The sequence below is a fragment of the Streptomyces sp. NPDC101219 genome (genome assembly GCF_044767675.1).
In the GTDB taxonomy this organism is placed as follows: domain Bacteria; phylum Actinomycetota; class Actinomycetes; order Streptomycetales; family Streptomycetaceae; genus Streptomyces.
In genome coordinates, this window is record NZ_JBIWOK010000010.1 from 1 (window position 1) to 56,395 (window position 56,395).

44 protein-coding genes and 1 pseudogene are annotated in these 56,395 nt (G+C 72.7%); 31 read left to right on the forward strand and 14 right to left on the reverse strand.

All coding sequences use genetic code 11. The annotated features are described in order from the left end of the window. From ACIRPP_RS20515 to ACIRPP_RS20530, 4 genes and pseudogenes are all read left to right on the forward strand, one after another. Positions 1 to 186: pseudogene (locus tag ACIRPP_RS20515) on the forward strand (hypothetical protein); the annotation flags it as partial. A 207-nt stretch (positions 187 to 393) separates the two neighbouring features. After that, complete coding sequence (thiE, locus tag ACIRPP_RS20520; RefSeq protein WP_403644657.1) at positions 394 to 1,104, forward strand: thiamine phosphate synthase; 711 nt, start codon at positions 394 to 396, stop codon at positions 1,102 to 1,104. A gap of 107 nt (positions 1,105 to 1,211) precedes the next feature. Further along, entirely contained in the window at positions 1,212 to 2,135 is a 924-nt protein-coding gene (gene metF / locus ACIRPP_RS20525) for a methylenetetrahydrofolate reductase [NAD(P)H] (protein WP_403644660.1), read from the forward strand. A 56-nt stretch (positions 2,136 to 2,191) separates the two neighbouring features. After that, on the forward strand, positions 2,192 to 3,133 hold the full coding sequence (locus ACIRPP_RS20530; RefSeq protein WP_403644663.1) for a hypothetical protein: 942 nt from the start codon (positions 2,192 to 2,194) through the stop codon (positions 3,131 to 3,133). A 60-nt stretch (positions 3,134 to 3,193) separates the two neighbouring features. Here the strand turns inward: ACIRPP_RS20530 and ACIRPP_RS20535 are convergent, their stop codons facing one another. The 4 genes from ACIRPP_RS20535 to ACIRPP_RS20550 form a co-directional block, all read right to left on the reverse strand. After that, the gene (locus ACIRPP_RS20535; protein ID WP_403644666.1) at positions 3,194 to 4,711 is read right to left on the reverse strand and encodes a phytoene desaturase family protein; all 1,518 of its coding nucleotides are present in this window, start codon (positions 4,709 to 4,711) and stop codon (positions 3,194 to 3,196) included. A 425-nt stretch (positions 4,712 to 5,136) separates the two neighbouring features. Continuing rightward, positions 5,137 to 5,766, reverse strand: a complete 630-nt coding sequence (locus ACIRPP_RS20540; RefSeq protein ID WP_164351267.1) for a TetR/AcrR family transcriptional regulator — start codon at positions 5,764 to 5,766, stop codon at positions 5,137 to 5,139. Positions 5,767 to 5,801: 35 nt separating this feature from the next. Beyond that, the gene (locus ACIRPP_RS20545; RefSeq protein ID WP_403644670.1) at positions 5,802 to 7,886 is read right to left on the reverse strand and encodes a YhgE/Pip family protein; all 2,085 of its coding nucleotides are present in this window, start codon (positions 7,884 to 7,886) and stop codon (positions 5,802 to 5,804) included. Beyond that, a complete protein-coding gene (locus ACIRPP_RS20550; protein ID WP_403644673.1) occupies positions 7,858 to 8,778 on the reverse strand; it encodes an ATP-binding cassette domain-containing protein in 921 nt (306 codons plus the stop codon). Before ACIRPP_RS20550 ends, ACIRPP_RS20545 begins: the two co-directional genes overlap by 29 nt. Positions 8,779 to 8,930: 152 nt before the next feature. On the opposite strand from ACIRPP_RS20550, the gene ACIRPP_RS20555 reads away from it, so the two are divergent. From ACIRPP_RS20555 to ACIRPP_RS20565, 3 genes are all read left to right on the forward strand, one after another. Then, positions 8,931 to 9,536, forward strand: coding sequence for an SAV_6107 family HEPN domain-containing protein (locus ACIRPP_RS20555; protein ID WP_403644676.1), 606 nt, complete (start codon positions 8,931 to 8,933; stop codon positions 9,534 to 9,536). A 211-nt stretch (positions 9,537 to 9,747) separates the two neighbouring features. Then, entirely contained in the window at positions 9,748 to 10,581 is an 834-nt protein-coding gene (locus tag ACIRPP_RS20560) for a methyltransferase (protein WP_403644679.1), read from the forward strand. 290 nt (positions 10,582 to 10,871) lie between these two features. Beyond that, positions 10,872 to 11,276, forward strand: coding sequence for a DUF3040 domain-containing protein (locus ACIRPP_RS20565; protein ID WP_403644681.1), 405 nt, complete (start codon positions 10,872 to 10,874; stop codon positions 11,274 to 11,276). Positions 11,277 to 11,623: 347 nt separating this feature from the next. Here ACIRPP_RS20565 and ACIRPP_RS20570 read toward each other — a convergent pair whose 3' ends face one another. The 4 genes from ACIRPP_RS20570 to ACIRPP_RS20585 all read right to left on the reverse strand — a co-directional run bounded on the left by ACIRPP_RS20570 (position 11,624) and on the right by ACIRPP_RS20585 (position 17,252). Continuing rightward, positions 11,624 to 14,011 (reverse strand): DUF3488 and DUF4129 domain-containing transglutaminase family protein, encoded by a 2,388-nt coding sequence (locus ACIRPP_RS20570; RefSeq protein WP_403644684.1) that lies wholly within the window; start codon positions 14,009 to 14,011, stop codon positions 11,624 to 11,626. Then, positions 14,011 to 15,372: a DUF58 domain-containing protein gene (locus ACIRPP_RS20575; protein WP_403644687.1), complete on the reverse strand. Its 1,362-nt coding sequence runs from the start codon at positions 15,370 to 15,372 to the stop codon at positions 14,011 to 14,013. The genes ACIRPP_RS20570 and ACIRPP_RS20575 overlap by 1 nt, the downstream gene beginning before the upstream one ends. Then, complete coding sequence (locus ACIRPP_RS20580) at positions 15,372 to 16,445, reverse strand: AAA family ATPase (RefSeq protein ID WP_403644690.1); 1,074 nt, start codon at positions 16,443 to 16,445, stop codon at positions 15,372 to 15,374. The genes ACIRPP_RS20575 and ACIRPP_RS20580 overlap by 1 nt, the downstream gene beginning before the upstream one ends. Before the next feature lie 258 nt (positions 16,446 to 16,703). Continuing rightward, positions 16,704 to 17,252, reverse strand: coding sequence for a beta-class carbonic anhydrase (locus ACIRPP_RS20585; RefSeq protein ID WP_403644692.1), 549 nt, complete (start codon positions 17,250 to 17,252; stop codon positions 16,704 to 16,706). A 427-nt stretch (positions 17,253 to 17,679) separates the two neighbouring features. On the opposite strand from ACIRPP_RS20585, the gene rsmH reads away from it, so the two are divergent. The 16 genes from rsmH to ACIRPP_RS20665 all read left to right on the forward strand — a co-directional run bounded on the left by rsmH (position 17,680) and on the right by ACIRPP_RS20665 (position 35,687). After that, positions 17,680 to 18,684 (forward strand): 16S rRNA (cytosine(1402)-N(4))-methyltransferase RsmH, encoded by a 1,005-nt coding sequence (gene rsmH, locus ACIRPP_RS20590; protein WP_403644694.1) that lies wholly within the window; start codon positions 17,680 to 17,682, stop codon positions 18,682 to 18,684. A 55-nt stretch (positions 18,685 to 18,739) separates the two neighbouring features. Then, a complete protein-coding gene (locus ACIRPP_RS20595) occupies positions 18,740 to 19,231 on the forward strand; it encodes a hypothetical protein (RefSeq protein WP_403644697.1) in 492 nt (163 codons plus the stop codon). A gap of 5 nt (positions 19,232 to 19,236) precedes the next feature. Next, positions 19,237 to 21,222: a penicillin-binding transpeptidase domain-containing protein gene (locus ACIRPP_RS20600; protein ID WP_403644700.1), complete on the forward strand. Its 1,986-nt coding sequence runs from the start codon at positions 19,237 to 19,239 to the stop codon at positions 21,220 to 21,222. A 322-nt stretch (positions 21,223 to 21,544) separates the two neighbouring features. Next, on the forward strand, positions 21,545 to 23,065 hold the full coding sequence (locus ACIRPP_RS20605) for a UDP-N-acetylmuramoyl-L-alanyl-D-glutamate--2,6-diaminopimelate ligase (RefSeq protein WP_403644703.1): 1,521 nt from the start codon (positions 21,545 to 21,547) through the stop codon (positions 23,063 to 23,065). A gap of 4 nt (positions 23,066 to 23,069) precedes the next feature. After that, a complete protein-coding gene (murF, locus tag ACIRPP_RS20610; protein WP_403644706.1) occupies positions 23,070 to 24,491 on the forward strand; it encodes a UDP-N-acetylmuramoyl-tripeptide--D-alanyl-D-alanine ligase in 1,422 nt (473 codons plus the stop codon). Further along, positions 24,491 to 25,582 (forward strand): phospho-N-acetylmuramoyl-pentapeptide-transferase, encoded by a 1,092-nt coding sequence (mraY, locus tag ACIRPP_RS20615; protein ID WP_192230448.1) that lies wholly within the window; start codon positions 24,491 to 24,493, stop codon positions 25,580 to 25,582. Before murF ends, mraY begins: the two co-directional genes overlap by 1 nt. Continuing rightward, positions 25,564 to 26,997 carry a UDP-N-acetylmuramoyl-L-alanine--D-glutamate ligase gene (gene murD / locus ACIRPP_RS20620; RefSeq protein WP_403644709.1) on the forward strand — a complete coding sequence of 478 codons (1,434 nt, stop codon included), beginning with the start codon at positions 25,564 to 25,566 and terminating at the stop codon, positions 26,995 to 26,997. Before mraY ends, murD begins: the two co-directional genes overlap by 19 nt. 185 nt (positions 26,998 to 27,182) lie before the next feature. Further along, complete coding sequence (gene ftsW, locus ACIRPP_RS20625; RefSeq protein WP_403644712.1) at positions 27,183 to 28,535, forward strand: putative lipid II flippase FtsW; 1,353 nt, start codon at positions 27,183 to 27,185, stop codon at positions 28,533 to 28,535. A 6-nt stretch (positions 28,536 to 28,541) separates the two neighbouring features. After that, positions 28,542 to 29,636 carry an undecaprenyldiphospho-muramoylpentapeptide beta-N-acetylglucosaminyltransferase gene (murG, locus tag ACIRPP_RS20630; protein ID WP_403644715.1) on the forward strand — a complete coding sequence of 365 codons (1,095 nt, stop codon included), beginning with the start codon at positions 28,542 to 28,544 and terminating at the stop codon, positions 29,634 to 29,636. Between the two features lie 25 nt (positions 29,637 to 29,661). Next, the gene (locus ACIRPP_RS20635; protein WP_403644718.1) at positions 29,662 to 30,456 is read left to right on the forward strand and encodes a cell division protein FtsQ/DivIB; all 795 of its coding nucleotides are present in this window, start codon (positions 29,662 to 29,664) and stop codon (positions 30,454 to 30,456) included. Positions 30,457 to 30,735: 279 nt separating this feature from the next. Then, complete coding sequence (ftsZ, locus tag ACIRPP_RS20640; RefSeq protein ID WP_164349451.1) at positions 30,736 to 31,932, forward strand: cell division protein FtsZ; 1,197 nt, start codon at positions 30,736 to 30,738, stop codon at positions 31,930 to 31,932. 17 nt (positions 31,933 to 31,949) lie between these two features. Next, the gene (gene pgeF, locus ACIRPP_RS20645) at positions 31,950 to 32,657 is read left to right on the forward strand and encodes a peptidoglycan editing factor PgeF (protein WP_403645305.1); all 708 of its coding nucleotides are present in this window, start codon (positions 31,950 to 31,952) and stop codon (positions 32,655 to 32,657) included. A 6-nt stretch (positions 32,658 to 32,663) separates the two neighbouring features. After that, positions 32,664 to 33,383 carry a YggS family pyridoxal phosphate-dependent enzyme gene (locus tag ACIRPP_RS20650; RefSeq protein WP_403644722.1) on the forward strand — a complete coding sequence of 240 codons (720 nt, stop codon included), beginning with the start codon at positions 32,664 to 32,666 and terminating at the stop codon, positions 33,381 to 33,383. A gap of 130 nt (positions 33,384 to 33,513) precedes the next feature. Then, the gene (locus ACIRPP_RS20655) at positions 33,514 to 34,155 is read left to right on the forward strand and encodes a cell division protein SepF (protein ID WP_403644725.1); all 642 of its coding nucleotides are present in this window, start codon (positions 33,514 to 33,516) and stop codon (positions 34,153 to 34,155) included. 49 nt (positions 34,156 to 34,204) lie between these two features. After that, positions 34,205 to 34,495: a YggT family protein gene (locus tag ACIRPP_RS20660; RefSeq protein WP_362089036.1), complete on the forward strand. Its 291-nt coding sequence runs from the start codon at positions 34,205 to 34,207 to the stop codon at positions 34,493 to 34,495. Positions 34,496 to 34,547: 52 nt separating this feature from the next. After that, complete coding sequence (locus ACIRPP_RS20665) at positions 34,548 to 35,687, forward strand: DivIVA domain-containing protein (RefSeq protein ID WP_403644729.1); 1,140 nt, start codon at positions 34,548 to 34,550, stop codon at positions 35,685 to 35,687. 424 nt (positions 35,688 to 36,111) lie between these two features. Here the strand turns inward: ACIRPP_RS20665 and ileS are convergent, their stop codons facing one another. Continuing rightward, positions 36,112 to 39,288, reverse strand: coding sequence for an isoleucine--tRNA ligase (ileS, locus tag ACIRPP_RS20670; protein WP_403644732.1), 3,177 nt, complete (start codon positions 39,286 to 39,288; stop codon positions 36,112 to 36,114). A 584-nt stretch (positions 39,289 to 39,872) separates the two neighbouring features. Here ileS and ACIRPP_RS20675 point away from each other — a divergent pair. From ACIRPP_RS20675 to ACIRPP_RS20700, 6 genes are all read left to right on the forward strand, one after another. Beyond that, positions 39,873 to 41,147 (forward strand): TraR/DksA family transcriptional regulator, encoded by a 1,275-nt coding sequence (locus tag ACIRPP_RS20675; protein WP_403644734.1) that lies wholly within the window; start codon positions 39,873 to 39,875, stop codon positions 41,145 to 41,147. An 88-nt stretch (positions 41,148 to 41,235) separates the two neighbouring features. Further along, complete coding sequence (gene lspA / locus ACIRPP_RS20680) at positions 41,236 to 41,838, forward strand: signal peptidase II (protein WP_403644737.1); 603 nt, start codon at positions 41,236 to 41,238, stop codon at positions 41,836 to 41,838. 44 nt (positions 41,839 to 41,882) lie between these two features. Further along, positions 41,883 to 42,827: an RluA family pseudouridine synthase gene (locus tag ACIRPP_RS20685; RefSeq protein ID WP_403644739.1), complete on the forward strand. Its 945-nt coding sequence runs from the start codon at positions 41,883 to 41,885 to the stop codon at positions 42,825 to 42,827. Further along, positions 42,824 to 43,294 (forward strand): GNAT family N-acetyltransferase, encoded by a 471-nt coding sequence (locus tag ACIRPP_RS20690; RefSeq protein WP_403644742.1) that lies wholly within the window; start codon positions 42,824 to 42,826, stop codon positions 43,292 to 43,294. Before ACIRPP_RS20685 ends, ACIRPP_RS20690 begins: the two co-directional genes overlap by 4 nt. Positions 43,295 to 43,403: 109 nt before the next feature. Further along, a complete protein-coding gene (locus tag ACIRPP_RS20695) occupies positions 43,404 to 44,990 on the forward strand; it encodes a Na+/H+ antiporter (protein ID WP_403645308.1) in 1,587 nt (528 codons plus the stop codon). Between the two features lie 70 nt (positions 44,991 to 45,060). Beyond that, positions 45,061 to 45,804, forward strand: coding sequence for an SDR family NAD(P)-dependent oxidoreductase (locus ACIRPP_RS20700; RefSeq protein ID WP_403644745.1), 744 nt, complete (start codon positions 45,061 to 45,063; stop codon positions 45,802 to 45,804). 9 nt (positions 45,805 to 45,813) lie between these two features. Here the strand turns inward: ACIRPP_RS20700 and ACIRPP_RS20705 are convergent, their stop codons facing one another. Next, positions 45,814 to 46,929 (reverse strand): mechanosensitive ion channel family protein, encoded by a 1,116-nt coding sequence (locus tag ACIRPP_RS20705; protein WP_403644748.1) that lies wholly within the window; start codon positions 46,927 to 46,929, stop codon positions 45,814 to 45,816. A 105-nt stretch (positions 46,930 to 47,034) separates the two neighbouring features. Here ACIRPP_RS20705 and ACIRPP_RS20710 point away from each other — a divergent pair, with 105 nt between their 5' ends. Then, entirely contained in the window at positions 47,035 to 47,610 is a 576-nt protein-coding gene (locus tag ACIRPP_RS20710; RefSeq protein WP_164337964.1) for a dienelactone hydrolase family protein, read from the forward strand. 29 nt (positions 47,611 to 47,639) lie between these two features. Here ACIRPP_RS20710 and ACIRPP_RS20715 read toward each other — a convergent pair whose 3' ends face one another. From ACIRPP_RS20715 to ACIRPP_RS20730, 4 genes are all read right to left on the reverse strand, one after another. After that, entirely contained in the window at positions 47,640 to 49,325 is a 1,686-nt protein-coding gene (locus tag ACIRPP_RS20715; RefSeq protein WP_403644751.1) for an alkaline phosphatase D family protein, read from the reverse strand. Positions 49,326 to 49,457: 132 nt separating this feature from the next. Further along, a complete protein-coding gene (locus tag ACIRPP_RS20720; RefSeq protein ID WP_403644754.1) occupies positions 49,458 to 50,306 on the reverse strand; it encodes a thioredoxin domain-containing protein in 849 nt (282 codons plus the stop codon). A gap of 84 nt (positions 50,307 to 50,390) precedes the next feature. After that, complete coding sequence (locus ACIRPP_RS20725; protein ID WP_403644757.1) at positions 50,391 to 51,101, reverse strand: hypothetical protein; 711 nt, start codon at positions 51,099 to 51,101, stop codon at positions 50,391 to 50,393. Between the two features lie 66 nt (positions 51,102 to 51,167). Next, positions 51,168 to 52,493 carry a DUF2252 domain-containing protein gene (locus ACIRPP_RS20730; protein WP_403644760.1) on the reverse strand — a complete coding sequence of 442 codons (1,326 nt, stop codon included), beginning with the start codon at positions 52,491 to 52,493 and terminating at the stop codon, positions 51,168 to 51,170. 208 nt (positions 52,494 to 52,701) lie between these two features. Between ACIRPP_RS20730 and dnaE the strand changes: the two genes are divergently transcribed. After that, entirely contained in the window at positions 52,702 to 56,241 is a 3,540-nt protein-coding gene (dnaE, locus tag ACIRPP_RS20735) for a DNA polymerase III subunit alpha (RefSeq protein WP_403644763.1), read from the forward strand. Positions 56,242 to 56,395 lie beyond the last annotated feature (154 nt).

Consider the following 56,395-nt stretch of genomic DNA (forward strand, 5'->3'; position numbering starts at 1 on the left):
GCCCGCACGGACGGCCGGGCCCGCACGGACGGCCGGGCCCGCACGGACGGCCGGGCCCGCACGGACGGCCGGGCCCGCACGGACGGCCGGGCCCGCACGGACGGCCGGGCCCGGGGGCCGCAGGCACCCGTAGCGTTCACCGGCGGCCGTACGGCGCCCTGTGCCCGGCCGCCGCGCCGGGGGTGAACCCCGGCCGGACGCCGGATCCGGCGCGTCCCGGATCCCGGACCCGACGTCCCGGATCCCGGACCAGCGGCTCCAGGGCCCGGCCACGACCCATCCGACACAGCGCACACCAGGCAGCGCACACCAGGCACCGGGCACCAGGCACCGCGCCTGCACACCGCGCACCGCACACCGACGCCCGCCTTCGGGCCCCAGGGGGAGCACCGCATGTCCGACACCGGCACCGACACCGCCGCCACCGCCCGCGCGCGTCTCGCCGACGCCCGCCTGTACCTGTGCACCGACGCCCGGACGCGGCAGGGGGACCTCCCGCAGTTCCTGGACGCCGTACTGGCGGGCGGTGTCGACATCGTGCAGCTGCGCGACAAGGGGATGGAGGCGGCCGAGGAGCTGGACCACCTCGCGGTGTTCGCCGAGGCGTGCGCACGGCACGGCAAGCTGCTCGCGGTCAACGACCGCGCCGACGTGGCCCACGCCGCCGGCACCGACGTCCTCCACCTCGGCCAGGGCGACCTCCCGGTGCCCGCCGCCCGCGCGATCCTGGGGCCGGACGTCCTGATCGGCCGCTCCACCCACGCCGGGCCCGAGGCCGCCGCGGCGGCGGTCCAGGAGGGCGTGGACTACTTCTGCACCGGCCCCTGCTGGCCCACCCCGACCAAGCCCGGCCGCCACGCCCCCGGCCCGGACCTGGTCCGCTACGCGGCCGGCCTCGGCACGGCCCGCCCCTGGTTCGCCATCGGAGGAATCGACCTCGGCAACCTCGACGAGGTCCTGGACGCGGGCGCCCGCCGGGTGGTCGTCGTCCGCGCCCTCACCGAGGCGGACGACCCGGGCGCGGCGGCGGCGGAGTTCGCGAAGCGGCTGCGGCAGGCTGCGGCGGACGGCCCGGACGGGGGAGCCGTGCCCGGCGCGGAATGACCCGCTTTCGTCTCAGCACTGTCCAAAAGGTGGACAGCGAAGCGGCAATTCCGGCAAATCTCCCCCATTTGGTTGGGGGGCCGACGACCCCTGGCTAACCTGCCGGTATGGCCCTCGGAACCGCATCCACCAGGACCGACCGCGCACGCACCGTGCGCGACATGCTCGCCGGTGGCAAGACGACGTACTCCTTCGAGTTCTCGGCGCCGAAGACCCCCAAGGGCCAGCGGAACCTCTGGAGCGCGCTGCGCCGCGTCGAGGCCGTCGCCCCCGACTTCGTGTCCGTGACCTACGGTGCCGGCGGCTCCACCCGCGCGGGCACGGTGCACGAGACCGAGCAGATCGTCGCCGACACCACCCTCACGCCCGTCGCGCACCTGACCGCCGTCAACCACTCCGTCGCCGAACTGCGCAACATCATCGGCCAGTACGCCGACGCCGGGATCCGCAACATGCTCGCGGTGCGCGGCGACCCGCCCGGCGACCCGATGGGCGACTGGGTCGCCCACCCGCAGGGCCTGACCTACGCCGCCGAACTCGTCCGGCTCATCAAGGAGTCGGGCGACTTCTGCGTGGGCGTCGCCGCCTTCCCCGAGATGCACCCGCGGTCGGCCGACTGGGACACCGACGTGGCACACTTCGTCGACAAGTGCCGGGCCGGCGCCGACTACGCCATCACGCAGATGTTCTTCCAGCCGGAGTCCTACCTGCGGCTGCGTGACCGAGTCGACGCTGCGGGCTGCGAAACGCCCGTGATCCCCGAGGTCATGCCCGTGACCAGCGTGAAGATGCTGGAACGATTGCCAAAGCTGAGTAACGCAGTGTTCCCCGACACCTTGAAAGAGCGGATCCTCACAGCCAGGGACGATCCGGCGGCGGTACGCTCCATCGGTATCGAGTTCGCAACGGAGTTCTGCGCGCGGCTGCTGGCAGAGGGAGTGCCCGGACTGCACTTCATCACGCTCAACAACTCCACGGCGACGCTGGAAATCTACGAGAACCTGGGCCTGCACCACCCACCGCGGGCCTAGACCGGTCGCACCGGTGTACGACACACTGCGTAGCGGCCACTGGGAGAGGGGCGTACATGGGCTGGACGGTCCTCTACATCGCGTTCGGCATCGTCGCGCTGTGGTTGCTCGGCGAGGTGCTGCTGCAGTACAAGGCGCGGCTGCGCTGGCGGCTGCTCGCCTTCGTCGGCTTCCTCGGTGTGGTGGTCGGCGTGCTGATCCCGTCCGTGGTCGTCATCGGTCTGGGCGCCGCCGCCTTCGCGGTCGGCCAGACGTACGTCACGCTGTCCTTCCGCCGCGGCTTCGCGGAGGGCTGGGCGGTCAACGCGCCCGGGCTGGCCGCCGTCAAGGGCCGCCGTGACGACCGTGACGAGCCGACCCTGGAGGTCTCCGACCTCGAGGCGTCCGGCGACGGCCACCCGGACGAGTCCGCCGACCGGCGCCACGACGACGCTTACGGCCAGGACGACGACTACGGCCGCGACGACGTGTTCACCCCCCGCCCGGACCGGCCCTCGGCGGCCGAGACCACCGCGGTCTACGAGCCCCAGCCGATGCCGGACGACACCGGCTCCTACGGCACCTACGGCGACACCGGCGGCTACGCCACCCCGTCCCAGGACCCGTACCAGGACCAGTACGCCACCGCGGGCCAGGGCTACTCGTACGACTACTCCGGCTACGGCCAGCAGCAGGGCTACGACACCACCGGGCAGCAGCAGTACGCCGCCTACTCCGACCCGTACATCGGATCCCCGACCTACGGCGGAACCTCCTACGACACCGGGTACACCGACACCCAGGGCTACGGCCAGCAGACCTATGGCCAGGACGCCTACGCGGGCGGCTACGGCGGCGAGACCCCGGCCGGCGGGCTCTGGGTGCCGCAGCAGCGCACCGACGACACCTACGGCGGCGACCTCCCGGCCGAGCAGCCCTACCCGCACCAGGACAACCAGCAGGTCCCCGGCAACAGCCCCACCTACGGCAACGGATACGACGAGCAGTACCGCTACTGACCCGCCCCGCGCCCCGACGGGGGCTGCGGGCGCCGGACGCGCGTCATCCGGGCCCGGCCGTCACTGCGACCCGCGGAAGTCCGGCCCCTCCACGATCAGCCCGGCGACCAGCGCCCCCGACATCCCCGCGTGCGGCAGCCCGCCGCCGGGATGGGACCAGCCGCCGACCGTGAACAGCCCCGGCAGGCGTGTGCTGTTGGCCGCGTGCAGCAGCCGTCCGCCGGCCGCCGCCAGCGCGGGCGGCGGCACCGCCCCGTGCGGCGCCCCGGTCTCCGCCGCGATGTCGGCGGGGGTGCGTACCTCGTGCCACAGCAGCCGGTCGCGCAGGCCGGGCACCGCGCGTTCCGCGACCTCGATCAGCTGCCCGGCGTACGCGGCGAGGGCCTCCGCGTCCGGCCCGTGCCACCCGCCGGGCCGCGCGGGCACCACCGCGGACAGCGTGACCGCCTCGTGGCCCGCGTCGGGGACGAGGGCGGGGTCGTCCGGCCGCAGCACGGTGACCGTCGGACGGGCGGGCAGCGACGGCCGGCCGCCGAACAGCGCCCCCAGCTCCTCCTCGCGGTCCGCCGCGTGCACCACCGTGCGGTGGGCGGTGCCCCCGGGCCGCCCGCCGCGCAGCGCGAGCAGCACGGCCAGCCGGCTCGCCGCCGCCCGCCGGGCCGGGACCTCGCCGTCCCCGCGCACCGGGATGTCCCCGCACAGCCGGTCCAGCTCACCGGGCGCCGCACCCGCCACCACGAACTCCGCGTCCCCGGCACTCCCGTCGGCGAGCTCCACGCCCGCCACCCGGCCGTCCTTCTCCCGCACCCGGACCACCTCGGCGCCGAAGCGGAACTCCACCCCGCGCGCCCGGCACCGGTCGTGGACCGCGCGGGCCAGTTCCCGCAGACCGCCGCGCACGTACCACATGCCGAAGGCGTGCTCCATGTACGGCAGCACCGCCGCGTTGGCCGGGGTGGTCCGCGGATCCATGCCGAGGGCCAGCGCATGGCTCTCCAGCAGGGCGACCAGGCGGGCGTCGCGCAGCTCCCAGGCGCCCACCTCGGCCAGGGTGCCCGCGACGCGGGTGCGCAGCAGCCTGCGGTGCGGGACGGCCGGGTAGGGCTCCCGCTCGGCCAGCACCTGCCAGTTCGGCCACAGCGGCTCCTCCAGCAGCGGCCGGCGCGTCCGGTCCCAGGTCTCGCGGGCCCGCACCAGGAAGTCGCCCCAGCGCCGGCCGGCGGTGGCGCCCAGTGTGCCGTCCAGGGCGGCGACCACACCCGCGCGCGAGGCGTTCGGCAGCGCCACCTGCGTGCCGTCCGCGAACACGTGCCGGGACGACGGGTCGACCTGGACCAGCTCGACGCACTCCTCCAGCGGCTCCCGGCCGGTCTTCAGGAACAGGTCCCGGTAGACCGCGGGCAGCGGCAGCAGACCGGGGCCGGTGTCGAAACGGAACCCGTCCCGCTCCCGGCGGCGCAGCGCGCCCCCGTAGGTCTCCGTCCGCTCGTACACCGTCACCCGGTGGCCCGCGACGGCCAGCCGGGCGGCCGCCCCCATCGCGCCCATCCCGGCGCCGATCACCGCAATCCGTGCCATGCCAGGGACTTTATCCGCCGCCACCGGCCCGGCCCGCGCCGAGTACCGGCGCCCGGGCGCCGGGGCCCGTCCGGCGGCGCGGCCCCCCGGGTGCCGGGGCGCACGGGTGAGTACCCGTACTCAGCGGCGCAGATGAGTAGCTGTGCGGATGGGCGGCGACCTGCGTGAACGGCACAGTGGAGACCACGGAGAGGGGGCGCGGCTCCGGCACCGGCGACACGGGGCGCCGGAACGGAGACGGCCCTCGTTCCGCTCCTTCCGCCGACGGACGTCGGCGGGAGCGAGGCACGGGGGAACCCGTGGGACGACCGCACGGGGGTTCCGACGGGGGAACGCACGGGGGAGCAAGGAAGGCGCCGGACCGACGGTGGCCCGCGGGGGACGCGGCCACCGGCGGACCGGCGCCTTCGCTCATCCGGAGCCGCTCATCCGGAGCCGCTCACCCGGCCCTGGAGCAGCCGGGACAGCGCCGCGTGCACATCGTCCAGGGACCGCTCGGCCTGGAACGACTTCCAGTCCAGCGCGGCCACCAGGACCATCCCGACCAGCGCCGCCGCCGTCAGCGGGACGTCGATCTCCTCGCTCAGCTCGCCGCGCTCCACACCCTCCCGCAGCACCCCCTCGACCACCGCCACGGCCTGCTGGCGCACCACCATCAGCGTGGACTGCCACGCCCGGTTGGTGCGCCACAGCTCCGCCACGTACAGCTGCGTGAAGGCCGGATAGCGGTCGATGAAGACCAACCCCGCGTGGATCATCGCGTCCAGGGCGTCGACCGCGGAGCCGCCCGCCCCGGCCGTCCGGTCGGCCGCCTCCTTCAGCGAGGCGGTGAGGAGACCGACCCCGTGCCGCAGGAGTTCCTCGAAGAGGACCGACTTGCTGGCGAAGTTGTAGTAGACCGTGCCCTTCGCCACCCCCGCCCGTTCGGCGATCTCGTCCACGGTGGTGGCGGAGAACCCCTGTTCGGCGATGAGGGTGACGGCCGCCTCGTAGAGTCTCTGCCGGGTGGCCTCACGGCGGGCGCTGCCGCCCGACACGGCGCTGCTGCTTTCCATGGCCCTGATTGTCACAGCCCCGCCGGGCCGCCCGGTCACAGGCTCAGCTCCGGGTGCAGCCGGTCCAGGGTCCACACCTGGCGGCGCCGGGCCGACAGGGCGGTCAGCGCCAGCGCGCCCGCGGTGAAGACCGCCAGCACCGCGCACGCCTGCCACACCGGACCGAGCCCGCCGCCCGTGATGAGCCGCCGCAGCGCCTCGACCACGTAGCTCATCGGCAGGTACGGGTGCAGCGCCTCGAAGAAGCCGGGACTGGTCTGCACCGGGTACGTGCCGCCCGCCGACGTCAGCTGGAGCATCAGCAGCGCCAGGACCAGGATCCGGCCCGCCGCGCCGAACCGGGCGTTCAGCCACTGCACGATCGCCGCGAAGCACGCGCTCGCCAGGAACAGGAAGCCGACCGTGCCCGCCGCCCGGGCCATCTGCAGCCCGATCGCCCAGTGCAGCACCGCCATCAGCGCCATCGTCTGGAGCACCCCGATCGCCACCACCGGCAGCCAGCCCGCCAGCGCGATCCGCCACGCGGAGGCACCCGCCGCGAGCGCCCGCCGGTTCATCGGCGCGATCAGCATGTACGCCACCATCGCGCCCACCCACAGCGACAGCGGGATGAAGTACGGGGCGAAACCGGTGCCGTAGTTGGGCGCCTTGTGCAGGTCCCGGGAGACCAGCTTCACCGGATCGGCCATCACCTCGGTGCGCCGGTCGCGGTCCTGCGCGTCGTAGTCCGGGATGCGGTCGGCGCCCTCGTGCAGGCCTCCGGCCAGCTTGCCGGAGCCGTCCACCAGCTTGTAGATGCCGCCGTTCAGGTCCACGGCACCGGTCTCCAGCTTGCCGATGCCCTTGTCGAGCCCGGACGCGCCCGACTCGGCCGTGCCCAGCTTCTCGTGCAGCTTCTTCAGGCCGGAGGCGACCTTGCCGGCGCCCTTGTCGAGTTCGTTGATCCGCTTCACCGCGTCGTCCAGGTCCTCGGACAGGTTCGGCGCGCGGCCGGCCAGCGCCTCGGCCTGCTTCTCCAGGGTGCCCAGCCGCGTGTCCAGCTTCTTCAGGTCCTCGCGGTGGTCGGTGACCAGGGCGCCGACCTCCTCGGCGGCACCGGCCGCGTCGGCCGCCGCGTCCTTCGCCTTCCCCAGGTCGGCGCAGGCGGCGTCGGGTTCCTCGGCCTCCTCGCAGCGCGTGCGGTGGACGTCGTTCAGGGCCGTGGAGGCGGTCCGGGCGTCCTCGGCGGCGGACGGGGCGCGTTCCCGCAGCGTGTCGAGGTCGCCGCGGAGACCGCCGGCCGCGTCGGCGACGAGCCGTGCGGTGTCCCCGATGGCCTTCTCGTTCTTCTCCAGGAACGGGCCCACCTCGGTGTCGAGGGCGTTCACCCGGTCCGCCAGGGCGCCCGTCCCGTCGGCCACCTTGCGGGAGCCGTCCTTGAGGCTGCCCGCCCCCTTGTGGAGGTCCACCAGGCCCTTGGACAGCTTGCCGCTGACCTGCTTGGCGTTCGTCAGATGGCCGGCGAGGTCCTTCGAGCCCTTCTCCGCCTTGCCGATCCCGCCCTTGAGCCGGTCGGCGCCCTTCGCCGCCTCCTCGGTCCGGCCGTGGATGTCGGAGAACGACACGAAGATCTTGTCCAGGAAGGACCGCGAGGTCTTGGCCGAGGCGGCCTGGCGCACCTCACCGAACACCGTGCGGGAGATCTGCCCGACGATGTAGTTGTTGGCGTCGTTGGTCCGCACCTTCAGGGCGCCGGTCTCCGGCGCGTCCCCGGAGCTGGACGCGATCCGGCGGCTGAAGTCGGCGGGCATCGTCAGCGACAGGTAGTACGTGCCGTCCTCCACGCCCCGGCGCGCCTCCTCGGCGCTCACCTCGCGCCAGTCGAAGGTGCCGCTCTCGCGCAGCCCCTCCGCGATGTCGTCGCCCGCGGTGATCCTCTTCCCGTCCGCGGTCGCCCCCTTGTCGTCGTTGACCAGCGCCACCGGGATGCGGTCCAGGCGGTCGTACGGGTCCCAGAACGACCACAGGTACAGGGCGCCGTAGAGCAGCGGCAGCACCATCAGCGCGACCAGCGCGGCACGCGGCAGCTTGCCGCGCCCGAACCGCCGGAGCTCAAGAGCGGCCAGTTTCGGCGAGCGCATCGACCGCCGCCTCCTTCGTGTCGTGGTGCGGGTCCTGCGCGTCGCGCGGGGTGTCGGGGCGGTCGTCGGCGAGGTGGTCCGACGGGGCCTCGGGCCGGTCGTCCTGCTCGCCGCGGTCCGGTGCGGTGTCCGGGTCCTCTGCGGCGTCCCGCGTGTCCGTCTGCTCCGACGCGTTCTCCTGCGGGGCGGCGCCCGTACGGACGCGGACGGCGTCGTCGGGGGCCTCGCTGCACACCGCCACCACCGTGGTGCCGGACGCGGCGAGCGACCTCAACAGGTCCCAGACCTCCTCCCGTTCGGCGGACGACAGCTTCAGGTCCGTGTCGTCGACGCCGAGCAGCCGCGGCCCCCCGAGCAGCGCCAGCGCGACGGACAGCCGCAGCGCCTCCACCCGCTCCAGGTCCCGCACCGCCGTCCGGATGCCCTTCGGCAGCGTCTGCGGATCGAGTCCGGCCGCCGCCAGCGCGGTGTCCACCCGCCGCTTCTCCCGCGCGGCCCGCTCGCCGCGCGGCCGCAGCAGCGCCGACAGGGTGTCGCCGAAACGGCGCTGGAGCAGCGCCCGTTCGTGCAGGTGCTCCCCGACGGTGAGCGCCGGGTCGAGGTCGGTCACCCCCGTGACGTGCGCGAGTGCGCTGATCCTGCGGACCGCGGCCATCCGTCCGGGCAGCTCGTGCCCGCCGACGGCGGCCCGGCCCTCCGTGGGCCGCATCCGCCCGGTGAGCGCGAGCAGCAGACAGGTGCGCCCCGAGCCGGACGGTCCCTCCACCGCGATCAGCGAGCCGGGCTCCGCGTCGGCCGAGACCCCGCGGAACGCCCAGCCCCGCGGTCCCTTCAGGCCGAAGTCGCGGGCCGCGACATCGGCTCCGCCCTGACCGTCCACACGTTCCCCCATGTTTGAACTGACTGGTCAGTGCAAAAGTTAGCCCGAACGCTCGATCGAGGCAACGTCGCAGGTCAGAACGGATTGTCAGTGCCATACCTCACGATGTGTCATACGGCATCCCGTCTCGGGCGTGCCGTCACGAAGACGACAGGAGGTTCGTCATGGCCCACTCGTCCGCAGCCGCCGCCCGTCGGCGCCGCGCAGCCGGCCCTGCCCCCTCACTGACCGGCCCGGCGAGCGACGTCCACCCCGTGCTGCGCCGCGCCGCGGCCCCGCCCGCCGCCCTCGACCTGCTCGCCCAGGCCCGTGCCGGACTGGACGAGGCCACCGTCCTCGACACCCCCAACGAGCGCTACGCGACGGCCCACCTGGCCGCCCTGCGCACCGCCGCCGCCGTGCTCGCCGCCCGCGGCCGGCCGGAGACCTCGCCCCGGGCCCGGGCGAAGATACGGAGCGCCTGGGAAGTGCTCCCCGAGATCGCGCCCGAACTGACCGAGTGGAGCGCGCTGTTCGCCTCCGGGGCCCGGCGCCGCGCCCGGGCCGAGGCCGGCATCCAGGGCGCGGCGACCGGCCGGGACGCCGACGACCTGATACGGGACGTGGCGGTGTTCCTGCGCCTGGTGGAGCGGATGCTCGTCCTCCAGCCGGTCCTCCCGCAGCCCCGACCGGACACCGGCCGTCCGGGCGCGGAGCGTCCGGGCGCCGGCCGTCCCCAGGGGCCCGGCCCGGGCGGTGCCGCGGACCGGGACATGCCGGACGCGGGCTGACCCGGACCGGGGGCGCGGACGGCCCGGGCGGCGGGCCGCGCCGTCCGTCCGCCCGCGCCCCGACGGCGCAGGCAGGTGACCGGATCCGGCGGTGGAGGCAATAGGGTGGAAGGCGCCTGAAGCCCGCCCGTCCCGATGCCCGGGACCGGGCGGACACGTCCGATCGCCCCGCCCGAGGATGAAGGCGGTGCCGCGCCGAGGAGCAACTGCCGTGCCGGACCCGATGCGCCCGTCCGCCCCCGACCACCCGCAGACGGCGTCGCCGCGCCCGGAACCCGCCCGGTCCCGGGCCGCCCTGCGCACCGCCGTGGTCTGGGAGATCCTCCAGGACGCCCTGGAGAAGCGGGTGAAGGCGACGGGACGCCAGGCGCTGGACGTCCTCGACGCCGGCGGCGGCAGCGGCAACTTCGCCGTCCCCCTGGCCCGTCTCGGCCACCGTGTCACCGTCGTCGATCCCAGCCCCAACGCGCTGTTCGCCCTCGAACGCCGGGTCGCCGAGGCCGACGTCGCCGACCGGGTCCAGGGCCGCCAGGGCGACGCGCACGGCCTCTTCGACGTGGCCGAGCGCGGCGGCTACGACGTCGTGCTGTGCCACGGCGTCCTCGAATACGTCGACGACCCCGCCGACGGTCTGCGCAACGCGGTGGCCGCCCTGCGGCCCGGAGGCGTCCTCAGCCTGCTCGCCGCCGGTCTCGGCGGCGCGGTCATCGCCCGCGCCCTGGCCGGGCACTTCACCGAGGCCCACCAGGCGCTCGGCGACCCGGACGGCCGATGGGGCAGCGGCGACCCCATGCCCCGCCGCTTCACCGCCGGCCAGCTGACCGGCCTCGCCGAGGGGGCCGGCCTCAGGATCGCCGCCGTGCACGGCGTACGCGTCTTCGCCGACCTGGTGCCCGGCGCGCTCGTGGACACCGAGCCCGGCGCGCTGGACGCCCTGCTGAAGCTGGAGGCCGCGGCGGCGGAACTCGCCGCCTTCCACTCCGTGGCCACGCAGCTCCATGTGCTGGGCGAGGCAGGCGGGGCCCCCGGGACCGCCGGGGACTGAGTTGTCTCGTGTGACGAGCCGCTGATCAGGGGCTCGTACGAAACCCCGCGCGCGCATGGAGTGCGCCACAGGCCCCCCGAATGGCGGCTGGGCGCCGTATGATCGAGGGAGACCGCCCCGGCATGACGGGACGGCCGCCGGGGAATGAGAGCCTCAGCGGGCCGGCACGTCCATGACGGGTTCCGGTTGGCCCATTGGCGTAGAGGGGCGGGTTTCACGGGGGCGATTCCCTGCCTATCCTGTAGGGACCCCCGGGTCGCCCCCGGCGACTGCACGATGAGGAGGACTCCGTGCCGCTCTCGGAGCACGAGCAGCGCATGCTCGAGCAAATGGAGCGAGCGCTGTACGCCGAAGATCCCAAGTTCGCGTCGGCGCTCGAGGGAAGCGGGCTGCGTACGTACACCCGGCGGCGGGTCTACCAGGCGGTCGTGGGCTTCCTCGTAGGTATTGCGCTCCTCATGGCCGGTATGGTCGCCCAGCAGGTCTGGCTCAGCGTGGTGGGATTCCTCGTCATGCTGGGCTGCGCGGTTCTCGCCGTGACCGGCTGGCGCAAAGCGCCCAAGCCCGGTGAGCAGCCGGCCGCCGGTGCCCCGGGCGTCCCGCAGGCGGGACGACAGGGCCGACAGCGACGGTCGATGATGCACCGGATCGAGGAACGCTGGCAGCGTCGCCGAGACGAACAGGGTGGCCATTAGGCCCGGATGTTCCACCGGTTCCGCGCAGCCGTCGGACAGGTGAAGACGTGGTGCAGGGGGTGACCGCCCGCTCGGCGGTCGCCCCCTCACGCATGCCCGGGGACCCCGGACGCCCGCCCGCCGCGGGCGTCCAGCCCCCACGGCGCCCCTGCACCGCTCCACCGGCCCGTGCCCCCGCCCCCGCCCCGTCCGCATCCGGGACGCCACGGCACGCCACCGCACAGCGGCCACCGGACGCCGAACGACCGGACGGGGGGCCGGGCGCAGAAGAGTCCTCGAACAGCCGTGAGGGGCGGTACGGCCGTAGCCGTACCGCCCCTCACGTCCGCTCCTGTCCGGCGCCCGCTTCAGCCCTGCTGCCGCGAGGGCCGGCGCCACGTCGGCCGCAGCGCCAGGGCGCGCCGTCGCACCCCGGCCCACCACGCCGACGCCTGCCACACCACCCGCACGGTGGAGCGCGGGGCGAACACGGCCCGCAGGCGCGCGCCCCGGCCGGAGGACGCCCGCAGACCGGTGATCACCCGGCGGACGTCGTCCGCGAGACCGGCCACGGGACGTGGACGCGGGGCGTAGAGGACCTGCTCCACCGCGTCCGCCACCCGGTGCACCGAGGCCGCCGCCTCACCGTCCAGCCGGCCGAGCCGGACGACCCGTGCCGCCGCCTTGCGCGGTGTCAGGGACTCGTCGGGGGAGACCCCGTGATCCCACGCCGTGTCCGTCACCTCGTCCCAGACGGCCAGGACATGCGGCGCCGCATCGGCCTCGGAGCGTCCGTGGGCGCCCAGACGCACCGCACGGGTCCGCAGCCGCCACAGCATCGGTGTCAGGGGCACCAGCAGGACCGCGAGCCCGCCCAGCGCCCACAGCAGCACCGTGTACCACCTCGGGCCGTCGCCACCGGCCGCGATCACCGCCTCGGCCGACTCGGTCGGGCACCCGCCGTCCAGCCGGATCCGCTCCAGCGTGCAGCCGTCGCTCGCGGACGGTGCCGCGGACGGCGCCGCCGAGGCCGCCTCCGAGGGCCGGGCCGGGTCCGGCAGCGCGTTCTCCTCCGTGTCCGGCTGCGTGTACGAGGGGATCGAGCCCCGGGTGGGCGTCGGCTCGAAACGGGTCCAGCCGATGCCCTCGAAGTACAGCTCCGGCCAGGCGTGCGCGTCCCGCAGCCCGACCGCCACCGTGCCGTCCGCCTGCGGGGTGCCGGGCGCGAAGCCCACCGCCACCCGCGCCGGGATCCCGAGGGACCGGGCCATCGAGGCCATGGCGAAGGAGTAGTGCACGCAGAAGCCCTGCTTGTCGCGCAGGAAGCGGGCGATCGCCCGCGAGCCGCTGCCGACGTCCACCTGGGTGTCGTACTCGAAGCCGCCGCTCACCGCGAACCAGTCCTGCAGCTTCACCGCGCGGTCGTAGTCGCTCGCCGCGCCCTCGGTGACCTCGCGGGCGGTGCGGTGGACCACGTCCGGCAGCGAGTCGGGCAGCTGGGTGAACTCCCGCTTCAGGACGGCCAGCGGTTCCGGCGCACCGGCCAGCTGCTCCGCCGTGGGCCGGACGTCGAGGCTGCGCACCTCGTAGGTCATCCCGCGGGTGTCCTGCCCGTGGTCGCCGACCAGCGTCATCCCGACCGGCTCGTAGCGCCAGTTGCCCCGGATGCTCACCCCGCTCGGCGGATACGGCATCGGCAGCCAGTCCTGGCCGTACCAGTCGGCGGTCGAGATCGTCGTGCCGACCTCGGCCCGCTCGATCTCGGGGCCCAGGCCCGCCGGGGTCGGGAAGGTGCCGTCGGGCACCGTGGTGATGGACCGCTTCGACGGCTTCCAGGTGGTGCCGTCGAAGTCGTCCAGGGAGACGATCCGCAGGTACAGGTCGGAGGTGTCCTCCAGCTCGGTGCGCACCGACATCACCTGGCGGTCCTCGTTCACGTTCAGTGAGTCGCGCAGCGAGACCAGCGGGTTCACCGCCGAGATCGTGCCGCCCCCGCCGCCGCCGCGTCCGACGCCCGAACCGGCCGGGTCCAGCAGGCCGCCGTCCATCGCCGGCAGGGCCAGCGGCACCACCAGGGCGATGCCGAGCGCCACCATGCCGATCCGCCGGCCGGTGCGCACCGGGGCGGTCGCGCCCGGTTCACCGCCCGGGCCGCGCGTCGCCCCGCTGAAGACCCGCCCCCACTGGGACAGCCGGTCGCGGCCCTCGGCGAGCAGCAGCATCAGATAGCCCGCGGCCGCCAGCAGGAACCACAGCCAGTCGCTGCCGCCGTCGGCGAGTCCCGCTGCCACCGAGTACAGGGCGAGCAGCGGCAGCCCGGCCGGGGCCGCGCTGCGGAAGGTGACCGCCAGCGTGTCCACCAGCAGCCCGATGACCAGGACCCCGCCGACCAGCATCAGCCGGATGCCGTCGGACAGAGGCGCCGGTATCGCGTACCGGCTGACGTCGTTCCCGCCGCTCTCCAGGAGCTCGGCGAAGTAGCGGATCGCCTCCGGGCCCGGGATCAGCCCGGCGAAGGCGTGCTCGCGGGCGAAGACCAGGGTCAGCAGGAACAGGGTGACGAGCAGCTGGGCCGCCACCGTCACGAACCGGGAGAGCGGCACCCTGCGGGCCGCCGCCCCCACGCCCGCCTGCACGGCCAGCAGGAACGCCGCCTGCATCAGCCAGGTGGCCGGCCTGACCAGGGGCAGCAGGGCGCTCGCCGCGAGCAGCGTGGCCCCCCACGCCGCCAGGGTCAGCCGTATCCGCCCGCTCATCACGGTCCCTCCCCGCCGTTCGCCGCGGCCAGTCCGGAGCGCTCCCGCTCCGCCAGCCGCCACAGCCCTTCCAGGGCGGCACCGCGCGGCACGCCCACCGCCGTCCAGCCCGCCTCACGCAGCAGGCGCAGGGTGTCCCCGTGGCCTTCCGCCGGGCCGGGCCCGCCGGCCGGGTCCCGCCGCCAGCTCTCCCGGTCCATGACGAAGGCCAGGGCGCCGCCGCTGCGCTGCCGCATCCGCGCGCACACGGCGGCCTGTTCCTCGTCGAGGCCGCCGAGAAACGCCACCAGCAGGCCCTCGTTGCCGCCGCGCAGCACGTCGTACGCGCGGGACAGGCCCGCTCCGTCGGAGTGGTCGACCACGGCGAGGGTGTCCATCATCAGCCCGGCCGCGTCCGCCGACTCCTGGCCGGCGCCCGCGAACCCGTCGGAGCCCTCGCCCGGCACCGCGTTGCCCGTGTCGGTCAGCAGCCGTACCGAGAAGCCCCGCTCCAGCATGTGCACCAGCACCGAGGCGGCGCCCGACACCGCCCACTCGAAGGCCGAGTCGGGCCCGGCGCCCTCGTAGGCGATGGCCCGGGTGTCCAGCAGCACCGTGCAGCGGGCGCGCTGCGGCTGCTCCTCGCGGCGCACCATCAGCTCGCCGTAGCGGGCCGTGGAGCGCCAGTGCACCCGGCGCAGGTCGTCGCCGTAGCGGTAGCCGCGCGGGATCACGTCGTCCTCCCCCGCCAGGGCCAGGGCCCGCAGCCGGCCGTCGCCGTACCCCCTCGCCTCGCCGCTCAGCCGCACCGGCGGCAGCGGCTCCACGCGCGGGACGACCGTGAGCGTGTCGTAGGTGGAGAACGAGCGGGTCAGCTCGCACATCCCGAACGGGTCCGACAGCCGCAGCTGCAGCGGGCCCAGCGGGTACCGGCCGCGCAGGTCGGAGCGGACCCGGTAGGACACCTCGCGGCGCCCGCCCGCCTCCACCCGGTCCAGGACGAACCGCGGGCGGGGGCCCAGGACGTAGGGCACCCGGTCCTGGAGCATCAGCAGGCCGGTGGGCAGCCGGGAGACGTTGTCCATCCGCAGGTGCACCCGGGCCTCCGACCCGGCCGGGACGCGAGCGGGGGAGAGCCGGCGGCTGCCCGCGACCCGGTAGCGGGTGCGGTAGAGCACGCCCGCGCACACCAGCGGCAGCACCGACAGCAGCAGCCCGACCCGGAGCAGATCGCTCTGGCCGAGCACGTACGCGCAGATCGCGGCGGCCACCCCGGCGGCCAGGAAGGAACGTCCGCGGGTGGTCAGCCCGGCCAGGGCCGTGCGTACGCCGCCCCGGTCACCGCCGGTCCCCTCGGCCCGGGCCGCCCCCGCGGAGGCCATCACAGCCTCCGCGGCGGGTGCTGGCCGTAACCCGGCACGCCCTGGCCCGGGCCGAAGCCGGACTGCTGGGGTGCCGCCGCCGGGACCGGGGTGCTCTGCAGGATCTCCTGGACGACCTGCTCGGCGGTGCGGCGGTTGAGCTGTGCCTGCGCGGTGGGCAGCAGCCGGTGGGCGAGCACGGCCACGGCGAGGGCCTGTACGTCGTCCGGCAGCGCGTACTCCCTGCCGCTCAGGGCCGCGGCCGCCTTCGCCGCGCGCAGCAGGTGCAGCGTGGCGCGCGGTGACGCGCCGAGTCTGAGGTCCGGGTGCGTACGGGTGGCCCCGACCAGGTCGACCGCGTACCGGCGGACCGGCTCGGCGACGTGGACGCCGCGGACCGCCTCGATCAGCTTCACGATGTCGTGCGCGTGCGCCACCGGCTGGAGGTCCTCCAGGGGGGAGACGCCGCCGTGCACGTCCAGCATCTGCAGTTCGGCCTCGGCGCTCGGATAGCCGACCGAGACGCGGGCCATGAAACGGTCGCGCTGGGCCTCCGGCAGCGGATAGGTGCCCTCCATCTCGACCGGGTTCTGCGTCGCCACCACCATGAAGGGGCTGGGCAGCTCGTAGGTCTTGCCGTCGATGGTGACCTGGCGCTCCTCCATCGACTCAAGCAGCGCGGACTGCGTCTTGGGCGAGGCGCGGTTGATCTCGTCGCCGATCACCACCTGCGCGAAGATGGCACCCGGCTTGAACTCGAAGTCACGGCGCTGCTGGTCCCAGATCGAGACCCCCGTGATGTCCGACGGCAGCAGGTCCGGCGTGAACTGGATCCGCCGCACCGAACAGTCGATGGACCGCGCCAGCGCCTTGGCCAGCATCGTCTTGCCGACTCCCGGGACGTCCTCGATGAGCAGGTGTCCCTCGGCGAGCAGCACGGTCAGCGAGAGCCGTACGACCTCGGGCTTGCCCTCGATCACGCCTTCCACCGACCCCCGCACGCGCTCCGCGACGGCGGTCAGATCATCTCCCACCCTCGAATACGCTCGGTCGGGGGCGCCCCCATGGCTCGCTCGATCGTCAAAGGTCGGCACCCGGCCCTCCTCGGCCTTTGCCCACGCTCCCGGGGAGCGTGGGCACATATGTTCCGGGCCGACGCCTTGCTGTGCGGACCGGCCCACCCCGAATCACGGACACCACGCGGGAAAAGTTCCGCGTGACACCACTCCCGCATTCTTGCCGCCGTTACCGATTCGTGTCACTCGCCTGTGGACAACTGGCGGCGATATGTCAGGTCGTACGACCTTCGTGCCTCCCGGGGAACCAGGGGCGCGATCGGGACGGGCGGCAGGTCAGGCGGGGTCGATCTCCCGAAGCAGACCGCTCTTGACGTCGAAGACGAAACCACGCACGTCGCCGGTGTGCAGCAGGAACGGCGAGGTCCGCACCCGCTGCATCGACTGCCGCACGTCCTGGTCGACGTCGCGGAAGGCCTCGACGGCCCAGGCCGGCCGCTGGCCGACCTCCATCTCCAGGTCGTGCCGGAACTCCTCGGTGATGGACTCCAGACCGCAGTTGGTGTGGTGGATCAGCACCACGCTGCGCGTACCCAGAGCGCGCTGGCTGATGGTCAGCGAGCGGATCACGTCGTCGGTGACGACCCCGCCGGCGTTGCGGATGGTGTGGCAGTCGCCGAGTTCGAGGCCGAGCGCCGCGTGCAGGTCCAGACGGGCGTCCATGCAGGCCACGACCGCGACCCGGAGGACCGGGCGGGCGTCCATGCCGGGGTCGCTGAACGCCGCGGCGTACTGATGGTTGGCGTCGACCAGACGGTCGGTGACCGTCTCCTCGCCGAGCGTCGCCCGTCCTGAGCCTGCGGGAACCGATGCAGAAGTCGTCATACTCATGACGGTAATGCTCACCTCCCGCCGCGGCGCGTCATGAGACGGGACAAAGAACCGCATCGGGATTTGTTGTGAGGTAATCCACAGAGGCGATGTGATCTGCCTCTTGTGGGTGAATTGTCCCGTGCCGGGGCGTACCCCGCGCCCCCCGCCCACGACGCGCAGGCCGGTTGATTGACCGGGCGACACCGTGGACTAAAGTGACGCGAAGCGGGAGGCGAGGCCCTCCCGCCGGACTGTTTTCCAGGGAGACCCGGGCCCCGCCCGGAGATCTCCTCGCGTGCGCGGCGCGTACGCACGGCTCGGCCTCCTCCCGCTCCCGGCCTCCTCCCGCTTCCGGCGCCGACAGGCCGCCCCGTCACCGGGGGAGGGGCGGGGACCCGGCGGTGCGACACGGCCGGGCCGGATGTGAGAGGGCCCATCAGTGACAGGGCGCGAAGCGCGTGAGAACACCGGTGACGGCGAGCGAGGGGCAGGCCCGGCGCGGCACGTCCCGGTCATGCTCGGCCGCTGCCTGGACCTGCTCGCCCCCGCCCTGGAGCGGCCCGGAGCGGTGGTCGTCGACTGCACCCTCGGCCTCGGCGGCCACAGCGAGGCCCTGCTGCGCCGCTTCCCCGAGGCCCGCCTGGTCGCCCTCGACCGGGACAAGGAGGCCCTGCGCCTGTCCGGCGAACGGCTGGCCCCCTTCGGCGAGCGGGCCACCCTGGTGCACGCCGTCTACGACGAGCTGCCCGACGTCCTCGACCGGCTCGGCCTGCCGCGCGTGCAGGGCGTGCTGTTCGACCTCGGCGTGTCCTCCATGCAGCTCGACGAGGCCGACCGGGGCTTCGCCTACGCCCAGGACGCCCCCCTCGACATGCGCATGGACCAGACGGCCGGCATGAGCGCCGCCGAGGTCCTCAACACCTATCCGCCCGGCGACCTCGTGCGCATCCTGCGGACCTACGGCGAGGAGAAGCAGGCCAAGCGGATCGTCGCGGCCGTCGTCCGCGAGCGCGAGAAGGAGCCGTTCGACCGCAGCGCACGGCTGGTGGAGCTGATCCGCGACGCCCTGCCCCAGGCGGCCAAGCGCACCGGCGGCAACCCGGCCAAGCGCACCTTCCAGGCCCTGCGGATCGAGGTCAACGGCGAGCTGGCCGTGCTGGAGCGGGCGATCCCGGCCGCCGTGCGGGCCCTCGAAGTGGGCGGACGCATCGCCGTGCTGTCGTACCACTCCCTGGAGGACCGGCTGGTCAAGCAGGTCCTCGCGGCCGGCGCCGCCACCACCGCCCCGCCCGGACTGCCGGTGGTCCCCGAGCGCTACCAGCCCCGGCTCAAGCTGCTCACCCGAGGTGCCGAACTCCCCACCGAGGAGGAGATCGCCGAGAACCGGCGCGCGGCCCCCGCACGGCTGCGCGGCGCCCAGCGCATCAGGGAGGACGTCGCATAGCGGCGCCGGACGGGGGGACGTGCACGGGCAGAAGAACGAACCCAGGGGAGCGTGAGTGAACAGGAAACCCGAACTGAGGGGGAGGGCGGCCCGTCTCGCGCAGCTCCTCCCCGCCGGGCGGGCCCGGGCGGCCCGCACCCCCTTCGTCCTCCTCGTCGTCCTCCTCCTCGGCGGCGGGCTGATCGGACTGCTGGTACTGAACTCCGCGCTCAGCGAGGGCGCCTTCGAACTCGACGACCTCAAGCGGGACACCAAGAACCTCACCGACGAGGAGCAGGCCCTCCAGCGGGACATCGACGCCCACTCCGCGCCCGACGCCCTCCAGCGCCGCGCCCGCGACCTCGGCATGGTCCCCGGCGGCGACCCCGCCTTCCTCGGCCCCGACGGCAAGGTCAAGGGCGTCCCCGGCCCCGCCGCCGCGGCCGGCGCCCCCCGCGTCCCGGCACCCGAGGCGATGGCCACCGCGACGGTCCCGCTGCCCAGCGCCGCCGCTTCGGTCCCCACGGGCGCCCCCGCCCCCGCTCCCTCCTCGACCCCCGGCAGGTGACGGAAGTGTCCGACAGGGAACCGCCGCGCCGCCGGGTGCCCGGCCCCGCCAGGTCCGCCGGCCGGGGAGCCGCCCGCCGCCCCGCGCCCGGCGCCCGCCCCGCCCGCCGCCCTGCGCCCGGCGCCCGCCCCGCCCGTCGGCCCGGCCCGGCCCGCCCGGCCCCCAAGACGATCAAGCTGGGCAGCCCCCGCCCCCGGCTGCGCCTGGTCGGCGTCGCACTGACCCTGGTCCTCCTGGCCTTCGTGGTGCGCCTGGTGCAGGTGCAGGCCGTCGACGCCGGCACCTACGCGTCCAAGGCCGAACAGAACCGCTACGTCGGCCAGGTGCTGGCCGCCGAGCGCGGCGAGATCACCGACCGCCACGGCGTCGCCCTCGCCACCAGCGAGGACGCCTACGACATCACCGCCGACCCGACGATGTTCGCGCCCGCCGAGCTGGAGATCACCGACGGACCGGAACAGGCGGCGGCGCTCCTCGCGCCGATCCTCGGCCAGTCCCAGGACAAGCTGGTCGGGAAGCTGCGGCCGGAGAACAAGAAGCAGCGCTACGTGAAGCTGGCCGGCCGCCAGACCCCGCAGGTCTGGAAGCAGATCAAGGACCTGAAGTCCACGCTGGCGAAGAAGACGGAGACCGACAAGTCGGCCGTCAACGTCCTCGCCGGAGTCTTCTCCGTGCCCACCAGCAAGCGGGTGTACCCGAACAACGAGCTGGCCGCCGGGATACTGGGCTGGGTCAACGCCTCCGGCAAGGGCGGCGGCGGCATCGAGCTCCAGCTGGACAAGCAGCTGGCCGGCAAGGACGGCGAGATCCGCTACGCCCAGTCCGGCGGCCGGCTGGTCCCGACCGCCGGCTCCACCGAGACCCCGGCCGTGCCCGGCAGCGACATCGAGCTCACCATCGACCGCGACATCCAGTGGGCCGCGCAGAACGCCATCAGCAAGCAGGTGGAGAAGTCCAAGGCGGACCGCGGCTACGTCATCGTCCAGGACACCCGCACCGGCGAGGTCCTCGCGATGGCCAACGCCCCCGGGTTCGACCCCAACGACCTCTCCGAGGCGAACCCCGACACGCTCGGCAACGCCGCGCTCCAGGACGCCTTCGAGCCCGGCTCCACCGCCAAGGTGCTGTCGATGGCGGCCGTGCTGGAGGAGAACGCCGCCACCCCGCAGACGCACGTCGTGGTGCCCAACCGGCTGCACCGCGGCGACCGGCTGTTCAAGGACGACATCGACCACCCCACCTGGTACCTGACGCTCAACGGCGTCCTCGCCAAGTCCAGCAACATCGGGACCATCCTGGCCACCGGACAGCTCGGCAAGACCCAGTCCGCCGCCAACAAGGTGCTGTACGACTACCTGCGCGCCTTCGGCCTGGGCAGCCACACCGGACTCGGCTTCCCGGGCGAGACCAAGGGCATCCTCGCGCCGCCCGGCCAGTGGTCGACCTCCCAGCAGTACACGATTCCTTTCGGCCAGGGCGTGTCCGTCAACGCGATGCAGGCCGCCTCGGTCTACTCCACGATCGCCAACGGCGGCGTACGCGTCGAACCCCGGCTGGTGCGCGGCAGCAAGGGGCCCGACGGCCGCTTCACGCCCGCCCCGAAGCCCGAGAAGAAGCGGGTGGTCAGCGAGAAGACCGCCACGACCCTGTCCCGAATGCTGGAGTCGGTGGTCGACGACGAGGAGGGCACCGGCACCAAGGCCCGGATCCCCGGCTACCGCGTCGCGGGCAAGACGGGCACGGCCAACCGCGTGGATCCGGCCACCGGCAAGTACCACGGCTACACCTCGTCGTTCGCCGGGTTCGCGCCCGCCGACAAGCCCCGGGTCACCGTCTACTGCGTCATCCAGAACGCCACCCGGGGCAGCTACTTCGGCGGCCAGATCTGCGGACCCGTCTACAAGCAGGTCATGGAGTTCGCCCTGAAGTCCCTCCAGGTCCCGCCGACCGGCGCCGAACCCGCCAGACTGCCGGTCACCTTCAGCCCCTGACCGGCACCGCGTCCCCGCCCGGCCGCCCCGGGCCGGGGCACCGGCCCGCCCGCCGGGCCGCACGCCGACCGTCCCCCGTCCGCCCCGTGCCGGCCCCCGAGTCCCGCACGACCGAGCCACCAGGAACCACCCCGTGACCACGAACCACCCGGACCCCGGGACACCGCACCTCCCCTCCTCCTCGCCCGGCCCCACGACGCCCCGGCCCGCCCGGGACGGCGGACCGCACGGGCCCCGCTTTGGCTCCGACGCGGTCGCGCCCGGTACGCTCACCGCCGTGCCACACCCTGATCAGTCCCAAACCACCCAGAAGGGCCACCCCGTGACATATCCGGGACCGCCCCGGCCGGTGCAGCTCTCCGCCACACCCCTGACGGAACTCGCCGATCAGCTGGGTGCCCCCGCGCCCGAACACGCACCCGAGGTCACGGGCATCACCCACGACTCGCGTGCCGTCCGGCCCGGCGACCTGTACGCCGCCCTCCCGGGAGCCCGGGCGCACGGCGCCGACTTCGTCAGCCAGGCCGCGAGCCTCGGCGCGGTCGCCGTGCTCACCGACCCCGCCGGGGCCGAGCGCGTCGCCGCGACCGGACTCCCCGCGCTGGTGGTCGACGACCCGCGGGCGCGGATGGGCGAACTGGCCGCCACCATCTACGGCCACCCGGGCCGCGACCTGCTGCAGATCGGCATCACCGGCACCTCCGGCAAGACCACCACCGCCTACCTCGTCGAGGGCGGCCTGCGGACCGTCCGCAGCACCGGGCTCATCGGCACCGTCGAGATGCGCATCGGCGACGAGCGCATCAAGTCCGAACGCACCACGCCCGAGGCCACCGACCTGCAGGCGCTGTTCGCCGTCATGCGCGAACGCGGCACCGACGCGGTCGCCATGGAGGTCTCCAGCCACGCCCTGGTGCTCGGCCGGGTGGACGGCTGCGTCTTCGACATCGCGGTCTTCACCAACCTCAGCCCGGAGCACATGGAGTTCCACTCCGGGATGGAGGACTACTTCCAGGCCAAGGCGCAGTTGTTCACCCCGGCCCGCAGCCGGTTCGGCGTGGTCAACGTGGACGACGAGTACGGCCGCCGGCTGGCCAAGGAGTCCGGGGTCCCCGTGGTCACCTACTCCGCCGAGGGCCACCCGGACGCCGACTGGCGGGCCGAGGACGTCAAGGTCGGCCCGCTGGACTCGACGTTCACCGTGGTCGGCCCGAAGGACGAGCGGATCTCGGCCACCTCGCCGCTGCCCGGACCCTTCAACGTGGCCAACACGCTGGCCGCGATCGTCGCGCTGGCCGCCGCCGGGCTCGACCCGCAGTCCGCCGCCGACGGCATCGCCGCCGTGCCGGGTGTGCCCGGCCGCCTGGAGCGGGTGGACGAGGGGCAGCCGTACCTCGCGGTGGTGGACTACGCCCACAAGACCGACGCGGTCGAGTCGGTGCTGCGCGCCCTGCGCCGCATCACCGAGGGCAAGGTGCACGTCGTGCTCGGCTGCGGCGGCGACCGCGACCGCAGCAAACGGGAGCCGATGGGCGCCGCGGCCGCCCGGCTCGCCGACACCGCCGTGCTGACCTCCGACAACCCCCGCTCCGAGGACCCCCTCGCGATCCTCGCGGCCATGCTCCAGGGCGCCGCCTCCGTGCCCGCCCACGAGCGCGGCGAGGTGCAGGTCTTCGAGGACCGGGCCGCCGCGATCGCCGCCGCCGTCGCCCGCGCGGAGCCCGGCGACACCGTGCTGGTCGCCGGCAAGGGCCACGAGCAGGGACAGGACATCGCCGGGGTGGTGCGTCCGTTCGACGACCGCCAGGTGCTTCGCGAAGCCATCAAGAAGACCCAGGGATGAACTTGTGATCGCCCTCTCCCTCGCCGAGATCGCAGAAGTCGTCGGCGGGCAGACGCACGACATACCGGATCCGTCCGTCCAGGTCACCGGACCGGTCGTCCGGGACTCACGGGAGGCGGGCCCCGGCAGCCTCTTCGTCGCCTTCGTCGGGGAACGCGTCGACGGCCACGACTTCGCCGCGGCGGTCGTCGGGGCGGGTGCGGCGGCCGTGCTCGCCTCCCGCCCCGTCGGCGTGCCGGCGATCGTCGTCGACGACGTTCAGGCGGCCCTCGGCGCCCTCGCCCGGCACGTGGTCCGAAGGCTGGGCGCCACCCTCGTCGCCCTGACCGGCTCGGCCGGCAAGACCAGCACCAAGGACCTCATCGCCCAGGTGCTCCGGCAGAAGGCACCGACCGTCTTCACCCCCGGTTCGCTCAACAACGAGATCGGGCTGCCGCTGACCGCGCTGACCGCCACCGAGGACACCCGGTTCCTCGTCCTGGAGATGGGCGCCCGCGGCATCGGGCACATCCGCTACCTCACCGGACTGACGCCCCCGAGGATCGGGCTCGTCCTGAACGTCGGCTCCGCCCACATCGGGGAGTTCGGCGGCCGCGAGCAGATCGCCGAGGCCAAGGGCGAACTCGTCGAGGCCCTCCCCGAGGACGGGACGGCCGTCCTCAACGCGGACGACCCCCTCGTACGGGCCATGGCGTCCCGTACGAAGGCGAAGGTGCTCCTTTTCGGAGAGTCCGGCGAAGCGGACGTCCGTGCCGAGAACGTGCGACTCACGGACAGCGGACAGCCCTCCTTCAGGCTTCACACACCCTCCGGTGCAAGTGATGTGACCATGCGCCTGTACGGTGAGCACCACGTGTCGAACGCGCTCGCCGCGGCCGCCGTCGCCCACGAGTTGGGCATGTCCGCAGACGAGATCGCCCGTGCGCTCTCCGAGGCGGGCTCCCTCTCCCGCTGGCGCATGGAGGTCACCGAGCGACCGGACGGCGTGACGGTCGTCAACGACGCCTACAACGCGAACCCCGAGTCCATGAGGGCCGCCCTGCGCGCCCTGGCAGCGATGGGCAGGGCCTCCCGGGCCGCAGGGGGACGCACGTGGGCGGTGCTCGGCAAGATGGCCGAGCTCGGGGACGAGGCGCTCGCCGAGCACGACGCGGTCGGACGGCTCGCCGTCCGGCTCAACGTCAGCAAGCTCGTCGCGGTCGGGGGCAGGGAAGCCGCCTGGCTGCAACTGGGCGCATATAACGAGGGTTCGTGGGGTGAGGAGTCGGTGCACGTGTCCGACGCACAGGCGGCGGTCGACCTGTTGCGCAGCCAATTGCGCCCGGGAGACGTCGTACTCGTGAAGGCGTCCCGTTCGGTCGGGCTCGAGAGCGTGGCGCAGGCGCTGCTCGGGACCGGTGCCGAGGGTGAGGTTGCCGCCCGATGATGAAGCAGATCCTGTTCGCGGGAGTCATTGGCCTCTTCCTGACGCTGGTCGGCACCCCGCTGCTGATCAAGCTGCTGGCCCGCAAGGGATACGGCCAGTACATCCGTGACGACGGCCCGCGCGAGCACGCCAGCAAGCGCGGTACGCCGACCATGGGTGGCATCGCCTTCATCCTGGCGACGGTCGTCGCCTACTTCCTGGCCAAGGTGATCACCGGCTATCTGGACGAGGAGGCCGACGCCGGGCCGACGTTCTCCGGTCTGCTGGTGCTGGGCCTCATGGTCGGCATGGGACTGGTCGGCTTCCTCGACGACTACATCAAGATCGTCAAACGGCGGTCGCTGGGCCTGCGGGCCAAAGCCAAGATGGCCGGCCAGCTGATCGTCGGTATCGCCTTCGCGGTCCTGGCCCTGCAGTTCGCCGACAACCGCGGCAACACCCCGGCGTCCACCAAGCTGTCGTTCATCACCGACTTCGGCTGGACCATCGGCCCGGTGCTGTTCGTGGTCTGGGCGCTGTTCATGATCCTCGCCATGTCCAACGGCGTGAACTTGACCGACGGTCTGGACGGCCTCGCCACCGGCGCCTCCGTGCTGGTCTTCGGCGCCTACACCTTCATCGGCGTCTGGCAGTTCCAGGAGTCCTGCGCCAACGCGCAGACCCTCACCAACCCGGGCGCCTGCTACGAGGTGCGCGACCCCCTCGACCTCGCGGTCGTCGCCTCCGCCCTGATGGGTTCCTGCCTCGGCTTCCTGTGGTGGAACACCTCACCGGCCAAGATCTTCATGGGCGACACCGGTTCGCTGGCGCTCGGCGGCGTGCTCGCGGGTCTCGCGATCTGCTCCCGTACCGAGCTGCTGCTCGCCATCCTCGGCGGCCTGTTCGTCCTCATCACCATGTCGGTGGTCATCCAGGTCGGTTCGTTCAAGCTCACCGGCAAGCGGGTCTTCCGCATGGCGCCACTCCAGCACCACTTCGAACTCAAGGGCTGGTCCGAGGTCCTCGTGGTGGTCCGCTTCTGGATCATTCAGGGCATCTGTGTGATCGTCGGACTGGGCCTCTTCTACGCGGGATGGGCAGCGGACAAGTGACCTCCTCCGGTCCCACGGACTTCACCGGACGCCGGATCACCGTCGCCGGGCTCGGCGTCTCCGGCGTCCCGGCGGCCAAGGTGCTGCACGGCCTCGGCGCCCACGTCACCGTCGTCAACGACGGCGACGACGAACGCGCCCGCGCCCAGGCGGCGGAGCTGGAGGCACTCGGCATCACCGTCCGCCTCGGCGACGGCGACACCCTGCCCGAGGACACCGACCTGGTCGTCACGGCGCCCGGCTGGCAGCCGGACAAGCCGCTGTTCGCCGCCGCCGAGCGGGCCGGTGTGCCCGTGTGGGGCGACGTCGAACTGGCCTGGCGGCTGCGCGGCCCGGACGCCGCCCCCTGGCTCGCGGTCACCGGCACCAACGGCAAGACCACCACCGTCCGCATGCTCGCCGCCATCCTCCAGGCGGCGGGCCTGCGCACGGCCGCCGTCGGCAACATCGGCGTCTCGCTGCTGGACGCGGTGACCGGCGAGGAGAAGTACGACGTCCTGGCGGTGGAGCTGTCCAGCTACCAGCTCCACTGGGCGCCCTCGCTGCGCGCCCACTCCGCCGCCGTGCTCAACCTCGCCCCCGACCACCTCGACTGGCACGGCTCCATGGCGGCCTACGCCGCCGACAAGGGCCGCGTCTACGAGGGCAACCGGGTCGCCTGCGTCTACAACGCGGCCGACCCGGCCACCGAAAACCTGGTCCGCGAGGCCGACGTCGAGGAGGGCTGCCGCGCCGTCGGCTTCACCCTCGGCACGCCCGCCCCCTCCCAACTCGGCGTCGTCGAGGGCATCCTCGTCGACCGCGCCTTCGTCGAGGACCGGCACCGCAACGCCCAGGAACTCGCCGAGGTCTCCGACGTCCGCCCGCCCGCCCCGCACAACATCGCCAACGCCCTGGCGGCCGCCGCCCTCGCGCGGGCCTTCGGCGTCCCGGCGAGCGCGGTGCGCGACGGACTGCGCGCGTTCACGCCGGACGCCCACCGCATCGCGCACGTGGCCGACGTGGACGGCGTCGCCTACGTCGACGACTCCAAGGCCACCAACACCCACGCCGCCGAAGCCTCGTTGGCGTCCTACGACCCGATCGTGTGGATCGCCGGCGGGCTGGCCAAGGGCGCCACCTTCGACGACCTGGTCGCCGGCGCCGCCGGACGGCTGCGCGGCGTCGTCCTGATCGGCCGCGACCGCGCCCTCATCCGGGAAGCCCTCGCGCGACACGCCCCCGAGGTGCCCGTGGTCGACCTCGACCGGGCCGACACTGGGGCCATGCTCCAGGCTGTCCAGGAGGCACAGCGGCTCGCCCGGCCCGGTGACACGGTGCTGCTGGCCCCGGCCTGTGCCTCGATGGACATGTTCACCAACTACATCCGGCGCGGTGAGGCGTTCGCCCAGGCGGTGCGCGAGCTCGGCGCCTGACCCGGCCGCCTGCGCCGGGCGACCCTGGGAGGGACGCGTGGGACCGTCGAGGGCCCGTCTTGCCGATCCGGCCGGCTCCGGCCGGCGCCGCGCCGCCACCGGGCCGGGCGGCGCGGGCCGGGTGCGCCCGCGGGGCGAACGGGCGCCCGGCGCCCGCCGCCCGGCGCACCGCGGAGGGCGCCGCGATGCCCGGTAGCCGCACCGGCCGGCCGCCGGTGGCCCGCGCCTCCCGTCCGGCCACGGGCGCCCGCCCCCGCCGCGAGAACTCCGTCCTCGCCTTCTACCGGCGCGCGCACCGGGCCTGGGACCGCCCGCTGACCGCCTACTACCTGATCCTCGGCGGCAGCGCGCTGATCACCGTGCTCGGTCTGGTGATGGTCTACTCGGCCTCCCAGATCACCGCGCTGCAGATGTCGCTGCCCGGCTCCTACTTCTTCCGCAAGCAGCTCCTCGCCGCCGTGATCGGCTCCGTGCTGCTGCTGGCGGCCTCCCGCATGCCGGTCCGGCTGCACCGGGCGCTGGCCTACCCCATTCTCGCGGGCGCGGTCTTCCTGATGGTGCTGGTCCAGGTGCCCGGGATAGGGGTCGCGGTCAAGGGCAACCAGAACTGGATCGCCCTGGGCGGCTCCTTCCAGATCCAGCCCAGCGAGTTCGGCAAGCTGGCGCTGGTGCTGTGGGGCGCGGACCTGCTGGCCCGCAAGCAGGACAAGCGGCTGCTGACCCAGTGGAAGCACATGCTGGTGCCGCTGGTCCCGGCCGCGTTCATGCTCCTCGGCCTGATCATGATCGGCGGCGACATGGGCACCGCGATCATCCTCACCGCCATCCTGTTCGGCCTGCTCTGGCTGGCCGGCGCCCCCACCCGGCTGTTCGTCGGCGTCCTGTCGGTGGCCGCGCTGATCGGCGCGGTCCTCATCCGGACCAGCCCCAACCGCATGGCCCGCCTCGCCTGCCTCGGAGCCACCGAACCCCAGTCGGGCCCGGTGGACTGCTGGCAGGCAGTGCACGGGATCTACGCCCTGGCCTCCGGCGGGATCTTCGGATCCGGACTCGGGGCGAGTGTGGAGAAATGGGGGCAACTGCCCGAAGCCCACACCGACTTCATCTTCGCCGTCACCGGTGAGGAACTGGGCCTGGTGGGGACGCTGTCGGTGCTCGCCCTGTTCGCCGCTCTAGGCTATGCGGGTATCCGCGTGGCCGGACGCACGGAGGACCCCTTCGTCAGGTATGCCGCGGGAGGCGTGACCACCTGGATCACGGCCCAGGCCGTGATCAATCTCGGTGCGGTCCTCGGACTGCTGCCGATCGCCGGCGTCCCGCTCCCGCTGTTCTCCTACGGGGGATCCGCCCTGCTGCCGACCATGTTCGCCATCGGGCTGCTGATCGCCTTCGCACGCGACGAGCCCGCTGCGCGGGCGGCGCTTGCGATGCGGCAACCCCGCTTTGGTAGAAAGCGGGCCAGGGGTTCTCAGCGGCCCCGGAGATGGAACACGATGCGACGGCGTGCCCCGGGGGCGCGTCCGTCCGGAGAGCGGTGAATTTCGGTGCATGTCGTACTCGCCGGCGGAGGAACCGCGGGCCACATCGAGCCCGCGCTCGCCCTCGCGGACGCCCTGCGCAGGCAGGATCCGACCGTGGGCATCACGGCCCTGGGCACGGAACGCGGCCTGGAGACCCGCCTGGTACCCGAGCGCGGGTACGAACTGGCGCTCATCCCGGCCGTTCCGCTGCCGCGCAAGCCCACGCCCGAACTGATCACCGTCCCGGGCAGGCTGCGCGGCACCATCAAGGCGACCGAGCAGATCCTGGAGCGCACGAAGGCGGACGCCGTGGTCGGCTTCGGCGGCTACGTGGCCCTGCCCGGCTACCTCGCCGCCAAGCGGCTCGGCGTGCCGATCATCGTCCACGAGGCCAACGCCCGCCCGGGCCTGGCCAACAAGATCGGCTCGCGGTACGCCGCCCAGGTCGCCGTCTCCACGCCGGACAGCAAGCTGCGCAACGCCCGCTACATCGGCATCCCGCTGCGCCGCGCCGTCGCCACGCTGGACCGGGCGGCCATGCGCCCCGAGGCCCGGGCCGCCTTCGGACTGGACCCCAACCTGCCCACGCTGCTGGTCTCCGGCGGCTCGCAGGGCGCCCGCCGGCTCAACGAAGTCGTGCAGCAGGTCGCCCCCTGGCTCCAGCAGGCCGGGATCCAGATCCTGCACGCGGTCGGCCCGAAGAACGAACTGCCGCAGGTGCAGCAGATGCCGGGGATGCCCCCCTACATCCCGGTAAGTTACCTGGACCGGATGGACCTCGCGTACGCCGCGGCCGACATGATGCTCTGCCGCGCGGGCGCGATGACCGTCGCCGAGCTCTCCGCCGTCGGGCTCCCGGCCGCCTACGTCCCGCTGCCCATCGGCAACGGCGAACAGCGGCTCAACGCCCAGCCGGTGGTCAAGGCGGGCGGCGGACTGCTGGTCGACGACGCGGAACTCTCCCCCGAGTGGGTACGGCAGAACGTGCTGCCCGTGCTGGCCGATCCGCACCGGCTGTACGAGATGTCCCGCGCCGCCGCCGAGTTCGGCCGCCGGGACGCCGACGATCTGCTCGTCGGCATGGTGTACGAGGCGATCGCCGCCCGTGCGCACCGCTAGAGGCGTATGACGGAAGGCAGGGAGCGTGGCCGGATCGACGACCGCCAAGCGCGGTGCACGACAGCGGGAGTCGTCCGGCCCGCCGCCCGCCCGGCGCCTGGGCCGGCGGCACCTGCGCCTGCTCGTCCTCCTCGGCATCGCCGCGGTGTTCCTCGGCAGCGGCAGCTTCTGGCTGCTGTACGGATCGGACCTGGTGCGGGTGGAGCGCGTGTCCGTGTCGGGCACCGAGGTCCTGACGCCGCAGCAGGTCCGCGAGGCGGCCGACGTCCCCCTCGGCGGGCCGCTGATCTCCGTGGACACGGAGGCGATCGAGGCGCGGCTCGCCCGGGAACTGCCCCGGATCGACACGGTCGACGTGGTCCGGTCCTGGCCGCACGAAATCGCCCTGAAGGTGACCGAACGCTCCCCGGTCCTGCTGATCCACAAAGGCGGCAAGTTCGTCGAAGTGGACGACGACGGCGTCCGGTTCGCCACCGTGTCCAAGGCCCCCCGAGGAGTGCCGGAGCTGGAACTGGCGGTCTCCCGCAGCGGCTCCGGGGCCGCGAGTCTGCGCCGGTTCGGCGAGAACCGGCTGGTGCGGGAGGCGGTCCGGGTGGCCCGCGACCTCCCCGCGCCGGTGGCCGGCGCCACCCGGACCGTCAAGGTCCGTTCCTACGACGCCATCTCGCTGGAGCTGAGGGACGGGCGGACGGTGGACTGGGGGAGCAGCGAGAAGGGCGACCGGAAGGGCCGCACGCTCACCGCTCTCATGAAAGCCGTCCCGGACGCGCGGCACTTCGACGTCAGTGTCCCCACCGCTCCGGCGTCATCAGGGAGTTGACGCGCATCCGTGCAGGCCAGCACCCTGGTTGGGCAGCGCTACGCCTGATCACATAGGGTGAAAAGAAAAACGGGAGGTTCGGCGTGTTCGTTGAACGTGCGCCACTTGTCGACTTAGTGTCCTGTTCAGAAGACTCCAGGGAACAGACACACTGGTAACCCTAAACTTCAACGTTAGGGTTCGGGTCGGCGATACGGACCGTCCCAATCGGCATCAGTCGTCGGATCGCGGCAAGGCCGTGAGGCGGCGACACGTAACTCGAGGCGAGAGGCCTTCGACGTGGCAGCACCGCAGAACTACCTCGCAGTCATCAAAGTCATCGGTGTCGGCGGCGGTGGTGTCAATGCCATCAACCGGATGATCGAGGTCGGTCTCAAGGGCGTCGAGTTCATCGCCATCAACACCGACGCGCAAGCTCTGTTGATGAGCGACGCCGACGTCAAGCTGGACGTCGGCCGCGAACTCACCCGCGGACTCGGCGCCGGCGCCAACCCGGCTGTCGGCCGCAAGGCCGCCGAGGACCACCGCGAGGAGATCGAGGAGGTCCTCAAGGGGGCCGACATGGTCTTCGTGACAGCCGGTGAAGGCGGCGGCACCGGCACCGGCGGCGCACCCGTCGTCGCCAACATCGCCCGCTCGCTCGGCGCCCTCACCATCGGCGTGGTCACGCGCCCGTTCACCTTTGAGGGGCGGCGGCGCGCGAACCAGGCCGAGGACGGCATCGCCGAACTCCGCGAAGAGGTCGACACCCTCATCGTCATCCCCAACGACCGGCTGCTGTCCATCTCGGACCGCCAGGTCTCGGTGCTCGACGCGTTCAAGTCGGCGGACCAGGTCCTGCTCTCCGGCGTCCAGGGCATCACCGACCTCATCACCACCCCCGGCCTGATCAACCTCGACTTCGCCGACGTCAAGTCGGTCATGTCCGAGGCCGGTTCGGCCCTCATGGGTATCGGCTCGGCCCGCGGCGACGACCGCGCGGTGGCCGCGGCCGAGATGGCGATCTCCTCCCCGCTCCTGGAGGCGTCCATCGACGGCGCCCGGGGTGTCCTGCTCTCCATCTCCGGCGGATCCGACCTCGGCCTGTTCGAGATCAACGAGGCCGCCCAGCTGGTGAGCGAGGCCGCCCACCCGGAGGCCAACATCATCTTCGGCGCCGTGATCGACGACGCCCTCGGCGACGAGGTCCGCGTCACCGTGATCGCGGCCGGCTTCGACGGCGGCCAGCCGCCGGCGAAGCGGGACAACGTCCTCGGCTCGTCCTCGGCCAAGCGCGAGGAGCCCGCCCCGGCCGGCCGGCCCGAGAGCCGCCCGTCCTTCGGCTCGCTCGGCAGCGTCACGCCCAAGGAGGAAGCGGAGCCGGTCGCTCCGGAGCCGGTCACCGACCTCCCGATCGCCCAGCCGCCGGTCCCCCCGTCCCGGACCTACGCCGACAGCGCGGCCGAGGAACTGGACGTGCCGGATTTCCTGAAGTGATAGCACTGCCCGAGAGCGTGAGCGGCGCGCACTTCGCCTTCACCGACCGGTGGGGCGGGGTGAGCGCCGCTCCGTATGAGGAGCTCAATCTCGGCGGAGCGGTCGGTGACGACCCCGGCGCCGTCCGCGCCAACCGGGAAGCGGCGGCGAAGCACCTGGGTCTGGACCCGGCCCGCGTGGTGTGGATGAACCAGGTGCACGGGGCCGACGCGGCCGTGGTCGACGAGCCGTGGGGCGACCGCCCGGTGCCCGAGGTCGACGCGATCGTGACCGCCCGGCGGGGTCTGCCTCTCGCCGTGCTCACCGCCGACTGCGTGCCGGTGCTGCTCGCCGACCCGGTGGCCGGTGTCGTCGCGGCGGCCCACGCGGGCCGGCCGGGCCTGGTCGCCGGGGTGGTCCCGGAGGCCGTACGGGCCATGACCCGGCTCGGCGCCGACCCGGCCCGGATCGTCGCCCGCACCGGCCCGGCCGTGTGCGGCCGGTGCTACGAGGTGCCCGGGCCGATGCGCGCCGAGGTGGTCGCGGCCGAGCCCGCGGCGTACGCCGAGACGAGCTGGGGCACGCCGGCGGTCGACGTGGGCGCGGGCGTGCACGCGCAGCTCGAACGACTCGGGGTGCGCGACCGGGAGCAGTCGCCGGTGTGCACACTGGAGTCCGATGATCACTTCTCGTACCGCCGCGACCGCACCACGGGTCGGCTCGCCGGCTATGTGTGGCTGGACTGATGGGGCATGACGGACCGTAAGCAGGAAATCGCCGCAAACCTGGCGGAAGTGGAACAGCGGATCGCCGCCGCGTGCGCCGCCGTCGGACGTGCGCGCGACGAGGTCACCCTCATCGTGGTCACCAAGACCTTCCCCGCGAGCGATGTGCGGATCCTGTCGGAACTCGGTGTGCGTCATGTGGCCGAGAACCGGGACCAGGACGCCGCCCCCAAGGCCGCGGCGTGCGCGGATCTGCCGCTGACATGGCACTTCGTCGGTCAGTTGCAGACCAACAAGGTGCGCTCGGTGGTCGGTTACGCGCAGATGGTGCAGTCCGTCGACCGGGCCCGGCTGGTCACCGCCCTCTCCAGGGAGGCGGTGCGCGCCGGGCGCGAGGTCGGGTGCCTGATCCAGGTCGCGCTGGACGCGGGCGAGGCGGCCCGCGGTGAGCGCGGCGGCGTCGCCCCCGGCGGGATCGCGGAGCTGGCCCGCCTCGTCGCGGGGGCCGAGGGGCTGCGGCTGGACGGCCTGATGACCGTCGCGCCGCTCACCGGCGAGTACGCCGGGCGTCAACAGGCCGCGTTCGATCGGTTGATGGATTTGTCGACCGACCTGCGCAGGGCCCATCCGGCTGCGAACATGGTTTCCGCGGGGATGAGTACGGACCTCGAGCAGGCCGTGGCCGCCGGAGCGACACATGTACGCGTCGGCAGTGCGGTACTCGGAGTCCGCCCCGCGCTCGGGTAACGTCGCCAAGAAGTCGGACCACAGCAGAAAATATGGTCAATGCCGCCGGACAGCGGGGGTAAAGGACCTCGTGGATCGCGGGCACTTGGCGGTCGTCAGCGGATCCACCACAGAGCGGAGGACTCGAAGCATGGCCGGCGCGATGCGCAAGATGGCGGTCTACCTCGGCCTCGTGGAGGACGATGGGTACGACGGCCGCGGATTCGACCCAGACGACGACTTTGAACCCGAACTCGACCCGGAACCCGAGCGGGACCACCGGCGGCACGAGCCGTCGCACGCGTCACACGGCTCACTTCAGTCCCAAAGGGACGAAGAGGTACGAGTCGTACAGCCGCCCGCTCCGCGCGAACCGGTCGCCCGTTCCGCTTCGCTCCCCGCGGAATCGGCCCGCCCGGCGCGCATCGCGCCCGTGGCATCCATCACACAAGAACGCGCAAGCCTGGAGAAGAACGCACCGGTGATCATGCCCAAGGTCGTGTCCGAACGAGAGCCTTACCGGATCACCACACTTCACCCCCGGACCTACAACGAGGCCCGTACCATCGGGGAACACTTCCGTGAGGGTACGCCGGTGATCATGAATCTCACTGAGATGGATGACACAGACGCGAAGCGACTTGTCGACTTTGCGGCCGGTTTGGTGTTTGGTCTTCACGGCAGCATCGAGCGGGTGACGCAGAAGGTGTTCCTGTTGTCGCCTGCTAACGTCGATGTCACGGCGGAGGACAAGGCCCGCATCGCAGAGGGCGGGTTCTTCAACCAGAGCTGAGACGTGAGACCGGACAAGCGGGACACAGGGGAGAGGGAACAGACAGGCCATGAGCGTGTTCTTGCAGGTGATCTACATCGCGCTGATGGTGTTCCTGATCGTCCTCATCTTCCGTCTGGTCATGGACTACGTCTTCCAGTTCGCCCGCTCATGGCAACCCGGCAAGGCGATGGTGGTCGTCCTGGAGGCCACCTACACTGTCACCGATCCACCGCTGAAGCTGTTGCGGCGGTTCATCCCGCCGCTGCGTCTCGGGGGCGTGGCGCTCGACCTGTCCTTCTTCGTATTGATGATCATCGTCTACATCCTGATCACCATCGTGGGCAATGCACTGAGGTGACTGTGGACGACATGGGCCTGCCGACTGCCGATGACTACGTTGAGGTGAAGAGATGCCGTTGACCCCCGAGGACGTGCGGAACAAGCAGTTCACGACCGTCCGCCTCCGAGAAGGCTATGACGAGGACGAGGTCGATGCCTTCCTCGATGAGGTCGAAGCCGAACTGACGCGCCTGCTCCGCGAGAACGAGGACCTGCGCGCCAAGCTGGCCGCGGCCACCCGCGCCGCTGCGCAGAACCAGCAGAACATGCGCAAGCCACCGGAACAGCAGGACCAGCAGGGGCCGCCACAGGGCATGCCCCAGCAGGGCATGCGAGGTCCCGGGGCACCGGTGCCCGCCGGCATATCGGGCCCGCCGCAGCAGATGGGCGGCCCCATGGGGGGCCCGCCGCAGCTGCCCAGCGGCGCTCCGCAGCTGCCCGCCGGCCCCGGCGGTCAGGGCGGTCCGCAGGGTCCCGGCCCGATGGGTCAGGGTCCCGGACCGATGGGCCAGGGCGGCCCGATGCAGGGGCAGATGGGCCACGGCGGCCCGATGGGCGGCCCCATGGGCGGTCCTCCCGGTCTCCCGCAGCAGGGCGGCCCCGGCGGCGACAGCGCCGCGCGCGTGCTGTCGCTGGCCCAGCAGACCGCCGACCAGGCGATCGCGGAGGCCCGCAGCGAGGCCAACAAGATCGTGGGCGAGGCGCGTTCGCGCGCCGAGGGTCTCGAGCGGGACGCCCGTGCCAAGGCGGACGCCCTGGAGCGGGACGCGCAGGAGAAGCACCGCGTCGCGATGGGCTCCCTGGAGTCCGCCCGCGCCACGCTGGAGCGCAAGGTCGAGGACCTGCGCGGCTTCGAGCGCGAGTACCGCACGCGGCTGAAGTCCTACCTGGAGTCGCAGCTGCGCCAGTTGGAGACCCAGGCGGACGACTCGCTCGCCCCGCCGCGTCAGCCCGCGAGCGCCGCTCCGTCGCTGCCGCCGTCCCCGGCGCCCTCCATGGCTCCGGCCGGTGCCGGTGCGCCGTCCTACGGCGGCAACCAGCCCATGGGCGGTCCCGGCCAGTCCGGCGGCCCGTCCTACGGCGGCGGCCAGCAGCAGATGCAGCCGGCGATGACCCAGCCGATGGCGCCGGTGCGTCCGCAGGGTCCGGGCCCCATGGGCCAGGCTCCCTCGCCGATGCGCGGCTTCCTCATCGACGAGGACGACAACTGACGGCCCCCGTGGCCATGAGTACGGCGTAGCGCTCGGCAGCGTTCAGGGCGGGGCCCCGGTCTTCACCGACCGGGGCCCCGCCCTCGTGCTGAGCGGTCCACGGGGCCGTGTGACGTGTGTTCGGGTGTGGACTCTCCGTCCGACGCACGCAACGCCGAAGGGCGGGCCCCGGGTGATTCCGGGGCCCGCCCTTCGGCGTTCGTGTGCCGCGGTGCCGTGCCGTGCGTGCCGGGGCGGCGGGGGGCTCGTGAGGTGCCCGTCGGTCCGGTGGTGCGCTCCGGCCCGATGGTGCCCGTCGGTCCGGCCGAACCCCACGGGTCCGGCGTTGCCGGCGGCCCGGCGGCGCGCGCACCGGCCGTCGGCCGGTCCGGCCCGCACACACCGGACGCGTCCCGCACCCTCGGCGCGGGACGCGTCCGGTGCGTCACACCCGGCGCAGGCGGAACGTCAGCGACAGCCCCTCGTCGGTGAACGGCGTGCCGTACGTGTCGTCCGCCTCACCCCGGGCGAAGTCCGTCGCGAGGACCTCGTCGGCGATGAGACCCGCGTGCTCCTCCAGCGCGGCGGCCGTCGACGCGTCGGTGGCCGTCCAGCGGAGCGCGATGCGGTCGGCGACGTCCAGGCCGCTGTTCTTGCGGGCCTCCTGGATCAGCCGGATCGCGTCCCGGGCCAGGCCGGCCCGGCGCAGCTCCTCGGTGATCTCCAGGTCCAGGGCGACCGTGGCACCGGCGTCGGAGGCCACCGACCAGCCCTCGCGCGGGGTCTCGGTGATGATCACCTCGTCCGGGGCGAGGTCGACCTTCTCCCCGTCGACCTCCACCGAGGCCGTGCCCTCGCGCAGCGCGAGGGACAGCGCGGCGGCGTCGGTCTGCGCGATCGCCCTGGCCACGTCCTGGACGCGCTTGCCGAACCGCTTGCCCAGCGCGCGGAAGTTGGCCTTGGCCGTGGTGTCCACCAGGGAGCCGCCCACCTCGGACAGCGACGCCAGCGACTCGACGTTCAGCTCCTCGGTGATCTGCGCGTGCAGCTCGGGGGAGAGCGCGGCGAAGCCGGACGCCGCCACCAGGGCGCGGCTGAGCGGCTGACGCGTCTTCACCCCCGACTCGGCACGCGTCGCCCGTCCCAGCTCCACCAGGCGGCGCACCAGCACCATCTGCTGCGACAGTTCGGGGTCCACCGCGCCGAGGTCCGCCTCCGGCCAGGAGGACAGGTGCACCGACTCCGGGGCACCCGGGGTGACCGGGACCACCAGGTCCTGCCAGACCCGCTCGGTGATGAACGGGGTGAGCGGCGCCATCAGCTTGGTGACCGTCTCCACCACCTCGTGGAGCGTGCGCAGCGCGGCCTTGTCGCCCTGCCAGAAGCGGCGGCGCGAGCGGCGCACGTACCAGTTGGACAGGTCGTCGACGAACGCGGACAGCAGCTTGCCCGCCCGCTGGGTGTCGTAGCCCTCCAGCGCCTTGGTCACCTGGTCGGTGAGGGCGTGCAGTTCGGACAGCAGCCAGCGGTCCAGCAGCGGGCGGTCGGCCGGGGCCGGGTCGGCCTCGGACGGCGCCCAGCCGGACGTACGGGCGTACAGGGCCTGGAAGGCGACCGTGTTCCAGTACGTGAGGAGCGTCTTGCGGACGACCTCCTGGATGGTGCCGTGGCCCACCCGGCGGGCCGCCCAGGGGGAGCCGCCGGCCGCCATGAACCAGCGCACCGCGTCCGCGCCGTGCTGGTCCATCAACGGGATCGGCTGCAGGATGTTGCCCAGGTGCTTGGACATCTTGCGGCCGTCCTCGGCGAGGATGTGCCCGAGGCAGACGACGTTCTCGTAGGAGGACTTGTCGAAGACCAGCGTGCCGACCGCCATCAGCGTGTAGAACCAGCCGCGGGTCTGGTCGATGGCCTCGCAGATGAACTGCGCCGGGTAGCGGGACTCGAACAGTTCCTTGTTCTTGTACGGGTAGCCCCACTGCGCGAACGGCATCGAGCCCGAGTCGTACCAGGCGTCGATGACCTCCGGCACGCGGGTGGCCGTGCCGCCGCAGCCGTCCTCGGGGCAGGCGAAGGTCACCTCGTCGATGAACGGGCGGTGCGGGTCGAGGCCCGACTGGTCCTGCCCGGTCAGCTCGGTCAGCTCGGCGAGCGAGCCGACGCAGGTGAGGTGGTCCTCCGCGCAGCGCCAGATGGGCAGCGGGGTGCCCCAGTAGCGGTTGCGGGACAGCGCCCAGTCGATGTTGTTGGTCAGCCAGTCGCCGTACCGGCCGTGCTTGACGGAGTCCGGGAACCAGTTGGTGCGCTCGTTCTCCTCCAGCAGGCGGTCCTTGATCGCCGTGGTGCGGATGTACCAGGACGGCTGCGCGTAGTAGAGCAGCGCGGTGTGGCAGCGCCAGCAGTGCGGGTAGCTGTGCTCGTACGGGGTGTGCCGGAAGAGCAGGCCGCGGGCGTCGAGGTCCTCGGTCAGCTTCTCGTCGGCCTTCTTGAAGAAGACGCCGCCGACCAGCGGGACGTCCTCCTCGAAGGTGCCGTCGGGGCGGACCGGGTTCACCACGGGCAGGCCGTAGGCGCGGCAGACCTTGAGGTCGTCCTCACCGAAGGCGGGGGACTGGTGGACCAGACCGGTGCCGTCCTCGGTGGTGACGTAGTCGGCGTTGACGACGTAGTGCGCGGGCCCGGGGCTCTGCCCGTCGGTTCCCTCGCTGCCGCTCGGGAACTCCACGAGCTCGAAGGGGCGCCGGTAGGTCCAGCGCTCCATGTCGGCGCCGGTGAAGGTCTCGCCGGTGGTCTCCCAGCCCTCGCCGAGCGCCTTGGCGAGCAGCGGCTCGGCGACGACCAGCTTCTCCTCGCCGTTCGTCGCCACGACGTAGCTGACTTCGGGGTGCGCGGCGACGGCGGTGTTCGACACCAGTGTCCAGGGCGTGGTCGTCCACACCAGCAGGGCCGCCTCGCCGGCCAGCGGGCCGGAGGTGAGCGGGAAGCGGACGTAGACGGACGGGTCGACGACCGTCTCGTAGCCCTGGGCCAGCTCGTGGTCGGACAGGCCGGTGCCGCAGCGCGGGCACCAGGGGGCGACGCGGTGGTCCTGGACCAGCAGGCCCTTGCCGAAGATCTCCTTCAGCGACCACCAGACGGACTCGATGTACTCGGGGTCCATCGTGCGGTACGCGTCGTCGAGGTCGACCCAGTAGCCCATGCGGTTGGTCAGCTCGGTGAAGGCGTCCGTGTGCCGGGTCACCGACTCGCGGCACTTGGCGTTGAACTCGGCGATGCCGAACGCCTCGATGTCCTGCTTGCCGGAGAAGCCCATCTCCTTCTCCACGGCCAGCTCGACCGGGAGGCCGTGGCAGTCCCAGCCCGCCTTGCGGCCGACGTGGTAGCCGCGCATGGTGCGGAAGCGCGGGAAGACGTCCTTGAAGACGCGGGCCTCGATGTGGTGGGCGCCGGGCATGCCGTTGGCGGTGGGCGGGCCCTCGTAGAACACCCACTCGGGGCGGCCCTGGGACTGCTCCAGGCTCTTGGCGAAGATCTTCTGCTCGCGCCAGAAGTCCAGCACCGCGTGCTCGAGCGCGGGCAGGTCGACCTGGGCGGGTACCGGTCGGTACGTCGGCGTTGTCATCAGCGGGCTTCCTCCGGCGGACTTGCTGCCTTCCGTCCGGAGGGACGAGAGCTGTGTCTGTGCGCCGCCGTCGGCGCGCTCCCGCGGTACCACCCTCCTTGGCCCCCCGGTGCGTCGTGTGCGCCGGTGAGCCCCCTCATTGGGGTCGCGATGCCGGGTCTACTCGCCGCGGCTGCTCGCTGCGGCTTTCTTCCGGCGGCTCCGGGGTGATCTTCACGTCGCGCTCGCCCCCGGGCTCACACCGTCCCCGGGTCGCTCTGGGCTGCCTACGCCGCTACTCGTCCCCATCCACGCTTTTCGCTTCGCCCAGTGTACGGCGCGCGGCGGACGGCGGCCGACCGGATTTCCGGTGACCGTCCCGTCCGGCATGCCCCGAATGGCCACCCGCGCCCATTCCGGTCCCGGCGGGCCCGCCCGGCCTGCATACCCGGCGGGGAGCTGGGCACAACGCATGCAGGCCCGCCGCGCGGTGTCCGCGGGGCGGGGGAATCGGGCGGTGCGCCCCGTTGCCGCGGGACTCGAGTCGATTTATCGTCCCAGCACGATTCGCGCGCAAGATCACAATATGTGAAGGGGCCGCGGCCATGGTGGCGAAGAAGACCGCCGTACAGCAGTCGGCGTCCGGCGATGCCGGGCCCGCTGCCGACGGTGGAGCCGAGCGGAAACGGGCGGCGGCACAGGAGACGGCTCCGGCGGGGAAGGCGGCGACGAGGACCGCGCGCAAGGCGGCCACCGGCGGGTCGTCCGGGAGGAAGGGCACGGCCCGGAAGACGGCCACGGAGCAGGAGCAGGAGAAGGAGAAGGAGAAGGGCACGGAGACGGGGACCGGGGCGGGGACGGGGACAAGGGCGAGGACGGCCGCCGGCGCGGGGGCGACCGCGGGCGGGAAGGCGTCCGCGGGGAAGAAGGCGGCCGGGGGTGAGAAGAAGGCGGCCGGCGGCAAGGCGTCCGCCGGGAAGAAGGCGACGGCGCGGGGGAGGGCGTCCGCCGCGGGCGGCACATCGGCCGCGGGCGGGAAGAAGACCGCGGACGAGAAGGCGGGCACAGGCATGAAGGCGACAGCGGGCACGAAGACCGGCGCGGGCTCCACCGAGGCCGCGGGCACCGGCACACCGGCGAGCACGGGCAGGAGGGCCGCGGCCGCCGGGAAGGCGGCCACCGGTGGCAGGGCCGCGACCGCCAGGAAGACCGCCGCGGACGAGCGGGCGGCCGAAGACGGCGCGACGGCCCCCTCCGCGAAGCCCCGGGGCGGCGGCAAGGGGCGGCGGACCGGAGGCAAGGGCACCACCGCGGACGGCGGGGGCGCACACGACACGGCCGGGCGTGGCACGGCCACTGGCGCGGACGCGGCCGGGGCCGCGCCGCAGACGGGAGCGACGACGGTGGGCGCGAAGAAGACCCCTGGCACGGCCACGGCGGCGACGACCGCCGTACCCAAGGCGCGGCCCGCCGCGGCGGAGCCCGGCGACCTCGCGGTGCGTCCGGGCGAGGAGCCCTGGACGCCGGAGGAGGTCGAGGAGGCACGGGCCGGGCTGATGTCCGAGGTGCTGCGGCTGCGCGAGGAGATCTCCTCCTCGGAGCGGTCCCTGGCCGGCCTGATGCGGGACTCCGGGGACGGCGCGGGCGACGACCAGGCCGACACCGGCACCAAGAACATCACGCGGGAGCACGAGCTGGCGCTCGCCGCCAACGCGCGCGAGATGCTCACCCAGTCCGAGCACGCCCTGCAGCGGCTGGACACCGGCACCTACGGCCTGTGCGAGAACTGCGGCAACCCCATCGGCAAGGCCCGCATGCAGGCGTTCCCCCGGGCCACGCTGTGCGTGGAGTGCAAGCAGAAGCAGGAGCGCCGGTACTGACCGGAGCGGGACTCCTCCTGGGCACGTGGGGCGCGCACGGCGTGTCGTACCCTCGTCCTCAGTCAGGTACCTAGGTTGAGGGACTCACGTGGCAGAGGCGGAGCGCATCATCGGTACGCCGGAATCCCCGGACGCCGGCCGGGACGGGCAGGAGCGGGCCGATGCCCAGGACGCCGGGATGCGGGAGGAGACCGGGCGTCCCCGCGGCAGGCGGCGGGTGCTGGTGCTGTTCGCCGTCGCCGCGTTCGCCTACGCCCTCGATCTGATCAGCAAGATGATCGTGGTCGCGAAGCTGGAGCACCACGAGCCGATCGAGGTGATCGGGGACTGGCTGCGGTTCGAGGCGATCCGCAACGCGGGCGCCGCCTTCGGCTTCGGCGAGGCGTTCACCGTGATCTTCACGGTGATCGCGGCCGCGGTGATCGTGGTGATCATCCGGCTGGCCCGGAAGCTGTACAGCCTGCCCTGGGCGATCGCGCTCGGCCTGCTGCTCGGCGGTGCCCTCGGCAACCTCACGGACCGGATCTTCCGGTCCCCGGGGGTCTTCGAGGGCGCCGTGGTCGACTTCATCGCGCCGAAGCACTTCGCCGTGTTCAACCTGGCCGACTCGGCGATCGTGTGCGGCGGCATCCTGATCGTGCTGCTGTCCTTCCGGGGCCTCGATCCGGACGGCACCGTCCACAAGGACTGAACGCGCGTACGGCGCCCTCCCGGCGGTCCGGCATACTCGACGGGGTGAGCACGCTTCCCGAGATCCGTACCCTGCCCGTGCCCGACGGCCTGGAGGGCGAGCGCGTCGACGCCGCCATCTCCCGCATGTTCGGCTTCTCCCGGACCAAGGCGGCCGAACTCGCCGCCGCGGGGAAGGTCACGGTCGACGGGTCGGTGGTCGGCAAGTCGGAGCGGGTCAGCGGCGGCGCCTGGCTCGAGGTGGAGATGCCGCAGGCGCCCGCGCCGGTGCGGGTCGTCGCCGAGCCGGTCGAGGGCATGCGGATCGTGCACGACGACGACGAAGTCGTGGTGATCGCCAAGCCCGTCGGCGTCGCCGCGCACCCCTCACCGGGCTGGAGCGGCCCCACCGTGATCGGAGGCCTCGCCGCCGCCGGGTACCGCATCTCGACCTCCGGCGCCGCCGAGCGCCAGGGCATCGTGCACCGCCTCGACGTCGGCACGTCCGGGCTGATGGTCGTCGCGAAGTCCGAGTACGCGTACACCTCGCTGAAGCGCCAGTTCAAGGAGCGCACGGTCGACAAGCGCTACCACACACTCGTCCAGGGCCACCCCGACCCGACCAGCGGCACCATCGACGCGCCCATCGGCCGGCACCCCCACCACGACTACAAGTGGGCGGTCATCGCCGAGGGCAAGGCGTCCGTCACGCACTACGACCTGATCGAGGCGTTCCGGGCCGCCTCCCTGCTCGACGTGAAGCTGGAGACGGGGCGCACCCATCAGATCCGCGTCCACATGGCGGCGCACCGTCACCCCTGCGTCGGTGACCTGACGTACGGCGCCGACCCCACGCTCGCCAAGCGGCTCGGCCTCACCCGCCAGTGGCTGCACGCCGTGCGGCTCGGCTTCGAGCACCCCGGCGACGGGCAGTGGGTGGAGTACGCCAGCGACTACCCGGACGACCTCCAGCAGGCGCTGGACCGGGTCCGGGAGGAGACCTACGCATGACCGTCCCCGCCCCCGTGGTCCGCGAGGCGGTGGACGCCGCCGACCGGGAGGCGTGCTTCGCCGTGCGCAAGGACGTCTTCGTCGCCGAACAGGGCGTGCCCGAGGACATCGAGTACGACGCGTACGACGCCGGTGCCGTGCACGTGCTGGCCGTCGGCGACGACGGGCGCCCGCTCGGCACCGGCCGGCTGCTGCACGGTGCCGCCGCTGCCGGGAAGACCGGCGGCGACCCGGCCGTCGGCTCCCTCGGCCGGCTGGCGGTGCTCCGGGAAGCCCGCGGCCGGGGGGTGGGGGCCGCCCTGGTGCGGGCCCTGGAGGACGCGGCGCGCGCCCGCGGCCTCACCGCCGTCGACCTGCACGCACAGACGCACGCCCTGCGTTTCTACGAGCGGCTGGGGTACGAGGCGTACGGACCGGAGTTCCCCGACGCGGGAATGCCGCACCGGGCCATGCGGCGCGCCCTGTAGCGGGGCCGGCGCAGCTCCGGCCGGGGGCGGTGGCGTGGCAGGCTGGTGACCTGCTCGCGCGCGTGTGCCGGACAGCCCCCGACCGTCGATTCGTCCCGGAGCAGTGACCGTGGATCAGCTGGCCCTGTTGTTCGCCCTGTTGCTCGCGGCCGTGGTCAGCGTGCCGGTCGCGGACCGGCTGGGGCTTCCGTCGCCGGTGCTGATGACGGTCTTCGGGATCGCCCTGGCCCTGCTGCCGTTCGTGCCGAACGTCGACGTGCCGCCCGACCTGATTCTTCCGCTGCTGCTGCCGCCCCTGCTGTACGCGGCGGTGCGCCGCACCTCCTGGCGCCAGTTCGCGGCCAACGTCCGGCCGATCCTGCTGCTCGCGGTGGCGCTCGTCTTCGTCACCACCTTCTGTGTGGCCGCCGTCGCGCACATGATCGTGCCGGGGCTGCCGATCGCCGCCGCGGTCGCCCTCGGCGCGCTGATCGCGCCGCCCGACCCGATCGCGGCGACGGCCGTCGCCGGCAAGCTGGGCCTGCCCCGCCGCCTGGTGTCGATCCTGGAGGGCGAGGGCCTGTTCAACGACGTGACGGCCATCGTGCTGTACCACGTGGCGATCGCCGCCGCCGTCACCGGCTCCTTCTCCGTCTGGGAGGCCGGACTCGACCTGGTGCTGTCGGCCGTGGTGGCGGTGGCGGTCGGGCTGGCCCTCGGCTGGTCCGCCAACCGGCTGATGGACCTGCTGGGCGACGCCACCCTGCAGATCGCGCTGAGCCTGCTGGTGCCCTTCGCCGCGTACGTCCTGGCCGAGGAACTGCACGGCTCCGGGGTGCTCGCGGTGCTCACCGCCGCGCTGTTCCTGGTGGAGTACGCCACCGACGCCGACGCCGTGATGACCCGGCTCGCCGGGCACGCCTTCTGGGACATCGTCGACACCCTCGTCACCGGCGTCGCCTTCGGTCTGGTCGGCCTCGAACTGCACAACGCCGTCAACAGCGCGGCGGGCCACTGGGGCGAACTGCTCGGCTGGGCGGGGGCGGTCGTGGCCGTGGTCGTCCTGGTCCGCCTTGCGTGGCTGCTGCCGGCCACCTGGCTGACGAAACGCCTGCACGCCGCCCGGGACACCGGCGAGGAGATCCCCCTCGGCTGGCGCGAGACCGTGGTGATGTGGTGGTCGGGGATGCGCGGAGTGGCCTCCGTCGCCCTGGCGCTCGCCGTACCGCTGGAGACGGACTCGGGGGAGCCCTTCCCCGGTCGCGGCGAGATCATCTTCATCGCGTTCGGCGTGATCATGACGACGCTGCTGCTCCAGGGGGTGACGCTGCCCTGGATGGTCAAGCGGCTGGGCGTCAAGGCGGACACCGCACGCGAGCAGGCCTACGAGCGCGACCTCGCGGCGCGGGCGGCGAAGGCGGCGAAGCTGCGGCTGCGGGAGCTGGAGCAGTCCGAGGAGCTGACGGAGGAGATGCTCGAGCAGATGCAGCGCACCGCCTTCGACATCGGGGTGCGGATCAGCCCGGACATGGCGGACGAGGAACGGCGCGAGGCGCACCGTCAGCGCGCCCGCCGGGCCAAGCGGGTCCGCCGCATCCAGCAGGACCTGCTCAGCGCGGCCCGGCACGAGGTGCTCGCGGCGCGCAGCGAGCCGGGAGCGAATCCGGAGGTCGTGGACCGGGTGCTGCGCCACCTGGACGTGCGCAGCCTGCGGTGAGCCGCCGGCCGCCCGGGTTCCGGGTGCGGCGCGCCGCCGTCCGGGCCCGTTCGGTTCGTAGGGTCGGGGCATGACACGAAACGTGGTGATCAGCGGGGGCGGTACGGGCATCGGGCTGGCGGCGGCGCGGACCTTCGCCGCGGACGGGGACCGGGTGCTGCTGCTCGGTCGGCGCGGCGACGTGCTGGAGCGGGCGGCGGTGCCGGGGGCGCTGACGTACGCCGCCGACCTGGCCGACCCGGCCGACGTGCGGGGTGTGGCGGGCTTCGTGGGCCGCGAGTTCGGCGCCGTGGACGTGCTGATCCACAGCGCCGGGGGGAACGGGCTCCTGGAACCCCCGGCCGGCGGGGACGACCCGCTGGACGCGGTCGCCCGCCACTGGACGGTCAACTTCCGCCTCAACGTGCTCACCGCGGTCCTGCTCACCGAGGCGTTGCGGGACCGGCTCGCCGAGCCCGGCGGGCGGGTGCTGTTCCTCAGCTCCATCGCCGCCTACCGGGGCTCCGGGCAGGTCGCCTACGCGGCGGCCAAGGCGGGGCTGCACCCGTACGCCCACGACCTGGCCCGGCGGCTCGGCCCGCACGGCATCACGGTGAACGTGGTCGCGCCCGGCTACGTCGAGGACACCGCCTTCTTCGGGGCCGACGGCGTCGACGAGGAGCACCGGGCCCGGCTGGCCGCCGAGACGTCCACCGGACGGGTCGGGACGCCCGGGGACGTGGCCGCGACCCTGCACTGGCTCGCCTCCCCGGGCGCCGCCCACATCACCTCGCAGATCATTCAGGTCAACGGGGGCGCCGAGCGCGGCCACTGAGCGAGCCCGTCACCGCTCCTTGGACAGGCGGGGCCGCCGGGCGGACGGCACCGCCGCCGTGGGGCGGTGGCCGTCGCCGGACCGGGGAAGCGGCGGCGCGCCCGCCGTGGTGACCCTCGGCAGCGCGTACGGGTGCTCGGCGGCCAGCCAGCGGATCATCCCCTCGCGGACCGTGACGCGCACCGTCCATATGTCGTCCGCGTCCTTCGCGGTGACCAGGGCCCGCACCTCCATGGTGGTGGGGGTGGTGTCGGTCACGGTCAGGTTGAAGGCGCGGCCGTCCCAGGCCGGGCACTCCCGCAGGATGTCGCGCAGCTTCTCGCGCATCGCGTCCAGCGGGGCCGAGTGGTCGAAGTGCCAGAAGACGGTGCCGGTCATCTGCGGTGTGCCGCGTGACCAGTTCTCGAACGGCTTCGAGGTGAAGTACGACACCGGCATGGTGATGCGGCGCTCGTCCCAGGTGCGCACGGTCAGGAAGGTCAGGGTGATCTCCTCGACCGTGCCCCACTCGCCGTCCACCACCACCGTGTCGCCGATGCGCACCATGTCGCCGAACGCGATCTGCAGCCCGGCGAACATGTTGCCCAGGGTGGACTGCGCGGCGACACCGGCGACGATGCCGAGGATGCCGGCCGAGGCCAGCAGCGAGGCGCCGGCGGCCCGCATCGCGGGGAAGGTCAGCAGCATCGCCGCCGCGGCGACGACCGCGACGACCGCGGACACCACCCGCCGGATCAGCGTGACCTGGGTGCGCACCCGGCGCACCCGCGCCGGGTCGCGGTGGTAGCGGGCGTTGGCGTAGCGGGTGTAGGTGGTCTCCACCACGGCCGCCGCGATCCGGATCACCAGATAGGCGGTGGACCCGATCAGCACCAGGGTCAGGAGCCGGCCGATGCTCTCCCGGTGGTCCGGGAACACCCGGGCCTCCACGTAGGAGGCTCTGAGCAGGGCGGCGCACAGCACCAGTTGCCAGGGCACGCGGGCACGGCGGAGCAGCCCCCACAACGGAGTGTCGTGGTGGCGTTCGTCGGCCTTGCGCAGCAGACGGTCGGTCGCCCAGCCGAGCAGCAGCGTCAGCAGGACCGAACCGCCGACCACGATCAGCGGGCGGAGCACGTCATCCATGTCTGCGAACCTAACCGGCCCGCGCCCGGCTGAACCTGTGACATGTGTCCGGTTCCGGGTACGGCCGGGCCGCGCCGCGGTCGCACCGGCTGGCACCATGGGCCCATGAACATCATGCTTTTCCACTCGACCTACGGCCTCAGGCCGGCGGTGCGGCAGGCCGCGGACCGGCTGCGGGCGGCGGGACACGAGGTGTGGACGCCCGACCTGTTCGAGGGCCGCACCTTCGAGTCGGTCGAGGAGGGCATGGCCCACAAGGAGGAGACGGGCAAGGACGAACTGCTGAAGCGGGCGGTCCTGGCCGCCGCGCCGTACTCCGAGCGCGGGCTGGTCTACGCGGGGTTCTCCTTCGGCGCCTCCGTGGCGCAGACGCTCGCGCTGGGCGACGAGCGGGCGCGGGGGCTGCTGCTCCTGCACGGCACCTCGGACATCGCCGCGAACGCCTCGGTGGACGAGCTGCCCGTGCAGCTGCACGTCGCCGAGCCCGACCCGTTCGAGACTGACGACTGGCTCAGCGCCTGGTACCTCCAGCTGGGCCGGGCCGGTGCCGACATCGAGGTGTACCGGTACGCCGGTGCCGGCCACCTCTACACCGACCCGGACCTGCCGGACTACGACGAGGAGGCCGCCGAGGCCACCTGGCGGGTGGCGCTCGGCTTCCTCGGCTCGCTCCAGGACTGAACCCGGCCGGGTACCCCGGCCGGGACCGGTCAGACCGGGGTGTGGACGCGTTCCACCTTCTGCGTGCCGGTCAGGGTCCGGTACGAGCGGGCCCACGCCGAGGTGGTGTTCCGGTCGGTGCGGTCGGCCAGCACGTAGTAGTCCATCTGCGCCCGCTGGGCGGTGATGTCCAGGACGCCGTAGCCGTGGCGGTCGGTGTCGACCCACCGGACGTGCCGGTTGGCGGCGCGGATCAGCGGGGAGGCGACGGCGGACACCGTGCCCTCGGACACCTTGACGATGTCGTCGAGGTTGTCGGAGGTGACCGAGGTCACCACGAACTCCGTGGCGGCGGACGGGGACGCCGGGTACGTGCCCGCGTTCACCGGCACGTCGTTGGCCCACGCCATGTGGATGTCGCCGGTGAGGAACACGGTGTTGCGGATGCCGTTCGTCCGCAGGTGGGAGAGCAGCTCGCGCCGGTCGTCCGTGTAGCCGTCCCACTGGTCGGTGTTGAGGGCGATGCCCTCCTGCGGCAGGCCCAGCAGCTTGGCGAGCGGCTTCAGCAGGCTCGCGGGCAGCGCCCCGACCGCGAACGGGGAGATCATGACCGAGGTGCCGACCAGCCGCCAGGTGGTGTCCGAGGCGCTCAGGCCCGCCTTCAGCCAGTCCAGCTGGGCCCGGCCGGTGAGGGTGCGGTCCGGGTCGTCGACCTCGCCCTTGCCGATGCCGGCCTGCTGGTCGCGGAACGAGCGCAGGTCCAGCAGCGACAGGTCGGCCAGCTTGCCGAAGCGCAGGCGCCGGTAGGTGGTGCCGGCGAGCGCGGGACGCACCGGCATCCACTCGAAGTAGGCCTGCTTGGCGGCGGCCTGACGCGCGGCCCAGGCACCCTCGGGTCCCTCGGTGTGGTTCTCGGCGCCGCCGGACCAGGTGTCGTTGGCGAACTCGTGGTCGTCCCAGATCGCCACGACCGGAGCCTTGGCGTGCAGCGCCTGGAGGTCGGGGTCGGTCTTGTAGTGGGCGTGCCGCACGCGGTAGTCGGCGAGGGTGACGATCTCGTGGGCGGGGGCCTGCGTGCGCACCGCCCGGCCGCGGCTGCCGTACTCGCCGGTGCCGTACTCGTAGATGTAGTCGCCCAGGTGCAGCCAGGCGTCGAGGTCGCCGCGGGCCGCGAGGTGGCGGTAGGCCGAGAAGTGGCCCGCCTCGTAGTTGGAGCAGGACACCACGCCGAAGCGCAGCCCGGTCACGGCGGCGTCGGCGGCCGGCGCGGTACGGGTGCGGGCGACGGGGGAGTCGGTGCCGCCGGCGGAGAAGCGGAACCAGTAGTCGGTGGCGGGCCGCAGGCCGCGGATGTCGGCCTTCACGGTGTGGTCGGACGCGGCGGTGGCGCGGGTGGATCCCCGCGCGACGACGTCGGTGAACGCGCTGTCGCGGGCGACGGTCCAGATGACCTCGGTGTCCGGCCCGACGCCGGAGCCGGGTATCGCCTCGGGCGTCGGCGTCACGCGCGTCCACAGCAGGACGCCGTCCGGCAGCGGGTCGCCGGAGGCCACGCCGTGCAGGAAGGCCGGTGCTGCGGTGGTGACGGCCCTGGCCGGCAGGGCCCCGGCGAGCGGCGCGGCGAGCACCGCGGTGGCGGCGGCCGCCTTCACCACCGTACGTCTGCGCGGGGACGGGAAGTTGGCGTCGGCGGTGGCCGGGACGCCGTTCTCGGATGATCTGTATCGACTGGTCACAGCCGATCAGGTTACTGACAGGTACACGCCGGAGTGGGCGAACTCGCCAAAGTTCGCCCACTCTTCGCCCACCGGCCCGCAGGAGGACCGCACCGCCTCCCGGGCGGCCCTCCGGGGAGGCGGCGGCCGGCGTCAGCCCTTGAGGGCCTTGTCGACGGCCGTGCGGAAGTCCTCGGGGCTCATCGGGGTGTTCTTGCCGTCGGCGCCCGTCAGCTTCTTGCCGTCCATGACCAGGCTCGGCGTGCCCTTCACGTCGTCCTTGTTGGTGTTGAACGCGTAGGACATCGCCAGGGCCCAGGCGTCGAACGTGCCGTTCTTGACCGCGTCCTGGAACTTCTTGTTGTTCTTCAGAGCCTCGGTCGAGTCGGCGATCTCGATGAGGTAGTCGTCGTCCTTGAACTTGTCCTGGGACTCCTCGGGGTGGAATTCCGCGGAGTACAGGGCCTCCTTGAACTCCAGGAAGGCCTCCGGGCTCACGTTCAGGGCCGCGCCCAGGGCGCTCATCGCGTTCTTGGAGCCCTCACCGTAGGAGCCGACCTCCATGCGGTCGCCCTTGCGGCCGTCGCCGTCCAGGAAGGTGCCGCCGATGAACTGGATCTTGTACTTGCCCGCCTCGTAGTCCTCCAGGAGGGTCGGGCCCACCGACTGCTCGAAGGTGGCGCAGATCGGGCAGCGCGGGTCCTCGTACAGCTTCAGGGTCTTCTTCGCGCTGTCCTTGCCGATGACGACGGTCGTGCCGTTCTTGCCCGTGGTGTTCGCCGGGGCGACGACCTTCGCCTCCGACGCCGCCTCCCACGCGCCCGGCTTGTTGGCCTGGACGATGGCGTACCCGACGCCGCCGGCTATCGCCAGGACGCCGACCACCGAGCAGGCGACGATGATCTGCCGCCTGACCTTCGCCCGCTTCGCCTCGCGCTCGCGCTCCGCGCGCAGGCGCTCCCGGGCCGCCGTCTTCGCCGCCTGGCTGTTCCGCTTGCTCATGCTGATGTTCTCCATGGGGGGTCGCACACGAGGCCCGTGTGCGGATGGGTAGGGGGACTGCTGGTGCCCGGTGGGCCGCCGTCCTCAGACGAGGACGAGGCCCGCGCTGGAGCACGGCGGTCCGCGCCGTCCCAGGGAGTGCACGAGGAGCAGGTGACGGCCGGTGGCGGTGCGCACCGCCGGACGGCCCGGGCGGCGGGCCTCGGGCGCGCGGCGCGCGGACACCGCCGCGACCGCCACCAGCAGCGGCCGGAAGGTGGTCGCCGCCACCGCGCGCAGCACCTGAGCCAGCGCCCGCTCGCCGCGCCGCAGCCAGGCCGCCGCGAACAGGCCGACCCCGATGTGCGCGCCGAGCAGCAGCCAGGCGGTGCCCGGGTCGGCGTGGGCCAGCAGGGCCGCCAGCCGGTCGCCGCCGTCGGCGGCCGTGCCGGTGACCCGGGCCAGCGGCGCGCCCACACTCGTGCCGTCGCCGCACAGCACGTCGAAGCCGACGGAGCGCAGCGGGCCCGCGACCGGGCCGCCCATCCGCCCGTAACAGACGTGCTGGCCCGTGGTGAAGACCGTGTCCGCCGCCAGTTCCAGCGGGATCAGCAGGGCGGCTATCCGGCCGAAGGACCGCTCCCGGCCGGCCAGCGCATAGGCCAGCACGAACACGGCGGCCGCGATCGCGGCCACCGTGTTCAACGGCAGCGGGGCCCCGGACAGCAGCACGTGCGACGCGGTGCTGAGGGTCACGGCGACGGCCGTGAACAGCGCCGCGCGAACGGCTCTGAGCGGGGTTCCGGAGAGGTCCATGGCGGTCACGAGTCTGTCATGCGTCCCCGTAAGGGGTTCCTAAAGGGTTCCTGTGCGTCCGGGCCGTTACAGCCCCGGAATCCTGCCGTTGCGGAACAGGTCCAGGAAGGTCTGGTGATCGGCCCGCGCGCGGGCGCCGTAGGAGTGCGCGAAGTCGACCAGCAGCGGCGCCAGTCCCTCCTCGTCGGCGGCGATCGCCGCGTCGATGGCGCGCTCGGTGGAGAACGGCACCAGGGACTCGCCGGAGGTGTCGTCGGCCGCCGCGTGCATGGCCGCCGTGGCCCGGCCGAGGTCGGCGACGACCTGGGCCATCTCCTCCGGGTCGTCGAGGTCGCTCCAGTCCAGGTCCACGGCGTACGGCGAGACCTCGGCGACCAGCTGCCCCGAGCCGTCCAGCTCGGTCCAGCCGAGCCACGGGTCGGCGTGCGCCTGGAGGGCGCGCTGGGAGATCACCGTGCGGTGGCCCTCGTGCTGGAAGTAGTCCCGGATCCCGGAGTCCGTGATGTGCCGGGAGACCGCCGGGGTCTGGGCCTGCTTGATGTAGATCACGACGTCGTTCTCCAGGGCGTCGCTGTGCCCCTCCAGCAGGATGTTGTAGGACGGCAGCCCGGCCGAGCCGATGCCGATGCCGCGCCGGCCCACGACGTCCTTCACGCGGTAGGAGTCCGGCCGGGCCAGCGAGGCGTCCGGCAGCGTCTCCAGATAGCCGTCGAAGGCGGCGAGCACCTTGTACCGGGTGGCCGCGTCCAGTTCGACCGCGCCGCCGCCCGGCGCGAAGCGGCGCTCGAAGTCACGGATCTCGGTCATCGAGTCCAGCAGCCCGAACCGGGTCAGCGACCGCGCGTCGCGCAGCGCGTCCAGCAGCGGGCCCTGGGCGGTGTCCAGGGTGAAGGGCGGCACCTCGTCGCTCTTGGCGCCGGTCGCCAGCGCGTGGATCCGCTCCCGGTAGGAGGCCGCGTAGATCTGCACCAGCTCGGTGATCTGCTCGTCGCTGAGCGCCTTCGCGTAGCCGATCAGCGCCATGGAGGCGGCGAAGCGCTTGAGGTCCCAGGTGAAGGGGCCGACGTACGCCTCGTCGAAGTCGTTGACGTTGAAGACCAGGCGGCCGTTGGAGTCCATGTACGTGCCGAAGTTCTCCGCGTGCAGGTCGCCGTGGATCCAGACGCGCGAGGTGCGGTCGTCGAGGTACGGGCCGCCGCGCTTCTCGCTGTCCAGGTCGTGGTAGAAGAGGCAGGCCGTCCCCCGGTAGAAGGCGAAGGCGGACGCCGCCATCTTGCGGAACTTCACGCGGAACGCGGCCGGGTCGGCGGCCAGGAGCTCGCCGAAGGCGGTGTCGAGGACGGCGAGGATCTCCTCGCCGCGGTGCTCGTCATTGAGCTGCGGGACCGACATCGCTGGGTGCCTCCAGGTACGGGACGTCGAGGGACGGCTGATCCGTCCCCTGCCTAACGTGTGAGGGGGCACCGGAGTGCCCGGGAACCCCCCGCCCGAAGGTACGCGGGGAAGGGGCCGGGGTGTCAGTGCCGAGGCATAGACTTCGACGCTGACCACCCCACCGTCCGCCTGTCCGTCACCGCACGTCCCCCCAGGAGGCCGCACCGTGTCGAAGCCGCCGTTCACGCACCTGCACGTCCACACCCAGTACTCGCTGCTGGACGGTGCCGCGCGGCTCAAGGACATGTTCGACGCCTGCAACGAGATGGGCATGACGCACATCGCCATGTCCGACCACGGCAACCTGCACGGCGCGTACGACTTCTTCCACTCCGCCGAGAAGGCCGGGGTCACCCCGATCATCGGGATCGAGGCGTACGTCGCCCCCGAGTCCCGGCGCAACAAGCGCAAGATCCAGTGGGGCCAGCCGCACCAGAAGCGCGACGACGTCTCCGGTTCCGGCGGTTACACCCACAAGACGATGTGGGCGGTCAACAGCACCGGTCTGCACAACCTCTTCCGGCTGTCCTCCGACGCGTACGCCGAGGGATGGCTGCAGAAGTGGCCCCGGATGGACAAGGAGACCATCGCACAGTGGTCCGAGGGGATCGTGGCCTCCACCGGCTGCCCCTCCGGCGAGGTGCAGACCCGGCTGCGCCTCGGCCACTTCGACGAGGCGCTCAAGGCGGCCGCCGACTACCAGGACATCTTCGGCAAGGACCGGTACTTCCTGGAGCTGATGGACCACGGCATCGACATCGAACACCGGGTCCGCGACGGCCTGCTGGAAATCGGCCGCAAGCTGGGCATCCCGCCGCTGGTCACCAACGACTCGCACTACACCTACGCCCACGAGGCGACCGCGCACGACGCGCTGCTGTGCATCCAGACCGGCAAGAACCTCTCCGACCCCGACCGCTTCCGGTTCGACGGCACCGGCTACTACCTGAAGTCGACCGAGGAGATGTACGCCATCGACTCCTCTGACGCCTGGCAGCAGGGCTGCGCCAACACCCGGCTGATCGCCGAGATGGTCGACACCACGGACATGTTCGTCAAGCGCGACCTGATGCCGAAGTTCGACATCCCGGAGGGCTACACCGAGGTCACCTGGTTCCGCGAGGAGACCCTGCGCGGCATGCACCGCCGCTTCCCCGACGGCATCCCGGACGACCGCATGAAGCAGGTCGAGTACGAGATGGACACCATCATCTCGATGGGCTTCCCGGGCTACTTCCTCGTGGTCGCCGACTTCATCATGTGGGCCAAGAAGCAGGGCATCGCGGTCGGCCCCGGCCGCGGCTCCGCGGCCGGCTCGATCGTCGCCTACGCCCTCGGCATCACCGACCTCGACCCGATCCCGCACGGCCTGATCTTCGAGCGGTTCCTCAACCCCGAGCGCATCTCCATGCCCGACGTCGACATCGACTTCGACGAGCGCCGGCGCGTCGAGGTGATCCGCTACGTGACGGAGAAGTACGGCGCCGACAAGGTCGCCATGATCGGCACCTACGGCACCATCAAGGCCAAGAACGCGATCAAGGACTCCGCGCGCGTGCTGGGCTACCCGTACGCGATGGGCGACCGCATCACCAAGGCCATGCCCGCCGACGTCCTGGGCAAGGGCATCCCGCTGTCCGGCATCACCGACCCCGACCACCCCCGCTACTCGGAGGCGGGCGAGGTCCGGGCGATGTACGAGAACGAGCCCGACGTGAAGAAGGTCATCGACACCGCCAAGGGCGTCGAGGGCCTGGTCCGGCAGATGGGTGTGCACGCCGCCGGCGTGATCATGTCCAGCGAGACCATCACCGACCACGTCCCCGTCTGGGTGCGGCACACCGACAACGTGACCATCACGCAGTGGGACTACCCGAGCTGCGAGTCGCTCGGCCTGCTCAAGATGGACTTCCTGGGCCTGCGCAACCTGACCATCATGGACGACGCCGTCAAGATGGTGAAGGCCAACAAGGGCATCGACATCGACCTGCTGTCACTGCCCCTGGACGACCCGACGACCTTCAGTCTCCTCCAGCGCGGCGACACCCTCGGCGTGTTCCAGTTCGACGGCGGGCCGATGCGCTCCCTGCTCCGGCTGATGAAGCCGGACAACTTCGAGGACATCTCCGCCGTCTCGGCCCTCTACCGGCCGGGCCCGATGGGCATGAACTCGCACACCAACTACGCCCTGCGCAAGAACGGCCAGCAGGAGATCACCCCGATCCACCCGGAGCTGGAGGCCCCGCTCAAGGAGGTCCTGGACGTCACCTACGGCCTGATCGTCTACCAGGAGCAGGTGCAGAAGGCCGCCCAGATCATCGCCGGTTACTCGCTCGGCGAGGCCGACATCCTCCGCCGCGTGATGGGCAAGAAGAAGCCCGAGGAACTGGCGAAGAACTTCACCATCTTCCAGGCCGGCGCCCGCAAGAACGGCTACAGCGACGAAGCCATCCAGGCGCTGTGGGACGTGCTGGTGCCCTTCGCCGGCTACGCGTTCAACAAGGCGCACTCCGCCGCGTACGGCCTGGTGTCGTACTGGACCGCCTACCTCAAGGCGAACCACCCCGCCGAGTACATGGCCGCGCTGCTCACCTCGGTGAAGGACGACAAGGACAAGTCGGCCGTCTACCTCAACGAGTGCCGCCGCATGGGCATCCGGGTCCTCCCGCCGAACGTCAACGAGTCGGAGTCCAACTTCGCCGCCCAGGGCGACGACGTGATCCTCTTCGGCCTCTCCGCGGTGCGCAACGTCGGCACCAACGTGGTGGAGTCGATCATCAAGTGCCGCAAGGCCAAGGGGAAGTACGCGTCCTTCCCGGACTACCTCGACAAGGTCGACGCGGTCGTCTGCAACAAGCGCACCACCGAGTCGCTGATCAAGGCGGGCGCCTTCGACTCCATGGGGCACACCCGCAAGGGCCTCACCGCCCAGTACGAGCCGATGATCGACAACGTGGTGGCGGTCAAGCGCAAGGAGGCCGAGGGACAGTTCGACCTGTTCGGCGGCATGGGCGAGGCGGAGACCAGCGAGCCCGGCTTCGGTCTCGACGTCACCTTCACCGACGACGAGTGGGACAAGACGTATCTGCTCGCCCAGGAGCGCGAGATGCTCGGTCTCTACGTCTCCGACCACCCGCTGTTCGGCCTGGAGCACGTGCTCTCCGACAAGGCGGACGCGGGCATCTCCCAGCTGACCGGCGGCGACTTCGGCGACGGCGCGGTGGTCACCATCGGCGGCATCATCTCCGGACTCCAGCGCAAGATGACCAAGCAGGGCAACGCCTGGGCGATCGCCACGGTGGAGGACCTGGCGGGGTCCATCGAGTGCATGTTCTTCCCCGCGACCTACCAGCTGGTGTCGACGCAACTGGTCGAGGACGCCGTGGTGTTCGTCAAGGGGCGGCTGGACAAGCGCGAGGACGTGCCGCGCCTGGTGGCGATGGAGCTGATGATCCCCGACCTGTCCAACGCGGGCACCAACGCGCCCGTCGTGCTCACCATCCCGGCGACGCGCGTGACCCCGCCGATGGTCAGCCGGCTCGGCGAGATCCTCTCCCACCACAAGGGCGACAGCGAGGTCCGGATCAAGCTCCAGGGGCCGACGAGGACGACGGTGCTGCGGCTGGACCGGCACCGCGTCAAGCCGGACCCGGCGCTGTTCGGCGACCTCAAGGTGCTGTTGGGCCCGTCCTGCCTGGCGGGCTGACCACACCGGGGCTCCGGGGCGGAGGTCGACGACAGGAGGGGCGCACCCCCCGGCGGGGGCGCCCCCCTCCCAGCCGCGGGGCGGGTCTCCACCACCCCGCCCGCAGGGCGCAGTTGTGGGGGGAAAGCGTATGGCCGCCCGCGCCCGAGCGGAC

Excerpts from the sequence above, each read along its gene's own strand:
- thiE (WP_403644657.1), top strand. The coding sequence starts at position 394 with ATGTCCGACACCGGCACCGACACCGCCGCCACCGCCCGCGCGCGTCTC.
- metF (WP_403644660.1), top strand. The coding sequence starts at position 1,212 with ATGGCCCTCGGAACCGCATCCACCAGGACCGACCGCGCACGCACCGTG.
- ACIRPP_RS20530 (WP_403644663.1), top strand. The coding sequence starts at position 2,192 with ATGGGCTGGACGGTCCTCTACATCGCGTTCGGCATCGTCGCGCTGTGG.
- ACIRPP_RS20535 (WP_403644666.1), bottom strand. The coding sequence starts at position 4,711 with ATGGCACGGATTGCGGTGATCGGCGCCGGGATGGGCGCGATGGGGGCG.
- ACIRPP_RS20540 (WP_164351267.1), bottom strand. The coding sequence starts at position 5,766 with ATGGAAAGCAGCAGCGCCGTGTCGGGCGGCAGCGCCCGCCGTGAGGCC.
- ACIRPP_RS20545 (WP_403644670.1), bottom strand. The coding sequence starts at position 7,886 with ATGCGCTCGCCGAAACTGGCCGCTCTTGAGCTCCGGCGGTTCGGGCGC.
- ACIRPP_RS20550 (WP_403644673.1), bottom strand. The coding sequence starts at position 8,778 with ATGGGGGAACGTGTGGACGGTCAGGGCGGAGCCGATGTCGCGGCCCGC.
- ACIRPP_RS20555 (WP_403644676.1), top strand. The coding sequence starts at position 8,931 with ATGGCCCACTCGTCCGCAGCCGCCGCCCGTCGGCGCCGCGCAGCCGGC.
- ACIRPP_RS20570 (WP_403644684.1), bottom strand. The coding sequence starts at position 14,011 with ATGAGCGGGCGGATACGGCTGACCCTGGCGGCGTGGGGGGCCACGCTG.
- ACIRPP_RS20575 (WP_403644687.1), bottom strand. The coding sequence starts at position 15,372 with ATGGCCTCCGCGGGGGCGGCCCGGGCCGAGGGGACCGGCGGTGACCGG.
- ACIRPP_RS20585 (WP_403644692.1), bottom strand. The coding sequence starts at position 17,252 with ATGACGACTTCTGCATCGGTTCCCGCAGGCTCAGGACGGGCGACGCTC.
- mraY (WP_192230448.1), top strand. The coding sequence starts at position 24,491 with ATGAAGCAGATCCTGTTCGCGGGAGTCATTGGCCTCTTCCTGACGCTG.
- murD (WP_403644709.1), top strand. The coding sequence starts at position 25,564 with ATGGGCAGCGGACAAGTGACCTCCTCCGGTCCCACGGACTTCACCGGA.
- ftsW (WP_403644712.1), top strand. The coding sequence starts at position 27,183 with ATGCCCGGTAGCCGCACCGGCCGGCCGCCGGTGGCCCGCGCCTCCCGT.
- ACIRPP_RS20650 (WP_403644722.1), top strand. The coding sequence starts at position 32,664 with ATGACGGACCGTAAGCAGGAAATCGCCGCAAACCTGGCGGAAGTGGAA.
- ACIRPP_RS20655 (WP_403644725.1), top strand. The coding sequence starts at position 33,514 with ATGGCCGGCGCGATGCGCAAGATGGCGGTCTACCTCGGCCTCGTGGAG.
- ACIRPP_RS20660 (WP_362089036.1), top strand. The coding sequence starts at position 34,205 with ATGAGCGTGTTCTTGCAGGTGATCTACATCGCGCTGATGGTGTTCCTG.
- ACIRPP_RS20665 (WP_403644729.1), top strand. The coding sequence starts at position 34,548 with ATGCCGTTGACCCCCGAGGACGTGCGGAACAAGCAGTTCACGACCGTC.
- ileS (WP_403644732.1), bottom strand. The coding sequence starts at position 39,288 with ATGACAACGCCGACGTACCGACCGGTACCCGCCCAGGTCGACCTGCCC.
- ACIRPP_RS20675 (WP_403644734.1), top strand. The coding sequence starts at position 39,873 with ATGGTGGCGAAGAAGACCGCCGTACAGCAGTCGGCGTCCGGCGATGCC.
- ACIRPP_RS20690 (WP_403644742.1), top strand. The coding sequence starts at position 42,824 with ATGACCGTCCCCGCCCCCGTGGTCCGCGAGGCGGTGGACGCCGCCGAC.
- ACIRPP_RS20700 (WP_403644745.1), top strand. The coding sequence starts at position 45,061 with ATGACACGAAACGTGGTGATCAGCGGGGGCGGTACGGGCATCGGGCTG.
- ACIRPP_RS20705 (WP_403644748.1), bottom strand. The coding sequence starts at position 46,929 with ATGGATGACGTGCTCCGCCCGCTGATCGTGGTCGGCGGTTCGGTCCTG.
- ACIRPP_RS20710 (WP_164337964.1), top strand. The coding sequence starts at position 47,035 with ATGAACATCATGCTTTTCCACTCGACCTACGGCCTCAGGCCGGCGGTG.
- ACIRPP_RS20720 (WP_403644754.1), bottom strand. The coding sequence starts at position 50,306 with ATGAGCAAGCGGAACAGCCAGGCGGCGAAGACGGCGGCCCGGGAGCGC.
- ACIRPP_RS20725 (WP_403644757.1), bottom strand. The coding sequence starts at position 51,101 with ATGGACCTCTCCGGAACCCCGCTCAGAGCCGTTCGCGCGGCGCTGTTC.
- ACIRPP_RS20730 (WP_403644760.1), bottom strand. The coding sequence starts at position 52,493 with ATGTCGGTCCCGCAGCTCAATGACGAGCACCGCGGCGAGGAGATCCTC.